The sequence below is a fragment of the Nitrosomonas sp. genome, from assembly GCF_019752095.1.
GTDB lineage: Bacteria > Pseudomonadota > Gammaproteobacteria > Burkholderiales > Nitrosomonadaceae > Nitrosomonas.
Genome location: NZ_JAIEMO010000040.1, coordinates 1 through 41680, shown reverse-complemented (window position 1 = coordinate 41680; position 41680 = coordinate 1). Strand labels below are relative to the sequence as shown.

At 44.1% G+C, this 41680-nt stretch carries 40 protein-coding genes; 10 read left to right on the top strand and 30 right to left on the bottom strand.

Annotated elements, in window-relative coordinates:
• Positions 1–54: 54 nt before the first annotated feature.
• The 12 genes from der to K2Q13_RS11870 all read right to left on the bottom strand — a co-directional run bounded on the left by der (position 55) and on the right by K2Q13_RS11870 (position 11755).
• Positions 55–1449: a ribosome biogenesis GTPase Der gene (der, locus tag K2Q13_RS11925; RefSeq protein WP_292921365.1), complete on the bottom strand. Its 1395-nt coding sequence runs from the start codon at positions 1447–1449 to the stop codon at positions 55–57.
• A gap of 86 nt (positions 1450–1535) precedes the next feature.
• Positions 1536–2792, bottom strand: coding sequence for an outer membrane protein assembly factor BamB (gene bamB, locus K2Q13_RS11920; protein ID WP_292921363.1), 1257 nt, complete (start codon positions 2790–2792; stop codon positions 1536–1538).
• A complete protein-coding gene (locus K2Q13_RS11915) occupies positions 2770–3408 on the bottom strand; it encodes a tetratricopeptide repeat protein (RefSeq protein ID WP_292921362.1) in 639 nt (212 codons plus the stop codon). Before K2Q13_RS11915 ends, bamB begins: the two co-directional genes overlap by 23 nt.
• 30 nt (positions 3409–3438) lie before the next feature.
• Positions 3439–4713 (bottom strand): histidine--tRNA ligase, encoded by a 1275-nt coding sequence (gene hisS / locus K2Q13_RS11910; protein WP_292921361.1) that lies wholly within the window; start codon positions 4711–4713, stop codon positions 3439–3441.
• Positions 4713–5951, bottom strand: coding sequence for a flavodoxin-dependent (E)-4-hydroxy-3-methylbut-2-enyl-diphosphate synthase (gene ispG, locus K2Q13_RS11905; protein ID WP_292921360.1), 1239 nt, complete (start codon positions 5949–5951; stop codon positions 4713–4715). Before ispG ends, hisS begins: the two co-directional genes overlap by 1 nt.
• 37 nt (positions 5952–5988) lie before the next feature.
• Positions 5989–7194, bottom strand: a complete 1206-nt coding sequence (locus K2Q13_RS11900) for a RodZ domain-containing protein (protein ID WP_292921359.1) — start codon at positions 7192–7194, stop codon at positions 5989–5991.
• Positions 7191–7976: a type IV pilus biogenesis/stability protein PilW gene (gene pilW, locus K2Q13_RS11895; protein WP_292921358.1), complete on the bottom strand. Its 786-nt coding sequence runs from the start codon at positions 7974–7976 to the stop codon at positions 7191–7193. Before pilW ends, K2Q13_RS11900 begins: the two co-directional genes overlap by 4 nt.
• Positions 7973–9073, bottom strand: a complete 1101-nt coding sequence (gene rlmN, locus K2Q13_RS11890; RefSeq protein WP_292921357.1) for a 23S rRNA (adenine(2503)-C(2))-methyltransferase RlmN — start codon at positions 9071–9073, stop codon at positions 7973–7975. The genes pilW and rlmN overlap by 4 nt, the downstream gene beginning before the upstream one ends.
• A gap of 20 nt (positions 9074–9093) precedes the next feature.
• On the bottom strand, positions 9094–9519 hold the full coding sequence (gene ndk / locus K2Q13_RS11885) for a nucleoside-diphosphate kinase (RefSeq protein WP_292921355.1): 426 nt from the start codon (positions 9517–9519) through the stop codon (positions 9094–9096).
• A 136-nt stretch (positions 9520–9655) separates the two neighbouring features.
• Complete coding sequence (locus tag K2Q13_RS11880) at positions 9656–10078, bottom strand: rhodanese-like domain-containing protein (protein ID WP_292921354.1); 423 nt, start codon at positions 10076–10078, stop codon at positions 9656–9658.
• Between the two features lie 52 nt (positions 10079–10130).
• Positions 10131–10949 (bottom strand): DUF3025 domain-containing protein, encoded by an 819-nt coding sequence (locus K2Q13_RS11875; protein WP_292921353.1) that lies wholly within the window; start codon positions 10947–10949, stop codon positions 10131–10133.
• 65 nt (positions 10950–11014) lie between these two features.
• Entirely contained in the window at positions 11015–11755 is a 741-nt protein-coding gene (locus tag K2Q13_RS11870) for an EI24 domain-containing protein (RefSeq protein WP_292921351.1), read from the bottom strand.
• A gap of 257 nt (positions 11756–12012) precedes the next feature.
• On the opposite strand from K2Q13_RS11870, the gene flgM reads away from it, so the two are divergent.
• Positions 12013–12318, top strand: coding sequence for a flagellar biosynthesis anti-sigma factor FlgM (gene flgM, locus K2Q13_RS11865; RefSeq protein WP_292921350.1), 306 nt, complete (start codon positions 12013–12015; stop codon positions 12316–12318).
• A complete protein-coding gene (locus K2Q13_RS11860; RefSeq protein ID WP_292921349.1) occupies positions 12318–12773 on the top strand; it encodes a flagellar protein FlgN in 456 nt (151 codons plus the stop codon). Before flgM ends, K2Q13_RS11860 begins: the two co-directional genes overlap by 1 nt.
• Before the next feature lie 64 nt (positions 12774–12837).
• Here K2Q13_RS11860 and motD read toward each other — a convergent pair whose 3' ends face one another.
• The 7 genes from motD to flhB form a co-directional block, all read right to left on the bottom strand.
• On the bottom strand, positions 12838–13650 hold the full coding sequence (motD, locus tag K2Q13_RS11855; RefSeq protein WP_292921348.1) for a flagellar motor protein MotD: 813 nt from the start codon (positions 13648–13650) through the stop codon (positions 12838–12840).
• Between the two features lie 44 nt (positions 13651–13694).
• Positions 13695–14435, bottom strand: a complete 741-nt coding sequence (locus K2Q13_RS11850) for a flagellar motor protein (RefSeq protein WP_365725901.1) — start codon at positions 14433–14435, stop codon at positions 13695–13697.
• Positions 14436–14498: 63 nt separating this feature from the next.
• The gene (locus tag K2Q13_RS11845; RefSeq protein WP_292921346.1) at positions 14499–15215 is read right to left on the bottom strand and encodes an RNA polymerase sigma factor FliA; all 717 of its coding nucleotides are present in this window, start codon (positions 15213–15215) and stop codon (positions 14499–14501) included.
• 5 nt (positions 15216–15220) lie between these two features.
• Positions 15221–16117 carry an AAA family ATPase gene (locus K2Q13_RS11840; RefSeq protein WP_292921344.1) on the bottom strand — a complete coding sequence of 299 codons (897 nt, stop codon included), beginning with the start codon at positions 16115–16117 and terminating at the stop codon, positions 15221–15223.
• Entirely contained in the window at positions 16110–17411 is a 1302-nt protein-coding gene (gene flhF, locus K2Q13_RS11835; RefSeq protein ID WP_292921343.1) for a flagellar biosynthesis protein FlhF, read from the bottom strand. Before flhF ends, K2Q13_RS11840 begins: the two co-directional genes overlap by 8 nt.
• Positions 17408–19489, bottom strand: coding sequence for a flagellar biosynthesis protein FlhA (gene flhA, locus K2Q13_RS11830; protein ID WP_292921341.1), 2082 nt, complete (start codon positions 19487–19489; stop codon positions 17408–17410). The genes flhF and flhA overlap by 4 nt, the downstream gene beginning before the upstream one ends.
• Before the next feature lie 53 nt (positions 19490–19542).
• Entirely contained in the window at positions 19543–20682 is a 1140-nt protein-coding gene (gene flhB, locus K2Q13_RS11825; protein WP_292921339.1) for a flagellar biosynthesis protein FlhB, read from the bottom strand.
• Positions 20683–20961: 279 nt separating this feature from the next.
• Between flhB and K2Q13_RS11820 the strand changes: the two genes are divergently transcribed.
• The gene (locus tag K2Q13_RS11820) at positions 20962–23289 is read left to right on the top strand and encodes a penicillin acylase family protein (RefSeq protein WP_365725891.1); all 2328 of its coding nucleotides are present in this window, start codon (positions 20962–20964) and stop codon (positions 23287–23289) included.
• 91 nt (positions 23290–23380) lie between these two features.
• On the opposite strand, the gene K2Q13_RS11815 is transcribed toward K2Q13_RS11820, so the two are convergent.
• The 4 genes from K2Q13_RS11815 to K2Q13_RS11800 are packed head-to-tail and all read right to left on the bottom strand — an operon-like array spanning position 23381 to position 26807.
• Complete coding sequence (locus K2Q13_RS11815) at positions 23381–23746, bottom strand: hypothetical protein (RefSeq protein WP_292921337.1); 366 nt, start codon at positions 23744–23746, stop codon at positions 23381–23383.
• A complete protein-coding gene (gene pepP, locus K2Q13_RS11810) occupies positions 23743–25050 on the bottom strand; it encodes a Xaa-Pro aminopeptidase (protein ID WP_292921336.1) in 1308 nt (435 codons plus the stop codon). The genes K2Q13_RS11815 and pepP overlap by 4 nt, the downstream gene beginning before the upstream one ends.
• 31 nt (positions 25051–25081) lie before the next feature.
• Positions 25082–25783: an N-acetylmuramate alpha-1-phosphate uridylyltransferase MurU gene (gene murU / locus K2Q13_RS11805; RefSeq protein WP_292921366.1), complete on the bottom strand. Its 702-nt coding sequence runs from the start codon at positions 25781–25783 to the stop codon at positions 25082–25084.
• A gap of 19 nt (positions 25784–25802) precedes the next feature.
• Entirely contained in the window at positions 25803–26807 is a 1005-nt protein-coding gene (locus tag K2Q13_RS11800; RefSeq protein ID WP_292921335.1) for a phosphotransferase, read from the bottom strand.
• A 222-nt stretch (positions 26808–27029) separates the two neighbouring features.
• On the opposite strand from K2Q13_RS11800, the gene K2Q13_RS11795 reads away from it, so the two are divergent.
• On the top strand, positions 27030–27296 hold the full coding sequence (locus tag K2Q13_RS11795) for an accessory factor UbiK family protein (RefSeq protein WP_292921334.1): 267 nt from the start codon (positions 27030–27032) through the stop codon (positions 27294–27296).
• Positions 27297–27366: 70 nt separating this feature from the next.
• Positions 27367–28872: a YifB family Mg chelatase-like AAA ATPase gene (locus K2Q13_RS11790; protein ID WP_292921333.1), complete on the top strand. Its 1506-nt coding sequence runs from the start codon at positions 27367–27369 to the stop codon at positions 28870–28872.
• Between the two features lie 1108 nt (positions 28873–29980).
• On the opposite strand, the gene K2Q13_RS11785 is transcribed toward K2Q13_RS11790, so the two are convergent.
• The 3 genes from K2Q13_RS11785 to K2Q13_RS11775 form a co-directional block, all read right to left on the bottom strand.
• Positions 29981–30853, bottom strand: a complete 873-nt coding sequence (locus K2Q13_RS11785) for an alpha/beta hydrolase (protein ID WP_292921332.1) — start codon at positions 30851–30853, stop codon at positions 29981–29983.
• Positions 30854–31228, bottom strand: coding sequence for a DUF393 domain-containing protein (locus tag K2Q13_RS11780; RefSeq protein WP_292921331.1), 375 nt, complete (start codon positions 31226–31228; stop codon positions 30854–30856).
• 316 nt (positions 31229–31544) lie between these two features.
• Positions 31545–32084, bottom strand: coding sequence for a CHRD domain-containing protein (locus tag K2Q13_RS11775; protein WP_292921330.1), 540 nt, complete (start codon positions 32082–32084; stop codon positions 31545–31547).
• Between the two features lie 243 nt (positions 32085–32327).
• Between K2Q13_RS11775 and K2Q13_RS11770 the strand changes: the two genes are divergently transcribed.
• From K2Q13_RS11770 to K2Q13_RS11750, 5 genes are all read left to right on the top strand, one after another.
• Positions 32328–33017 carry a DUF2064 domain-containing protein gene (locus K2Q13_RS11770; RefSeq protein ID WP_292921329.1) on the top strand — a complete coding sequence of 230 codons (690 nt, stop codon included), beginning with the start codon at positions 32328–32330 and terminating at the stop codon, positions 33015–33017.
• Complete coding sequence (locus K2Q13_RS11765; protein WP_292921327.1) at positions 33010–33699, top strand: TIGR04283 family arsenosugar biosynthesis glycosyltransferase; 690 nt, start codon at positions 33010–33012, stop codon at positions 33697–33699. Before K2Q13_RS11770 ends, K2Q13_RS11765 begins: the two co-directional genes overlap by 8 nt.
• Positions 33700–33739: 40 nt before the next feature.
• Positions 33740–34786 carry a methyltransferase domain-containing protein gene (locus tag K2Q13_RS11760; RefSeq protein WP_292921325.1) on the top strand — a complete coding sequence of 349 codons (1047 nt, stop codon included), beginning with the start codon at positions 33740–33742 and terminating at the stop codon, positions 34784–34786.
• Positions 34787–34788: 2 nt separating this feature from the next.
• Positions 34789–35739, top strand: a complete 951-nt coding sequence (locus K2Q13_RS11755) for a radical SAM protein (RefSeq protein ID WP_292921324.1) — start codon at positions 34789–34791, stop codon at positions 35737–35739.
• A 163-nt stretch (positions 35740–35902) separates the two neighbouring features.
• The gene (locus tag K2Q13_RS11750; RefSeq protein ID WP_292921323.1) at positions 35903–37837 is read left to right on the top strand and encodes an EAL domain-containing protein; all 1935 of its coding nucleotides are present in this window, start codon (positions 35903–35905) and stop codon (positions 37835–37837) included.
• Positions 37838–38113: 276 nt separating this feature from the next.
• Here K2Q13_RS11750 and K2Q13_RS11745 read toward each other — a convergent pair whose 3' ends face one another.
• The 4 genes from K2Q13_RS11745 to K2Q13_RS11730 form a co-directional block, all read right to left on the bottom strand.
• Positions 38114–38707: a hypothetical protein gene (locus K2Q13_RS11745; RefSeq protein WP_292921322.1), complete on the bottom strand. Its 594-nt coding sequence runs from the start codon at positions 38705–38707 to the stop codon at positions 38114–38116.
• Between the two features lie 21 nt (positions 38708–38728).
• Positions 38729–40750: a CopD family protein gene (locus tag K2Q13_RS11740; protein WP_292921321.1), complete on the bottom strand. Its 2022-nt coding sequence runs from the start codon at positions 40748–40750 to the stop codon at positions 38729–38731.
• A 332-nt stretch (positions 40751–41082) separates the two neighbouring features.
• A complete protein-coding gene (locus K2Q13_RS11735; RefSeq protein WP_292921320.1) occupies positions 41083–41181 on the bottom strand; it encodes a hypothetical protein in 99 nt (32 codons plus the stop codon).
• A 293-nt stretch (positions 41182–41474) separates the two neighbouring features.
• Positions 41475–41657, bottom strand: coding sequence for a hypothetical protein (locus K2Q13_RS11730; RefSeq protein WP_292921319.1), 183 nt, complete (start codon positions 41655–41657; stop codon positions 41475–41477).
• Between the last annotated feature and the right edge of the window lie 23 nt (positions 41658–41680).

Genomic DNA, 41680 nt, shown 5'->3' with positions numbered 1-41680 from the left:
ACTTATTAATCACTTTCATTTTACAATAAACTATCAAGCACTCATCTTACTTACTCATCTATATTTTTTCCGGTTTCTCCGCCTCCGGCTATGTGCGCGTCTCGCCTCTACTTCTGTTGGCGGAGCAGGCTTTTTATCAGCGTAGGGATTATGACCAATCTTAAAATCAACCCGCAATGGAGTACTCCATAGCTTAAAAGTTTCGCGAAATGTATTCTCCAGATATCGCCGATAGCTTTCTGGCACATGATTCAGCATACTGCCATGCACAATAATCAACGGTGGATTAGATCCACCCTGATGCGCATACCGCATTTTGGGACGTGACATGCCTCCACGTGGCGGTGGGTGCTTTTCAACTGCAGCAATCAAAGCGCGCGTCAACTTTGGCGTCGACAAATCGGCCATAGCCGCCGTGTAAGCTATATCTATCGATGGCAACAAATTTCTTATTCCGGTGCCATGTAATGCAGAGATGTAATGCAATTGCGCAAAGCTCAGAAAAGCTAGTTTGCGATTTAAGTCGCTTTTAATAGTAGTGCGTTGGTATTCATCCAACCCATCCCATTTATTGACTGCGATAACCAATGCACGTCCCGTTTCCAGTATGAATCCAGCAATATGAGCATCTTGATCGGAAATCTCGCCTCTAGCATCTAATATCAGTACAGCAACATTGGCGTCTTCAATCGCTTGCAGTGTCTTAATCGCGGAGAATTTCTCTATAGTTTCATGCACCTGACCACGGCGTCGCAATCCAGCTGTATCAATCAGCGTATATTGTTTGTCTTTATGCGTAAAATCAATGTAAATACTATCTCGCGTCGTGCCAGGTTGATCAAAGGCGATCACCCGCTCTTCTCCTAACAATGTATTGATAAGTGTAGATTTTCCAACATTGGGACGACCAACGATGGCAATTTTTGGATGTTTGCTTGGGGATTCTTCTTCAATTTCTGGGAAATCCGCCAATGCTAAATCTGCCAACTCATGGATGTTATCGCCATGCATTGCCGATACCGCGCAGGGATCACCCAGACCTAACTCAAAAAATTCCGCCGTGACAACGGCTGTGGCCATACCTTCCGTTTTATTTACGACTAGAAGAATTTTCTGTCCAGATTTGCGCAGCTGCTCGGCAATAATTTTGTCATGTGCAGTTAGGCCCTGCCGACCATCGACAATAAACAATACTTTATCTGCCTCATCAACCGCCTGCATCGTCTGCTTTGCCATTGCATACAAAATGCCGTCTTTAATGACAGGCTCAAAACCGCCGGTATCCATGACCAAATAAGGCTTATCCCCTACTTTTCCGGCACCATAATGCCGGTCTCGCGTCAAACCCGGGATATCCGCAACAATAGCATCACGAGTACGAGTCAGCCGGTTAAACAAAGTAGATTTACCGACATTAGGGCGACCAACCAAAACAAGTGTGGGCTTCATGAATATTTGCAGCTTTCGTTCAGGCTAAGTGACATTAATAAAGATATCGCTGAATCATTAAGATTCTAGACGAATTTTGAAAACAACTAAAATTGCGTACTATAAGCGTACACGCCACCCTTCGCTGTTTGGACTGCAAACCCATCCGGCAATGGAGAGGCAGGGTTTTGAATTATACTACCATCGGTAGCTGAACGGGCGATTAAAACTCCATCATAGTTCCGCAGCAAATTAACATTTCCTTGGTCATCTCCAACAACTATATACTGTCCTTTGATAGCAGGTTTCGTTAATTTCTTACTACCAAGTCTGCTTTGCTTCCATACACTGGCTCCACTAAGCAAATCATATGCAGTAACAATGCCCTTATCTTCAGTTACATAAACATAATCGCTATCCATTACCAAGCCCGCGCTACTAGAAGATTCACGCGTCCATATTTGAGTGCCATCATTGATAGCAAAACACGCAACGCGCCCTTGATATGCAACCGCGCAAACCAGCCTGTCATTAACCACAGGTGCGCTGGTAATATCCGTCATGCGTTCGAGTTCTGTGACACCCCGTGGATGCGAAACGGCAGCTTCCCACCCAACATTGCCATTAAACAAGCTCATCGCCACCATTTTTCCACCAGGGAAACCCGCAAATACAGCACCATGCGCAAGTGTTATTCCTGCAGTACTTCGTACCGTTAATGGGGGAGTTGCACCTTGATAAATCCATTTCCGCTTTCCATCAATGGCATCCAGTCCAAATATCCGGCCATCAACAGTTCGCACAACCACAATATTGTTTTGTGCTTGTGGCGGACTTAAAATTTCACTGGTGACTGATGCTTGCCATAACATATGACCAGATTCGTTATAAGCAAGTATTTCACCTTTAAAAGTTCCAACCAGAATAAGCCCTTCCCCGATACCTACCCCGGCAGAAAACCTATGCTTAGTTTTGACTTGCCACAGCTGCTTACCAGTCGCTACTTCATATTTTGTAAGTTTCCCCGCCTCGTCGGCTGAATATACCGCATCATTTTCATAGACGACATAGAATGAAGCAATTTCATTTTCACTGACTTTATTTTTCCATTTTAATGGAATCCGATCAACTGATTTTAAAGCATCAAGCTCTTCCTTTTCATAAACGATGACTTCGTCTGTGACAAACATATCCGATAGTTGCGTGCTCATTGCTTCAACAATACGCATATTAAATGGATTCATCGAACTACCACAGCCTGACAACAACAAAACAAACACTATCCAAAAAGCAAATAATCGTCTGAGTTTGGTAAGACTCAATCCAACAATTGTTAAATGTTTATTCAGAATTGCCCAGCCCATCCAATTTCATTTGTACGATATTGTAGTAATTATTACTCTTATCAAGTTTATCTATAGCTGCTTGATAACTTAAACGCGCTTCAGAAATTTTCTGGGCAGCTACCTGGATATCCCCTTTACGATCCAAATACAATCCAGCGAAAGCTTCATCGTGCCCAGCATCCAGAAGCCTTAATGCTTCATCATACTTTCCTTCATCCAGAAAAATCCCTGAAATTCTCAATCGCGCCAAGTCACGCATCTCGACTTCCTTTGCATGGTCAAGAATCCATTGTAAGTTTTGTATCGCACGCTTATTATTACCTGCTTGAACATCTGCCTGTGCAGCAATCATTGCAGCGCGTGGTGCATAACCACTGGATGAATAACCTTGCGTGAGCAACTGGGCCGCATCATTAATTTTTTCCGCATCATTGCCTGAATGCACCTGCTTTAACAATGCGTATAAATCTGCCGCCTGCTGTGCTTGCTGCTGCTGATAATAATTCCAAGCCTTCATAGCCCCAGCGGTTGCTAACATCACTGTCAGAACAATAGTGATTGCAGTACCATACTTGCCCCACCAAGCTTTAAGACCATCAATTCTCTCCTGATCTTCATGATTATGAGTTGCCATGATATTTCCCTGGTTGATTCTGAGTTATTGTTAATACAAATTTTTCTTATTTATTATTTCAGTAATACTGTTTAGTTTTACACTTGCTTGTTCGATCAGTTCACGTAATGGTTTGATGGTCACTTCTTGCACCTTAAATTCATCATCCCCGATAATCAGCGCATAAACAGCACCAGATGAATCAGCCTTTTTCATCTGAGATTTAAAGCTGCCGTCACCACAATGCAAAATAACATTGAATCCCTCATCGCGAAGAAACTCTGCACATTTCCAGGCATAATCCATAACTTGGTCACTACCCTGATGAACAATATAAATATCAGGCACAGGCTGGTTAATTTTTTTCCCACACGCTTGTATCAGTAACAACAGCCGCTCTACTCCCATAGCAAAACCGCAGGCTGGAGTGGATTTCCCACCTACCTGTTCTACTAATCCATCATAACGCCCGCCCGCGCAAACAGTCCCTTGCGCACCTAATTTATCGGTCACCCATTCAAATACAGTGCGATTGTAATAATCTAATCCCCTCACCAAGCGCAAGTTAATTTCATAGTTAATACCTCGCTCACGTAATATTCTTTGCAAAGATTCAAAATGATTGCATGATTCAAGATCCAGATCATCAATCAATTTTGGTGCATTCTCAATAACTCTCTGCATTCTCGGGTTCTTGCTGTCAAGTATACGCAATGGATTGGTATGCAAACGTCTCAATGAGTCTTCATCCAAATCGTCTCGATGCTGCTCAAAGTACTTGAGTAATCGCGCACGATGTAATGCACGTGATTCAGTGTTTCCCAATGTGCTTATTTCCAGGCGCAAATCCGAGATTCCCAATAATTTCCATAAACGGGCACACATCACGATCAGCTCTGCATCAATATCAGGCCCTGCATAACCCAACGCTTCCACACCAACTTGATGAAATTGACGATAACGCCCTTTTTGCGGACGCTCATGCCGAAACATCGGGCCTGCATAATACAGTCTCTGTGGTCCAGCATACAAAATATTATGCTCAATAGCAGCACGCACGCACGATGCAGTTCCCTCCGGCCGCAGCGTCAAACTATCATTGTTGAGATTATCTATGAAAGTATACATCTCTTTTTCAACAATATCAGTCACTTCTCCAATCGAACGAATAAATAAATCAGTTTGCTCGACGATCGGGGTGCGGATATTCCGATATCCATACGCCGCAAGCCACTGCTGCACCGTTTGTTCAAAATATTCCCAGAGATAAGATTCGTTCGGAAGGATATCATTCATCCCGCGAATTGCTTTAACACCATTAGCCATCAGACGACTTTTCTCGGGTACTTCTCACTCACATATTGATCAACGATTGCACGGAATTCGTTGGCAATATTATCGCCTTTTAAGGTTACGGTTTTTTGCCCATCCACAAATACTGGCGCCACTGGAATTTCACCAGAACCCGGCAGACTAATACCGATATTAGCGTGCTTGCTTTCTCCTGGACCATTTACCACACAACCCATCACAGCCAGCGTCATATTTTCGACACCATCGTATTGCTTACGCCATACAATCATCTCATCACGCACATAAGCCTGGATACTTTCTGCTAATTCCTGAAAATAGGTGCTGGTTGTACGTCCACAACCTGGACAAGCAGCAACTAGCGGAACAAATGCGCGCAACCCCATGGTTTGCAAAATTTCCTGAGCGACAATCACCTCACGTGAACGGCTTCCCCCTGGCTCCGGGGTTAATGAAATCCGAATCGTGTCGCCAATGCCCTCCTGCAATAGAACCGCCAATGCTGCTGTAGACGCCACAATGCCTTTAGAGCCCATACCTGCCTCGGTCAACCCTAAATGTAATGCATAATCGCAACGCGCAGCCAAATCGCGATATACGCTAATCAAATCTTGCACACCACTTACTTTACATGACAATACAATCTTATTACGACTAAGCCCAATTTCTTCTGCCTTTGCCGCACTTTCCAATGCCGATGTAATTAATGCCTCCCGCATCACATATTTAGCATCCTGCGGATTGCTTGAAGCTGCATTTTCATCCATAATCCGCGCCAGCATTTCTGGATCAAGACTCCCCCAGTTTACTCCGATACGTACAGGCTTATCGTATTTACAAGCTGTTTCAATCAGTATAGTAAATTGCTCATCACGTTTCTTGCCATGACCAACATTTCCCGGGTTGATGCGAAATTTTGCCAAAGCTTTTGCACATTCTGGATAACTAGTCAGTAATTTATGACCATTGAAATGAAAATCACCAACCAAGGGCACATGGCACCCTATGCCATCCAGGCGCGCGCGAATTGCCGCCACCGCTTTTGCAGCTTCCATTGAATTGACAGTAATCCGAACCAACTCAGATCCAGCGCGTGCTAGCTGTGCAACTTGCTCTGTAGTAGCGACTTCATCAACCGTATCAGTATTTGTCATTGACTGCACTACGACCGGCGCACCACCACCCAACATTATAGAACCAACCTGGACACCCACACTGGATCGGCGATTTATCGAGAAACTATTTTCAGACATAATTAATTAAATTGAGATATAGAGATTGCAAGTACGCTTACTCAAGCGTAAAGCGCGCGGTTCCATCTTGCTTCTTATAGGAAGAAATATTAATTTCTTTGTTATTATAGGTGAGATTAACGCCCGATGCATTGCCTATAACTATCGATAATGGTCTCTTACCTACAACAATTTGCTCGCTACCACCTTTCATAAGTTGCTCAAACAAAGAAGCGCCCTTGGCGTCTACTACCTTCACCCATGAGTCTGATGTAAATTTAAAATACAAATTACCTGAATCATTAGGTTTTGCGTTCTGCAAGTCAGCAGATTGAGTAATAAGATTCTTTTCAGCTGGGATTAATTCAGTTTTCGCATCTTGTTCTACCGCCACACCTCTCGGATTATTGGTTTCTGATGTCATTGCTGGTAAGTTATCTGCAGCTGTCGACATTGGCAATTGGATCTCCATGGACGTGGTGCCTGATTCAGATCGCGCCGTACTAGTTGTCGAACTGGTATCAGAATCTTTGTTCCATCCACTATTCTCGAAAATAAAATATGTACCTAAAATAATAGCGACTAAAACAATAGCAATCACCAATGGGTTATTATTACCAGAACTTTCTCGACTTGAGGAAAACGATAATTGCTTATCTTTAAATGGAGTGCGCTCATAGGTTGATATTATTCGAGTTGACTCTGGAAGCAATTGCAATAATTGCATGGGATCCAGTTGCACAAGGTTGGCATAATTACGAATAAACCCACGCAAGAATGTTTTTCCAGGCAGTTTCTCAAAATCCTCGTTCTCGATTGCCTCAATCTGATGTATCGAGAGACGCAATTGCCGAGATACATCCTCAATACTCATATTTCTCATAACTCTTGCTCTGCGCAGCAAATGTCCAACACTTTGCACAATACCCATAGAATCAATATCATTTAATTCATTTTGGGTTTTTACATGCTCAAGGCTATACACAACACTATTCTGGTAACCACTTCCCTCGACATATTCACGATGATGTACATTTAAATTAGAGGCAATTGAATCAAGTTTGTTGCGCTGTTCTCCAATGACTGATTCGGCATCCTCCGTTTCTACCCTTTGCATATTTTCATGTGTAGTCTCATGAGATTTTAAATTGTCGTGTTCAGATGACTGATTCTCGGTTGTTATATTTAAATCAGGCGTGGTGGAGTCAATATTCTCAGCATATTGATTTACATTTTTATTCTTTTCGTCATTAGTATTTGTCATCTGATCTTTCCTCCTCGAATCGTCATGGCTTCTTTGGATTCAGGAAAATGCTTTTGCAGTTGAAAAATATAACTATCAACAGCCAATGGATTATCCAAGGCCCGCTCAATTTTTATTGCCAACAATAAACCTTCAGCTGTAGGTGCATAATTCTGCAGAAACTGAGAAAGTTTAGATTTTGCCTCCGTTAAATTTCCACGCTCAAAATCAATACCAATCAATCCGATGACTGCGGGTGAGTAATTGGGTTGAATCGATAGTGCATTTTGAAAAAACAATTGCGCTTCGGTGTATTTCTGACGTTTAGTTTCACAAATCCCCGCATTAGTGTATGACATTTCTGGCGTTGCATGGAGCGGATCTCTAGCAGCCACCATAAAGTGATTGATGGCGTCGTCCATACGGTTTGTAAAGCGTTGACATAAAAACCACCCATAATTATTATTAATTTCCGGGTTTTTTGGCGCCATTCGAATAGCTCGTTCAAAATTTTCCAGAGCTTTCCCGTTTTCATTCAAGCTCATATTTATAAGCCCTAGCACACTATATGCAGGCGCATAATTCGATTGTGCCTTTAATGCCTCATTAACCTCTTCAATTGCAACATCCAATTGTCCACGATAAAAATATTCAGCTGCCAACTCGGTATGAATTTTTGCACTTTGGAATGCGCGATCTGCCCTATCTTGAATTGGCATTCCGGTTTCTGCATTGTGCTGCACACAGCTACTTAGAATCATGATAAATAACAACAAAAAATATAATGTCAAATTTAATTTCACTGGGTCGCTTCTACTTTTAATCGAGCCGAACGATGCGTTTTATCTTTTACTTGACCAGCAAGCTGACCACAAGCAGCAGCTATATCATCACCTCGTGTTTTTCTGACAGTTGTTACAAGCTCCGCATGCATTAACACGTCACGAAACATTTTTACTGCCTCAGTCGATGAACGCTTATATCCAGAATCAGAAAAAGAATTGAACGGAATTAAATTAAACTTGCAAGGAACATCCTGTACTAATTTCACAAGTTCACGTGCATGCGACACACCATCATTAACACCATCAAGCATGACATACTCAAAAGTTATAAAGTCTCTGGGCGCAGCCGGCAAATAACGTTTACAAGCAGCCAATAGCTCTCTAATCGGATATTTTTTGTTGATTGGAACCAATTGATCACGCAACGCATCATTCGGAGCATGTAAAGAAACAGCCAGAGCAACCGGACAACGCTCACGCAATCGATCAATAGCGGGCACTAGCCCGGAAGTACTCACCGTTACGCGACGCCGAGAAAGTCCATAAGCATGATCATCCAACATTAAATCTAAAGCTGTTACGACATTCTCAAAATTCGCTAGCGGCTCACCCATACCCATCATGACAACATTAGTAACCGCCTTTCTTGTCTGCGGCTTTGTAGCATCACCGCATGTTCCAAGCATCTTATTTGCGATCCATAACTGCCCGACAATCTCCGCAACAGTTAAATTACGATTAAATCCTTGTTTCCCCGTAGAGCAAAAAGTGCAGGCCAATGCACATCCAACTTGGCTTGAAACACACAAAGTGCCACGGTTAGCTTCTGGAATAAAAACACTCTCTATGCCATTTCCTGCGCCAACTGATAGCAACCATTTATGCGTTCCATCGGCTGCTGCATAATCGGACATAATTGATGGCAACTCAATAATTGCTCGCGTCGCAAGCTTCTCTCGCAAATCTTTTGCCAGATCACTCATTAAATCAAAATCGACTATACCAAATTGGTGAATCCAGCGTAATAATTGCCTTGCACGAAAAGGCTTTTCACCAATCTCAGTGCAAAAATCAACTAAGCTTTTGCGATCATAATTTAGCAAATTAATCGACACGATTTAAATGTCCATTGCCTTTATTGAGAATAAATATTTAGTGTGGGGAAAAAACAGGCGATTTCAGCTGTTGCAGTTTCTGATGCGTCTGAGCCATGCACCGCATTGGCATCAATACTATCAGCAAAATCAGCACGAATAGTTCCTTTTTCTGCTTTTTTGGGGTCGGTTGCACCCATTAAATCGCGATTCTTCTTAATAGCATCCTCTCCTTCCAGCACTTGTACCATCACAGGTCCGGATATCATAAAATTAACCAAGTCGTTAAAAAACGGCCGCTCACGATGTACTGCGTAAAACTGCTCCGCATCAGATTGTGATAAATGTATCATACGCGCGGCAATAATTTTTAAACCGCTTGATTCAAAGCGGGAATAAATCTGGCCAATCACATTTTTTGCAACAGCATCCGGTTTAATAATTGATAAAGTTTTTTCAATTGCCATTTTTAATAAATACTCCATTAGTAAATTTAACATTGCATTTTAACAAAATATGTATCCAGTCCGCAAAAACACATAGCTTCTGTCTTAAATAAACAAACTATTTTGATAAGAATTTTTCATCTGTCGATAACAAAAACTATGGCCCTATCGCAAAAACTGGATAGCCCTTTGAACTCCAATCTTTAATGCCTTCACGGTAATAAAAAACACTAGCCCATCCCCACCCAATTGCTTTCTCTATCGCAATTGAACTACCCAGGCACGAAGTGCCATTACAATAAATGACAACAGATTGATCCTTTTTTACAATTGCACTCAATTTTTGCTCATCAAAATCACTTTTTACAGAAAGATGATACGCGCCAGGAATATGCCCCATCCTATAATCATTCAAGCCTCTGACATCAAGGAATAAATATCCCTTATCGAAAAATAACTTAGCAGTTTCTGTGCTAATGGTACGAGCACCTTCAACACTTTCCGGCGACAAATCATCAGCTTTAGATATATCGACAACGAGAAATGTTGCGATTAACAGCGCTGAAAAGACTTTATTCATTTTAATTTCTTAGTATAGGCTATTCAAAATAAAACTGTAATTCTCTTCGAATTTACCTAGATTTGCGACACTCACGAAAATATTTCTTATTTTCATAATACGATTCATGGCAATTATCTGCATCCCACTCTGGATAACCTAATAATGGGATTGGTGTTAAATCAGCACTGGATGATAATGCACAAAGCAAAAATTGCTCTAGCATTAAATCAGCAGAGTTGAGCTGGCTCAATAAATCTTGCAGAAAAAAATTTTTCTTCACCTCAAAAATAATTGCTTTACCAGTCATGCCTATATAAGGGTTTAATGCTTTCTCGTACATTCCATGGCCAAAAACAAAAAATCGCATTGATGATAATACGACAGTACGCTGCCGCCAAAACAATTCCTTCCACTCAAAGTCTTTTATCAATTGAGTCAATAACTCATCACTGCTAATGATAATGACTCCGGACTCATCGAAAAGTGTTGCCGCATCTCTTAACGCACACCTATTCACAGCTTCAACCGACAGATCAGATAATTGCGCTTGATAATGCAATTGATTGAGCGCAGATTTAGCACGTGGAAAGATCTTCCACACTAAGGCATTAAAAAAATCATGCCAATTATTGGCTCTAGTCTGAACTTGACCGGTCAAGTAAATTTTCAATTCATAATTTTGCTCATGGCGATGTTTTCCAACCACCTGAGGTACAAAGCAAATAGACTTACCTGATCGAGTATATATTCGTTGATTTGGTACAGAGCATAATTTATTAAGTTCATTATGTTCAGGCCAGTGCTGCAAATTTGAAATATCTTTTCTCAAATATAAAAACGGCTCGAACATAGGTGAAAGATTCATAAAACTTGAATCCCATTTGCGCATATTCACCACCGATTAAGAAGCTTGAATAAAGAAAGAAGTTTGCTTGAGTAGCTAAAGGCAAATTTTTATTGACTAATATTTTCTTTTGCCATTTCTTTCATACGCAAATATTTTAGATGCTCTAATCCAAAATGAATAAAAGCAAGTGCAGTAAAAATTGGAGCCAATAAATTAATAAAAGGTATAAACTGCACCAAACCCGTTAACAATCCCAACCCCCATAATGAATATCTGTTTTCTGAACAAATTCTATTAATTTCGTGCTTGGTAGCATGCTCCGCTAATGCATCATAGCGAAATAATTGTTGATTCATAAAGGCTGCGGCCACAAACGGAATAATAACTCCTACACCAAACGCCCACAATGGCAATGAAACAATCCAGATAAGTATAAAAATAACGCTGGCTATTATTGCATTAACTATACTGCCGCTTATAGAGCCTCCATACTCACGCTTCAAATCAGGATAGAAACGGCGTGCCACTAAATTGATTAGTGCTGGCAACACAAATACAGCTGTAATAACCAGTGTCGTAACAATTACCAGAGGAATAAACATCAAAAGATTAAATAAACCCAGAACTAGTGATGCAATCCAATCTGGTTCTAAATTGCGCAACCACTCACCAATACCGATTTCACCCAGAATTTGATAAATTATTTCAGAAAAATTATCCTGAAAAATGAATCCGACTACCAACCAAAACAGCACTGAAGCTATCAATGGCCACACAATAGTCCAGGCAATTCTTAAACGAAACAAATCACGAAACGCGCTTACAATGGCTTTAAATACTGTAGACATTTAATTACTAAAAAGGCAATATATATACTGATGATATTAACATGACAACGTGAATCCAACTGCATTGACACCAACAATGAGAAGCATATTTTCTATAAAATTTCTAAACCCCCTACCAACTATCGCCGTAATAACCTAACCGGGTTATCGCAAATTATTTACTTTAATACTCCAGAGCTTTAGCAAGCTCTTTAATTCTAAAGTTCTTAATAAAGATGTCGATAAGACATTCAATGAATCTGTTATGAGGTATAAAAATGAAAATAGATAAATCTTTACAGCCAGTATCAACTGTATCTGTTAATGATGGAAAAAGACGTGCAGATATCACGCCGAATCCGAATACAAGTCAAGAAAATAGTGTGCATTTGAGCCCAAATGCTGCGAAACTGCAAACAATTGATAGTAGTTCTACAAGTGGCTCGATTGTAAATACAGCACGTGTTCAAGAAATAAAACAAGCGATCAGCGAAGGAAACTTTCAAATTAATCCGGAAGCTGTTGCTGATCGGCTACTTGAAACAGCAAAAGAGTTGATTCAATCCAAAAAAGGCGCTGCGTAATGTTTTTGCAGCAAGATATTGCACACTTTATGAACGAATTGAAAGCTGAAAGTAATTCTCTACACGCTTTTATAGAAATCCTCAAAAAAGAAGAAAGCGCTCTTATTGCAGGAAAATTAGATGATATAGATTATCTTACTTCTGACAAAACAAAATTGATTCGAGAATTAATACAACGCGATGATCATCGTAATGTTTTTTTCCATAAAATTGGACTATCTTTAGATAGGAAGATTATAGACTCTTGGTTAAATGAATTAGCTGAACAGAATTCTGAAATAAAAGCTCTATGGAGAGAATTATTAAATCTTGCCAGAACAGCGCAGCAATTTACACATTCTAATGGATTGATTATTGCAAACCGACTGCAACACAATCAACAGTTTCTCGCTGCATTGCATAGTGCAGCAGGTAATACCGCACTCTATGGACCTAAAGGTCAAACATATATTTAAATAAATGCTCCACGCGCCCTGTGCCTATACCCGTGGCAAGCCACGGGGAATTGCAAGTTTAATTCTAATTTTCAGCGATTGGAATTTCGGTTGTGTTGTCGGGATCCGTCGATAAAATCATAACCGTGACGCGACGGTTTCTCTTTCTCCCTTCAAATGTCTCATTACTTTCTATTGGTCTATTTTCACCATAGCCTATCGCAGTAAGTCGATAAGATTCAACACCCTTATCGATAAATAACCTGATCACACTACTTGCACGTGCTGACGACAATTCCCAGTTTGATGGAAAACTCTCTGTATTTATTGGCAAATTATCTGTATGACCTTCAACATTAATTTCATGCTCGTGTCCCTTGATCACATTGGCAACCGCTTGAAGTGACAGAATCGAACTTTCGGCAAGCTTAGCTTGCCCTGGTGCAAAAAGAACGCTGGCATTAATTTCAACTGTAATCCCTAAAGAATTTTGAGTTACTCTTACTTGACCATCCTTAACTAATGGCTCCAGAGCATGGAGGATATTCTTAGCCATGCCTTTCATCTTCTCTTGCTTTTTTACTTTCTGAGTGTTGAAATTATCTGTCAGCCTGATCAGGTCACCTTGATTTGAGCGCTCATGTTGAAGAGGTGAAAATTCAATTATCGGTTGAGATTCGGGTAATTGTAGAGACTCAGAAGTAGTTGAGTTATTACTTTTAAACGCGCTAACCAATGAAGAGCTCAACACGCGATACTTACCTTCATTTACCGATGAAACAGCATACATTACTACGAAAAAAGCAAATAGTAATGTTATAAAATCCGAGTACGAAACAAGCCAACGCTCCTGATTTTCATACGACTCATCATCTATTTTCTTTCTTCTCTTTATCATTTAGCAACTTAATAGTTAAATCCGCCAATTAATACTTAATAAGACTAAATATAATATCCCTTCAATCGACTTTCTATCAGCCGAGGATTTTCACCGTTCGCGATTGCGACAAAGCCATCCACCATCATTTCCTGCATGACAACATGCTCATTAATAATATTTTTTAGTTTATTTGAAATTGGCAGGAAAATGAGATTAGCCAAACCAACACCGTAAATGGTTGCCACAAAAGCCACTGCAATGCCGTTACCTAACAGACTAGGATCCGATAAATTCTCCATCACATGAATCAAACCCAACACAGCACCCAAAATACCAATGGTGGGAGCATAACCACCAGCTGCTTCCCAAATTCGTGCAGATTGCCGTTGATGTGTCTCCAAAGCTAAGATATCAATTTCCAGGACTTCACGTAATTTTTCCGGAGTACTGCCATCAGCAAGCAATTGCAAACCTTTTTTTGAGAATGGATCTATCGTCGCGGGTATATACGATTCGAGTGCCAACAACCCTTCTTTGCGTGAAATATTAGACCAATTAACAACTTGCTTAATTAAGTTCGGTGGGGAATTTTCAGGTGGATAAAATACCCACCTAGCCATTTTGACGCCATTGACAAAAACTTTGACCGGGCTTTGTAACAATACAGCACCTACAGTCCCTCCCATAACAATCAAAAAAGCCGCCGTCTGCAATAAGGAACCGACATGCCCTCCCTCAAGAAATTGTCCACCGATAATTGCAACAAAAGCCAACACAATACCGGTAACACTATTCACATCCATCTTTGATTTCTTATTCATTCCAAAATCCAATTAGATCACTGGATAATCAGCATTTCTTGCACCTCAAAGATTTCTCAAACGGGCACGAAGCCTTGCAACAGCCTGAGTATGCAGCTGGCAAACTCTGGATTCACTGACCCCAAGAACTTCACCGATCTCTCTTAAATTCATCTCCTGTTCGTAGTGCATTCCCATCATCTGTTTTTCCCGAGGTGGTAAATTATCAATCGCAGCAATCAGCTGCTTGCGAAAATTCTCATCCAGCAGCGCATTTAAGGGATCTCCCTCAGAATCAATAAATAAACGATCCAAGAAAGGCTCTTCATCATCTTGCTGGAAATCTTCGTAATAAATTAATTGGGCGCCTCGAGCACTCTGCAGAGTTTCATGATATTCATCCAATGACATATCTAATTCTTTAGCTAAATCCAGTTCATTGGGCGCACAGCCATTGCGCTGCTCTAATAAATTCACAGCTGCTTCAATACGACGCATTTTCTTTCGTATACTACGCGGCAACCAATCCGCCTCGCGCAATTCATCCAAGATTGAACCTCGTATGCGCTGTGCCGCATAACTCTCAAATTGTCGTCCGTATGAGCCCTCGTATCGATTGATGGCATCCAGCAAACCCATCATACCAACTTGAATCAGATCATCAACCTGAACACTAGCGGGCAATCGGGTCATCATGTGGTATGCAATACGTTTCACCAGTGGTGTAAATTCAGTTATAAACTGATCTTTATCAATTGCTTTAGTTCCAGTCGCAGTATACATATCATTTACACCATAAAATTGGCCATACTTAGATGGCTTGTCTGAATCAATCGTTGTATAAAATTATCAATTCCACCGTGATACTTATCTGGACAAGAAGAGCGTAAAATATTTTGCGCCACCTGCCCAAAGCACATTGCAGCCTGTGAAGACGGGTATACTTCCAGCACAGGCTTACACAATTGTGTTGAACTGCGTAATTTCTCATCGTTCGGAATATAACCTGCATATTCAAGCGTTACCGATAGATATTGACAAGCCACTTTGTAGAAATTTTGATAAATTGCTAACGATTCAGCTTCCGACCCCACTTTATTCACCACTATGAGAAAATGCCTCCTCGTATACTCCTGGCTCATGATCTTAATTAGAACATACGCACCTGTGAGAGATGCGGCTGAGCCAGAAATCACCATCATCACCTGTTCCGAAGCCAAACTGAGCGGCAACACGTGGGTTGTCCCTGCCATTGCGGTATCTATCAGAACAATATCTACAGATTTAGTTAACTCTGAAAAACTTCTAACAAGCCAATCTTGCTCGAGCGGACTCAACTTGTTCAGCGCATGAATACCTCGCATGGCGGATAATATGGCAATATTTCGAGGGCCCTGCAAAAGCACCTGGTCTAGTCTTTTATCCTTATAAATTACATGCAGCAGGTCAAAACGTGCCTGCAATCCAAGACTGGTACAAATGTTGTTATGGCAAGGATTTTCGTCAATTAGCAATACACGCTGACCTTTCTGAGCCAAGGCAACTGCCAGATTCACGACAAGACTGGTTTTTCCAACCCGAGACTTCCCTCCCGCAATAGTAAAGACACGCGCTGAATCAGATGCCTTGAATGATGTTAGTCTGCGCAGACCCATTGCCTGATCGTGTAACATTAATCTAGTCATGGAGAAACCCTGCCGATGATTTTTCTCCAAATTGCGTCATTTCACTACTCTTCTTAGTTGCCATTACCAAAGCAAATTCGGCATCCTGTAGAGTAAATGCCGAATCACCAGGAGTGGGTTTAAAAACACGATGCAATAAATAACGCGGATTTGCCGCGTGAATATCTTCCGGAACTTTCTGTCCATTTGCGACATAATGCAGCACCAATTTTCTGCGAATAACAGTATCCAGCGCCACACCCAAGTTTGCAGCCTCATCGACTTTAGTGATAATACAGCCGTAAATACCACTTTTCTGATAAGCGGAAACCACTTCATCCAGTGTTTTTCCATTGGATGCTGCACTTAATATCAACAACCGCTTAACATCGGCTCCACAATTACTTAACATCGTAATCTGCTCGGCAAGCATTTGATCGCGCTGACTCATCCCTACAGTATCAATCAACACCATATGCTTATTTCTAAGCTCTGATAGTGTCAGCTGCAAATCTTCAGTATCTTTAATCGTGCGCACAGGAATACCGAGTAATCGGCCATAGATCCTCAACTGCTCATGGCCACCGATACGGTAGCTGTCAGTGGTGAGTAGTGCCACTCTATCCGCGCCATGCCGAATTACACAACGCGCCGCCAATTTTGCTGTGGTAGTAGTTTTACCAACACCTGTGGGGCCGATCAACGCATAAATACCGCCCTTTTCTATTATTTCGTCGTTGACAACAGTATGCAGATTAGAGACTAATGCAGACATTGCCTGCTTCAAGCTTGACTCGTAATCAAGCTCAGCGGTCAGTTTCTCCACTAACCGGCGCGATAATAGCGGGCTAAAACCTGAATCCAGCAAAGTACGAAGCAGTTTTAGTTTTTCCGGACTACGTTGCGTAAAATTCCCCCATGCAACAGTATTCAACTGATCTTCCAATGCGCTCTTCATGGCCTGAATTTCAGCAATAATGTCGCGGGCAAATGAAGCAGTTGTCGCATCATTTGTGGTTTTTCTAACGCCTTCCTGGTCATTCGTTATCGCAAGCAGTTCTGCATATGACTCAACAGACCCTAATTCTTTAGTCAGTTTTTTATTTTGCTCATAGTAAGCGGCACTCACTGATTGTGATGCAGGTAATGGTTGCGAAGGTACTAAATTAGACATTTCAGAGTCAGCCAGCGCCATGATTTCCACGCCATCTCTGGTTTTTCTGTTCGAGAGTATGACGGCATTGTCACCAAGTTCTTCTTTAACCTGACGCATCGCTTCTCTGGATGTGGATGCAATATAACGCTTTACTTTCATTTGTTACCTCCAATAACGGAAGTGATCTTAATTCTTCTTGAATCGGGAATCTCAGAATGGGCTAATACTCTTAATTGAGGCAGTGCGCGACGTAAAAATCTAGCCAACAAAAAACGAATGGTGCCCGGAACAAGTAATACAATTGGTAATCCGAGCTTCTCTTGCTGATGGGCAGCACTGTGAGCTTCTTTTAACAAGGTATCGGCAAGTCCGGGTTCAATTCCAGCGCTTTGCCCACCGCCAGTTTGCATCACTTGGCTAAGAATATTTTCCAATTCGTGATGTAAGCTCATCACTTGCACTTCTGAACCTGCAGGATAATATTGATCAAGAATAGCGCGCCCCAAGGCTGTTCTGATGATTGCTGTCAGCTCGATAGCATCCTGTGTTTGCACTGCATGCTCAGTCAACACATCGATAATGGTGCGCATGTCGCGAATATGCACACTCTCTTGCAGCAAGTTATGCAAAACTTTCTGTACTGTCGACAGCGGCAATAATTTTGGAACCAGATCCTCAATAAGTTTGGGAAATTGTGTATTAAGATGATCAAGCAGTTTCTGCAATTCCTGCCTACCCAATAATTCAGCAGCGTGCGAATGGATCAAGTGGTTGATATGCGTCGTTACTACCGTGCTAGCATCAACCACGGTATAGCCATGCAGTTGCGCCTGTTCGCGCAAGGTTGCTTCAATCCATACTGCTGGCAATCCGAATGCCGGATCACTGGTTGCTGTGCCGGGCAACTGCATCGTAACTTGCCCTGGATTTATCGCTAGATACATACCCAAGTAAGATTCTCCCTGACCGATGACAGAACCTTTCAACGTAATACGATAAGCGTTAGGTCGTAACTCCAGGTTATCCCTAATATGAATTACAGGTGGTAGAAAACCGATTTCCTGAGCGAATTTCCTTCGTATGCCATTAATTCTTTTTAGTAGATCTCCTTGCTGTGCTTTATCGACCAAAGGAATCAACCGATAACCAACTTCTAGTCCCAATGTATCAATTGGGGTTACATCATTCCAACTGGCATCTGTCTTTTCGATCGTCGGTATTTCCGGAGCAACAGACTCAACAAGCTGCGTGACCGGGCTTTTTTTCTTCCAATAGGCTATCGCACCTAAGGCAGAAGCGATAAAAAGAAATACAAAATTTGGCATACCCGGAATGAGCCCCATCACAGCTAAAATTGCGGCAGTAATTACCAATACTTGCGGTTGATTAAATAGCTGACTTAAAACTTGTTCGCCCAGATCTTGATCAGTCGTTACTCGACTCACCACCATGCCTGCAGCAGTAGAAATAATCAACGATGGAATTTGCCCAACTAAACCATCGCCAATAGTTAACAAAGTATAATTCTTCGCTGCCGATCCTAATTCCATGTCGTGCTGCACTACACCCACAATCAATCCACCGATAATAGTAATTAGCATGATCAATATGCCGGCAATCGCATCACCGCGCACAAATTTACTGGCACCATCCATGGAACCATAGAAATCGGCCTCTTGTGAAATGACCTGTCTACGGTTACGTGCATCTTCCTCACCGATCAATCCAGCATTCAAATCAGCGTCTATGGCCATCTGCTTTCCAGGCATGGCATCGAGTGTGAAACGTGCGCTGACTTCAGCGATACGCCCTGCACCCTTAGTGATCACGACAAAATTGATCACCACCAGAATAATGAATACCACTAGCCCAACCGCATAATTTCCACCCACTAGAAAGTGTCCGAATGCTTCGATCACTTTACCTGCGGCATCTGATCCGGTATGCCCTTCAAGTAGGACAACCCGGGTTGAAGCGATATTTAACGACAGTCGCAACAAAGTTGTAATCAGCAAAATAGTCGGGAATACTGCAAAATCGAGTGGATTCCTGGTATATAGGCTCACCATGAGCACGATAATGGCTATCGCAATATTGAAGGTAAACAACAGATCCAATACAAAAGGCGGCAATGGCAACACCATCATGGCCAGGATCATAATAATCAAGACCGGCCCAGCCAAGGTCCTGAAATTATTAATATCTGCTAAAGATGACAATGTAACCGCATTATTCATGGTTTCGAAATAAATAATTTAAAGAAAAATTAACTTAAAATTCACTCATACTGCTAAACCGCAAGATTTACCTGATCCAGCTCAGCCGGAACAGGAACGTCAACCGGTGGTCTGGGCTCAGCACCGCCATATTCGTTATATCGCCGTAACTGAAAAACATAGGCCAATATTTCGGCCACTGCGGTATACAACTTTTCCGGTATTTCGCTCTCCAGTTCGGCGTGATGATATAAAGCCCGCGCAAGTGGCGGTGCTTCAAGAATAGGTATGCGGTGTTCCGTGGCAATCTCCCGAATACGTGCAGCCAGCAAATGCACACCTTTGGCAATGACTTTGGGTGCTCGCATGTTGCTTTGATAGCGTAACGCCACAGCATAGTGTGTCGGATTAGTAACAATAACGTCCGCCTTAGGAATTTCAGACATCATGCGGCGGCGTGCAGCCTCACGTTGCAGATTACGGATACGAGCTTTAACATAAGGATCGCCTTCGCTTTCCTTGTGCTCTTTACGAATCTCTTCTTGAGTCATGCGTAATTGCTTCGCATGTTCCCAGATTTGAAATGGCACATCGATCGCAACAATCATGATCATTGCGCCGATGATCATTAGAAAACTCATTGCCAGGAAATCACCGGTGCGGCTAATTCCCAAATTAACGGATACTGTGAGCAACGCCATCACAGATTCTTTGTTATACCAAATAACCACTGCTGCGACACCCCCAACGATGATGGTTTTAAGAATGGCCTTAACAAGCTCAATCAGACTACGCATTGAGAAAATGCGGGCCAAACCTTTAAATGGGTCAACGCGCTTAAAATCTGGAATAACTGCCTTAGCACTGATAATCCAGCCACTCAAAAACATTGGGGCAAAGAATGCCACGACCAGAAGCAAAAACAACAAGGGTGCCATCGATATCAAACCTTCAATAGCAAGCTCATAAAAACGATCAATCATTAAATCAGGCTGAAACGCCAACTCCCGCTCCATTTGCATGCCAGATTGCATGATTTTCACCAACTTCTCCATCAGACCTGCGCCCATCATCAATATCCCGACAGCTGCAGCCATCAATAAAGTAAATGTGGTAAGTTCTTGAGAACGCGCAACCTGGCCTTCTTCCCGCGCCTTCTCCAGGCGCCTGGGTGTGGCCTCTTCAGTACGTTCTAGATCACTTTCTTCAGACATGACGAGCTCCAAATTTCTATCAATGAATTATCATTGGAATTATCTGAATCCCATATTGGGAATAAAGAAGGAATCATCCCCTTTATTACTGGAACATTAAAAGCAGTCATATATCGTTCCTATTACCCGTGGACCAGATCATTTTTCAGTTAATGGCTATGGCAAATCTGAAACGTATTACTATATGATTTACCCGTTTATTTTTGCGATCACTCGATGCAGTTTACTTTACGTTTTGTCAGATACATTTTTGCAACAGGGCTGCTTATCACTGTTTTATTGGTCCTTATCATCTTCTTACTACTGCGCGCTAGTTTGCCGCAATATGACGGCGAAGCGCCGCTTGCTGGATTATCTGCACCCGTATTCATCGACCGAGATGCACTTGGCAGCGTGACCTTCAAAGGCGAAAATCGATTGGATTTAGCACTAGCGATGGGCTATGTCCATGCACAGGAACGCTTCTTTGAAATGGATTTGATGCGCCGGCAGGCTGCAGGCGAATTATCCGAATTATTCGGCACCGCATCACTCGCGCATGATCGCAAAACACGCGCATTTCGCATGCGCGCACGCGCTACCGCCGTTTTACATCAGTTGCCCAAAACTCAAAAGCAATTGCTCGATGCTTATCGCGACGGTGTCAATCAGGGCATTGCAGCACTGACGGTGCGCCCTTTCCCATACCTATTGACCCAAACCCAGCCTGCGGTGTGGCGCAATGAAGACAGCATTTTAGTCATTGCTGCAATGTTTTTTACTTTGAATGAATCCAATATTTATCGTGAACTGGCGCTGTCCAATCTACGTGCAACGCTATCAGAACCGGTTTATCGATTTTTGAACACTCCAGCTGGCAATTGGGATGCGCCGCTGATTGATGAACCCATCATCTTGCCGGAGCTCCCTTCAGCGGTGCACATCAATCTGCAAGCATTAGACAAAAAACTATTCAATGGCAACCCGTTAGCCATAGAACAATTGCCCGGCAGTAACAGTTTTGCGGTTGCCGGAGGACTAACCGACGGCCCTGCTATCGTCGCTAATGACATGCATCTAACTTTACGAGCACCTAACCTCTGGTTTAGAACTCGCCTTATTTATCCCGATGCCGCAACTGCAGATCAGTTTCACGACATCACCGGCATCAGCCTACCCGGCGTACCTTCGATTGTGATCGGCTCAAATCGGCATATCGCCTGGAGCTTCACCAATAGCCACGGAGATTTTTCCGACTGGGCAAGGATAAAAACTGATGCAGACAACCAAACTCGCTACCTCAGTTCAACCGGCTGGCAACCGATGAAGATTCACCATGAAACCATTCGCATCCGCGATTCAATAGATGAAACCCTGCAAATTTCAGAAACTGAATGGGGCCCTATTTTGGCGCAAGACCACGATAAAACTCCATTGGCATTAGCCTGGACAGCATTGCAACCTGAAGCTATAAATCTTAAATTGATCGAACTGGAACAGGTCAGAACCGCGCAGCACGCCGCAAAAATTGCGCCGTTACTTGGCATCCCGGTACAAAACTTTATCGTCGGTGATCGTCACGGCAATATCAGTTGGACCCTCGCAGGCCGCATCCCCATCCGATCCGGTATGTATGATCCGCACGTACCTGCCGACTGGACTACAGCAAGTACGGGATGGAGTGGATGGCTGGAACCCGAGCGCTATCCGCTCATCAATAATCCTGCAACACAGCGACTATGGTCTGCAAATTCACGCCCTGTTTCAGGTAGTCTGCTGAATCTATTGGGTAATGGCGGCTTTGATTTAGGCGCAAGAGCCACGCAAATTCGCGACAGTTTATTGGCGCGTAACCAATTTACCGTAGCAGATATGCAAGCCATTCAATTAGATAATCGCGCGCTCTTGTTGACACGTTGGCATCAGCTACTGAGCATTACTCTGGAATCGGCAGAAAGTAAGCTACCGTGGGTTTTAACAATGAAGAACGCATTAGCTGACTGGAATGGACATGCTTCCACGGATTCAATTGCCTACCGGATTGTACGCACGTATCGCTATGAAGTGACAAAGACTGTATTAAACGGTTTTGCCGCCTCAGTGCGGCAAAACGATGCAGCTTTTGAATTACCTAGACTAAGCCAAGCGGAAGTAATTGTGTGGCAACTGCTCGAACAGAAACCCCAACACCTACTGCCATCGCCGTATAAAAATTGGGAAGAATTACTATACCTTTGCGCACAACAAAGCGCCGAACAGATGGAACAAGATGGTGGTATTGCTGAACGAAGCTGGGGTGAAGTCAATGCAGCGCTTATTCGGCACCCCCTCAGTCAAAAACTTCCATCATGGGTAGCACAATGGCTTGATATGCCAAGTGATCCGCTACCGGGTGATCACAATATGCCGCGCGTGCAATCCCCCAACTTTGGCGCCTCGCAACGCTCCGTGGTTGCCCCAGGGCAGGAAGAACATGGCTATTTTGATATGCCTGGAGGACAAAGCGGCCATCCGCTTTCGCCATACTACGGTCGTGGACACGCCGACTGGGTAAATGGAAATCGCACACCTTTTCTTCCGGGGGCAGCGGAAAGACAAATGAAGCTTATTTCAGTCCAGTCCAAATAAATAGATTCCAGCAAAGCTAGTTATCTTGGTTAATTATCTTCATCGATAAGCACTGCACAGCCATAGTACAAACTATCTGCTATGCAACAGACTACTTCTTCTGTCCGCTCCGATGTACTTCTGTTTCTTCAATAATTTGTGCGTCTTCGATGATTACGGCTTGATCCATTCCGGATTGACGGTTCACATCATTGGATTGCTGCATGGTCTTTTCATGTTTCCGGCGTAACCACCAGAAACGTATGCCAACGACCACAACAGCCACGGCAACTAATGCCAGGAAAGCGGCAAAAAAGAAAATACCCGCGAACACCATAACCACAACAACGGGAATCAGCATCGCATAAGTGAGCCAGCGATTTAAAGGCGAAACCGGTGCACGCTGAAATTCTCCCGACTCATCCTGACGGTATTCAGCAATCCTGCTAATAATAATTTTTCTCTCTTCATCATTCATTGCATTAACTCCTCTATTGCAGCAATTGTTTTGGGTGCCGCTAAAGTTAAAAGTTCATGGTCCGTTTGCGTAACCACCACGTCATCCTCAATGCGAATGCCAATATTCCAGAAATGCTCCGGCACATTATCCGCTGGACGGATATAGCAACCCGGCTCAACTGTCAGCACCATACCAGGCTGCAATAAACGCCATTCACCTTTCTGCTTATATACTCCGACATCATGCACATCCATACCCAGCCAATGTCCGGTCTTATGCATATAAAAACGTTTGTAGTCACCTGACTCCAGCACAGCCTCCATGCTACCCTGACATAATCCCAAATCGATAAAACCTTGCGCTAATACACGCAGTGCGGCTTGGTGCGGATCATTCCAGCTGCTCCCCGGTTTCACCTGTAATATAGCTGCTGTCTGGGCAGCCAACACGAGTTGATACACATCTCTTTGTGCGGCAGTAAATTTTCCATTGACCGGAAATGTCCGCGTAATATCAGAAGCATAACCATCCAGCTCACAACCCGCGTCAATCAATAATAAATCACCTGATTTCAGCTCGGCATTATTTTGTACATAATGTAACACGCATGCGTTAGCGCCTCCGGCAACAATAGAAGTATAAGCCGGTGCCTGAGCGCCATGCCGACAGAAGGTATAAAGCAGTTCAGCTTCAATCTCGTTTTCGCGCATTCCCGGAATTGTCGTTTGCATCGCGCGCTGATGTGCCTGCGCCGAAATATCTGCTGCCCGCTGCATAATTTGCAATTCGTCGGTACCCTTAATCAGGCGCATTTCATCCAATAATGCACGGTAATCATGAATCTCGCTCGGTGCCGCAACGCCTGTACGCGCCAGTTCACGCACCCGATTTAACCAACCGACAACACGCTGATCCCAGTTCTGATCCAATCCCAAGGCGGTATAAACAGCGGGTTGATTTGCGAGTAACTGGGGCAGCAATTCTTCCAATTTAGCTAGTGGATAGGTCTCATCAAAGCCAAAAACCTCCTTGGCTGCCTCCGGCCCATAGCGAAAACCATCCCAGATCTCACGCTCAGCGTCTTTCTCGCGGCAAAATAAAATATGCTTGGCCGGTGCATGATCAGTTGCGGCAACAATCAACAGCACCGCCTCTGGTTCACGAAAACCAGTCAAGTAATAAAAATAGCTATCAAACCGGTATGGATAATGCGCATCACCATTCCGTAGCTGCTCCAGAGCCGTTGGAATAATCGCCACACCCGTCTGCATTTGAGCTGCCAGAAGTTTTCGACGTGCGATAAAAGGTTGAATATAGGTCATAGTTGCAGTTTCAAGTTATTACAATCACTTATTACTTGATCCCTGATTGCGCTTTAAGTTGCTTATCCAGTGCTTCCAGTCGCTCCGGTGTTCCCACATCGATCCAATATCCGGAAAAGTATTCACCACTCACTTTGCCGTGCTCTATCGCCTGTCGCAATAACGGAGCCAATTTCACCGCCATGCCCGGTTTTATTGCGCAAAACAGCTGTGGTCGATAAATACCGATGCCGCTAAACGTTAATCGATTGTTACCTGTCAGCAAGATCTGATTTTGCCGTAACGTAAAGTCTCCTGCGGCGTGGTGCAGTGGATTATCTACCAGTACCAGATGCGCCAACTGCACGCTCTCCGACTGCATCGCACTCATTACCGGTAACAGCGATACATAGTCCATTTCACAAAAAATATCTGCGTTGACCACCAGAAATGGTTGATTGCTGGACTGACCCGTCAATAGTGGCAAAGCATTGGCGATCCCGCCCGCAGTTTCTAGAACCACTCGCTCAGGCGAGTACTGAATATTAACACCATAGCACTCACCTGTACCCAAAGCATTTTCAATCATTGCACCCAGGTACGCATGGTTAATGACAATATCGGTAAAACCAGCAAGCGCCAGATTTCTTAGCTGATATTCAATTAACGACGCACCACCCGCCTTTAACAATGGCTTGGGTACAGCATCGGTAAGCGAGCGCATGCGCTCACCACGCCCCGCCGCAAGAATCATCGCCTTATAGGGAACACCTTTAGAAAGTGTAACCAATCTTCTGGCCCGATTTAACAGGATGCAATTCATCCAATAAATTCAGCAGCGGACGGAGTTCCCGGTAACGCTCGCAAGCTGTACGCAAATATTGCATCACCAGCGGCATATCGTTTAGATAAGCCGCTTTGCCGTCGCGATAATTGAGACGGGCAAAAATCCCTAACACTTTTAGGTGTCGTTGCACACCCATCCACTCAAAGTCGCGATAAAACTCTGCAAAATCTGCAGCCACCGGCAACCCGGCTTGGCGTGCTTTTTCCCAATAGCGAATGGTCCAATCCAGAATGCGGTCTTCGTCCCAGTGAATATAGGCATCTTTGAATAAAGACACCAGATCATAGGTAATCGGCCCATGTACCGCATCCTGAAAATCAAGAATACCCGGATTCGGTGTAGACACCATCAAATTGCGTGAATGATAATCCCGATGCACCAATACTTTGGCCTGTGCCAGATTATTTTGCAATATATGTTCAAAAGCATTGCGTAAAACCGTTTGCTGTTCTTTGGATAGATTCACTTGCAAATGTTTCGCAATATACCAATCAGGAAACAAATCAAGTTCTCGCTGCAATAACGCTTGATCATAACTTGGCAAGCCTTCGACCTGTTGCGACATCTGCATTTGCACCAACGCATCCGTCGCGTCGCAATAAAGTTGATTGGCTGACTCAGGCGCCTGATTGAGTGCATGCAAAAAAGTGGTATGACCCAAGTCGGATAACAACAAAAAACCAAGCTCCAGATTTTGCGCCAGAATTCTGGGCACATGCACCCCGGCTGCAGCCAGAATCTCCGCTACGTGCAAGAACGGCGCACAATCTTCATATTGTGGCGGCGCGTCCATCACAACCAATGTTTGATCATCGAAAGAAATCCGAAAATAGCGCCGGAAGCTTGCATCTGCAGAAGCAGGCTCCAGCGTAAATAATCTTCCGGGAAATTGTCCCTTTACCCAATTCTCAACTTGTTGTGCACGTTCCATTCATATATCCGGATAATTAGTCGTTCTCATCAAGATCAAAAATAGCCTATATTTTAATCATTGAGAAAGCTTCACAAACTTTCCCTAGCGGGTAAAACTGGAACCGTTCTCAATAACAGTGGATAATTCGATCTTGTAAGATATCTCATAGCATGAGATTTTATCACGTCACACACGTGGCCAGCTGATCAACTGGTAGATCAATCAACAAGGAGAACAACCATGATTAATAAAAATGTAATTGACGAAATCAATGCCAAAGTCAGCGAAATTATGCAAAACAGCCCAGCCAAAGATATTGAAAAAAATGTCCGGGTTTTATTATCGGGCGCATTTTCCCGGCTTGAATTAGTCACCCGTGATGAATTTGATATCCAGCAGGAAGTATTACAGCGCACCCGTGAAAAACTGATGATTCTTGAAGCCAAGGTGACCGAACTGGAAGCTCAGTTGGGTACAAACGAAATACAACCAGAGTCCGATAAGTAAATTTATAGCCCTTGGTAATGCTTTGAGTAAATCTTAACCCGCATCCATAACTTAATTCTGCGCTTAATAGATGTCACTCGCCGTACTGTATAGCCGCGCGCTTTCCGGTATTCAAGCACCGTTGGTGACAGTGGAAACACACATCGCCAACGGCTTGCCCAGTTTTACCATCGTCGGTCTTCCCGATACCGAAGTTAAAGAAAGTAAAGACCGTGTCAGAGCGGCGCTGCAAAATGCACAATTCAAAATCCCTGCGCAACGTATCACCATCAATCTGGCCCCTGCCGATTTACCCAAAGAGAGCGGACGGTTCGACTTACCCATAGCATTAGGAATACTCGCGGCGACCGGGCAAATCCCCAAAGATAAACTGGACCAATATGAATGGGCCGGCGAACTGGCATTAACCGGAGAATTGCGCCCGATTCACGGCGCTCTGGCGATGACCTACAACGCATCGCAATCCGGCCGCAGTTTTGTGCTGCCGGAACAAAATGCGGCTGAAGCCGCATTAGTCAAAAAAGCCACGATCTACGCGGCCAAATCGTTACTACAAATCTGCGCGCATTTAACCGGACGAGAAACCTTACCCATTTTTTCAGGCGTAACCGAGACCAGGAACGAAGACTCCACTTACCTTGATCTTGATGAAGTCAGAGGACAAACGCATGCCAAACGTGCGCTGGAAATTGCCGCCGCAGGTGGCCACAGTCTGCTAATGATTGGCCCTCCGGGCACCGGAAAATCCATGTTGGCGGCACGCTTCCCCGGCATTCTACCGCCCATGACCGAGGCGGAAGCCCTTGAATCTGCAGCCATTCAATCACTCAGTTATGGTAACTTCAATATTGAGAATTGGAAGAAACGGCCATTCCGCTCGCCGCACCATACGGCATCCGGTGTTGCTCTGGTCGGCGGTGGCAGCCACCCTCGCCCCGGTGAAATTTCACTGGCCATGCACGGCGTGTTGTTTCTGGACGAGCTGGCCGAATTCGACCGCAAAGTTCTGGAAGTATTGCGCGAACCTCTGGAATCCGGAAAAATCACCATTTCCCGCGCCGCACGTCAAGCAGAATTCCCGGCGCAATTTCAACTAATTGCTGCAATGAATCCCTGTCCCTGTGGCTATTTGGGTCACCCCAACGGGAAATGCCATTGCACCCCAGACCAGATTTCCCGCTATCGCGGCAGAATCTCCGGCCCGCTACTGGATCGTATCGATATGCAGATCGAAGTTCCAGCAGTGCCGCAAGAGGAGCTGATGCGCCAGCGAATCACCGGTGAAAAAAGCAGCATAATCAGAGACCGCGTAACAGAAACGCATCAACGGCAACTCAACCGGCAGGAAAAGACTAATAACCGCTTGAGCGTCAAAGACATCGACAAATTCTGCGCGCTGGATACCGCCAGTGAGAATTTACTGAAGCAAGCGATTAGCCGCTTGAATTTATCAGCGCGCGCATATCATCGCATTTTAAAAGTAGCACGGACAATTGCAGATTTATCGAGTGTTAAAAAAATTAACAATCAGCATATTGCTGAGGCGATTCAGTATCGTAGGCTGGATAAGCAATAAATTTCATATTGCATCATCTTTTAACACCCAATTAAAAAAACCTAATCTTGGGCTATTAATCTTAGATTCTGGATTCTGGACCTGACACTGGCATTTACGATCTGTTGAGTTGACAGCATGTCAGAAAAATTATTAGCAGATAATTGATTGATTTATGTAACAATACATCTTCCGTCTGATATCAAAAGATGGATAACACTGAAGATCAGGATAGATCGCTTTAATTAAAAAGCTGCTGATCAATCTCTCAATCTTATATGGAGTAATAAAATGACAAAAAAACTGATAGTTATATTAACCATACTAATGCTTGTATCACTGAGTGGTTGTTGGGGTCAGTTTTAATTGGGTTTTTAATTGGTAATTTTTGCAATCTGCTTCTTGATTGTTGACAGTATGCAGAAGAATTGTTAGCAATCAACTACTTGATTTATGAACTAAACAACTGCCGGCTAAAGCCGGTGGTTGTTTAATGAAGAAACATGGGGACAGGTCTAGAATTGAGAATATTTTCGATGGATTGCATGATTTTTTGTTTTGTAATCTAAATTCGTGATTCAGTACTTGAATATTCTGCAGGAATTTTCAAGTAATTTGGTTGATTTTTGTACGCATCTCATAGGCACGATTTTGTTTCAGCATTCTGAATATAATGCTGGAAAGTTGTCGGCCAAACGCCAGAATTGCTTGATTATGTGATTTCACCTCAACCCTTTTCTTCTCATAGTAACGCAGGCAAAGGTAACTGTACTACGCTATACGAATGGCAAACTAGCAGTCTTGCATGGACCACGAAATATTGCCCTTTTTGACGAAACAGGATAGAAAATAAAACACAATAAAAAATTGGTGCGTAAATCCGCCGCCTCAGTTTCGCAATAAACCCTAATACGGGTCACGGTGTTTTAGACAACTTATTTGCTATAAAGCCGAACATTCCTATTTGCTGCTAACACCCATGTAAATAGCTGTGAAAAATACCATTGAGAAACACTAAATTACACTTATTATACGAATCTAGCCATAGATAAATATTGTACATCCAAAAATAGGTCTTTGTATTTTTACTCCGCTGCTTACACAAATCTCGATTTGAAAAATAGTATGCCTAGCGGAGAGTATGATTTTTTAAAACCCAGGTGTCTATCAGCGCGCGAAGATGATCAGGATGTGTGGCCGGGAGCCAATGATCGGAGTCAATGGTAACAAACTCCACTTGTGGCAATGCTGCAAGCGCAGTTTGCGTGCGCTTTGCATCGGTGATGCTTCGCCCGCGTGATTGAATCACCAGGCAAGGACAATGCACAGCAGCAACCGGCAGGGGTTGCATAAGTTCAATGAGATTACTGAGGTACTGGACTGTCGGCATCGTCTTGATGTCAAGCCAAGGTGAACCGTAATCTGCCAGTATTTCTTTTAGTTGCGTGTGATTGGCTTCATGAAGACGACGGTCCAGTAGCTGCAGGTCCAGGGTTTCGAGTTGGCGTCGATAAAAACCGAGGCGATTGATTAATTTAATCAATCCCAGAGCAAGATGCAGTACCGGTAGGAGACGACGCAACCAGACAAGAATGCCCATTATCGCCTCACGCGCCATAGGTTCTATGAGCACCAATCCAGCACACCTATCGGGAAAGCGCGATGCGAAGCCAAGCGCAATGTTGGCGCCCAAACAATGGCCCACGACGAAAGCTTGCGCCTGCTGCTCGTGATTCAGCATGCTGGCAATATCTTGACTCCAGTCTTTGATACGTGCCGCTCCTCGCCAAATGGATTCTCCGTGTCCGCGCAGATCTGGACGAAGCAGAAGCCGATCGTTAGCTAAGTGGCTATGTTTAACGAAATGCCACCAACGCGTAGAGTTACTTGCAGCACCATGCAGCAGCACGATGGGCATATTCCGTTCACTTTGTACCGGTGTCCATCGTCGGTAGGCGAGTTCAACGCCATCTTCACCCTGGAAATATCGTTTTTCATCCATCTACAAACGCCCGCTTTTTTCCAAACGCCGCTTGACCATCCGGTGGTAGAGTGACGACAGCAATGGGCGAATCACGGGTAGACCAATGAACCAAGCCAGCGGTTTTAGCAGGAATACCCGGGACATCAACAAAATATAAGCATCCAGTTCGGAAACTATCTTTTGATGTTCATCACGAACATGCAACTGTGTCAGGGCCAAGTGGGGATCAATACCGATGTCACGCAAATGTTCGTCTTGCTCAGTGATATCGAACCAGCATACATCTTCCCCATTTTTTCCTGCCAGCTTTTCATAGTTTTCTCGATCCTTGATACAACTGGGACATGCGCCATCATAATAGACGGTGATCTTTTCTCTTCCCTCACGCATCATAATCCCTCTTGATTAGATACAAAAACGGCAAGGATCTCGAGATCAGGCCTTACATCTCACGCCCATTCTTATTGTAATGATCCAAGCGATATTACTGGCAAAAATAAACAATGAGGGTACCAAATGTTTAAGGTCTGCAACGGGTTCTTCATTGTGTGATTATTATGTCTTACGTAATTGCGTTGTGCTGGGCAAAAAAACCCAGCACAACGGTATTTGACCTGACTTCAGATACTGATTTGTTACCTTATTTCCATAATCCATTTGTCATCAGATCATAATAATAAACTGCCTTTCCTTTTTACTGACTTGAGCCTTAGTCATCATTGCTACTCTCTTCTTCTAGTAATTGCCCCCGAATCACACCTGCTGGGAAAGCCGTACTATGCACATTCGCGTAGATTTTTCCGCCTCGCATTGCAAAAGCCAGAGAAGCGATGTTATTAAGCGGCACGCCGCATGCTTCAATAGCCTCAGGTGTTTCAGGCGATACGATATCGCTGTTATCCAAGGCAACTTCAACTGAACCTTCGCCCACATCCACTGGCGGATCTACAGGACCGAAAAGAAAAGCCACGATCGGCCCGTTCACCCCCGCAGATGCACAGTGAAAATGTGCCTGCGTTATTCCAGAACCATTACGAACAGTAAGACGAAACTGCGCTTTGGTTAACGCCGAATCAAATTCAACTTCGATTGCGCCGGTGGTATCAGCAGCAACCCCGCCTGCGGGAGTGGTAACCTCTTGCGCGCCACTTAAGCCCGCCTTGAATTTTAATTCATTTGCAGCATATGCAGAACTCAATCCAAAAAACAAAATTATCAATAAAAACAGATTAATATACAGTTTCTTCATGATTTATTCTCCTTATAGAATAACCACCTTTCGATAGTGATATTTCTAATTTAAAACTCAAGGTGGTATTCAGGTCCAAAATTAAGAATCCTTGTGCTTGCGAAGAACAACGCCAAACACTCTTCGGCGCAGCTATAGTATGGTGAATTCAAGCACCAATCGCAATAGTTAAATTAAGTAGTAAACTTGCGATTCCCCTTGGTCTTGCCACTGGGCTGTTTATTAATTTAAAGTTATGACTCCATGAGCAAAGTTGTTCTTGTTTTACTGTGTAAGCGACCGGCTCTCGGCATAGGTAAGCAAAGATTGGCTGCGAGCCTAGGCATGGAATTGGCGCAGCAGGTTGCTGATGCATTGTTGGCATGTGCACTGGAAGACACATGTCATTGGCCTGGCTCGGTGATCATTGCGCCCGCCGATCAAGAAGATATGGAATGGGCGCAAGCCTTGTCAGTACCAACGTATTTTCCGGGAACCATTATGCCGCAGGTGGCAGGCAATTTGGGACAGCGGCTCAATGCATTAGATCGGGCATTGCGTGCGCAAGGCATGGAACAATTGGTATTTATCGGCAGTGACGCACCGGGGTTGACTTCAGTTGATTACGAGGCGACCTGTGCTGCATTGCAATATCATGATGTTGTGTTAATTCCAGCCCTCGATGGTGGTGTCGTGCTTATGGCCAATCGATGTGCATGGCCGGACTTGGCTGCCTTGCCGTGGAGCAGCAGTCGTTTAGGCCTCTCTTTGATGGATATTTGCCGCAATGCCGGACAATCCGTGATGACGATAAAACAAGGGCGTGATGTCGATGAGTTGAAAGATTTGATAGCGTTGACTCGTTTGCTGCGACAGGATGAACGACCCGCACGCCGTGCATTGTTGGAGCTTGTTGATAAGATCACTTCATCTACAAAAATACCTTATGGTTAAGTGTAGTGTCATTATCCCTTGCTATTATGATGATGAAAATTTAGCGCGTCTAATGGAGCAGTTGCAGCAATTACCAAATAAGCCGTGTGAAATCATTATCGTTGATGCTGCCAATAGCGCTCGTTGCTTAGATATTTGTAAACAGTTCAGGATACAGCGGTTGGTGAGTGAGCCTTGCCGTGGGCAGCAATTGCGCCTTGGCGCAATGCAGGCCAAAGGCGACGTGTTGTGGTTTCTGCATGCGGATGCGCAACTCTCCACCGATCCGGTGGCAGCGATATCAAGTGCGTTAGCACGAGGTGCAATTGGTGGTTATTTTCGTTTCCGCTTTGCCAAGCCGCGTGCTTGGCAAGCTTTTATTTTGGAACCGGCGATAGCGCTACGATGCCGTTTCGGTGTTCCCTATGGTGATCAAGGAATTTTTATCAAGCGCTTAGTTTATCAACAAATAGGCGGACATGCGCCGTGGCCGCTGTTTGAGGAAGTGCCTTTAGTGCAATCCACTCGCCGTTGTGGTAAGTTTTTAGCATTGTCCGAGCCTGTTTTTGTCGATACGCGTCGTTGGCGGCGTGATGGTTGGTGGCGGCGTACCTGGCATAATCGCAAATTGGCCTGGAATTTTATGCGTGGCGTTACGCCTCAGGAGCTCGCTGAAAAATACCATTCTAAAATTGGCTCGTGAATGACATAATGATGCAAATCATCCAATGTGAAGGAATATCATGCAAGAGATTGTGCAAAAATATTATGGTGAAACCCTTACGGGAACTCAGGATTTATTGACTGATGCGTGTTGCACAGACACAGGATTGCCACATTTTATCAAACCGCTGCTGAATCGAGTGCATGCGGAAGTGCGAGCACGTTATTACGGCTGCGGTCTGGTTTTGCCTGAATTACTGGAGGGATTAGCCATTCTGGATCTAGGGTGCGGTGCAGGGAGAGATGTGTATGTGCTATCGCAATTAGTCGGAGAGAAAGGACAAATTATCGGCGTGGATATGACTGAGGAGCAACTGGCAGTTGCCCGTCAGCATGAAAAATACCACCAGAAAGCCTTCGGCTACAAACGCAGCAATGTGCGCTTTCTGCACGGCTATATCGAACGGTTGCACGAGCTTGAATTGGCGGATGCCAGCGTGGATTTAATCGTATCCAATTGCGTCATTAATCTGGCGTCAGATAAGGCGGCGGTATTGCGTGAAGCTTTCCGTACATTGAAACCTGGTGGGGAATTGTATTTCTCCGATGTCTACAGCGACCGGCGTATTCCAGCGGAATTGACGCATGATCCGGTGCTGTATGGCGAATGCTTAAGTGGTGCGCTGTATTGGAATGATTTTTTGCAACTGGCGCGCAAGAATGGTTTTTCCGATCCACGTTTGGTCGAAGATCGGTCAATTGCCATTAATAACTCTGAGTTATCCGACAAAACCGGGAATATTCGTTTTTATTCGGCAACTTATCGGCTGTTTAAACTGCACGATCTGGAGCCGGCTTGTGAGGATCATGGACAATCGGTGGTATATCGAGGCACGGTTCCTCATCATCCCCATGCATTTCGGTTGGATAAGCATCATTTTATTGAAGCTGGCAGGCAGTTTCCAGTGTGTGGGAATACTTGGCGTATGCTGCATGACACGCGATTCAGAGAGCACTTCGATTTTTATGGTAACTTTGATCAGCATTTCGGTATTTTTCCTGGTTGTGGTATGGGCATTCCGTTTGCAGATGCAACCACTGACGGACAGACCAGCGGATGCTGTTAAACATGAATGCCACTGTTTTACCAACATCTGGAAAGCCCCATACCCATCGCTCCAAATCATGGTATGTCACACACGACAACAAGCCGCATGGTTTTATCCGATCGCATGCTTTGGAGGAATTATGGTTTCACACCGGCACCGCGTGTAATTTAGCTTGCCCCTTCTGCCTGGAAGGATCAAAACCTGGTGATGATCGTCTGCAACTGATGCGTTTCGATGATGCTAAACCATATATTGACGAAGCAATGGTTCTGGGCGTTAAGCAATTTTCTTTTACCGGTGGAGAGCCTTTTGTTAATAAAGACATAGTGCATATTCTCGATTATGCATTGCAGCATCGCCCCTGCATGGTGCTGACTAACGCTACGGAACCACTGATCAAGCGTTTGTCGCAATTGGAGTCAGTGCGTGAACTTCCCCATGCTGTGCATTTCCGGGTTAGCCTAGATCATTTCCTGGCGGATGAGCATGATCGAGCCCGTGGTGAGGGGATGTTTTCGATGGCGCTGGATGGTTTATGTGCTTTGAATGAGTTGGGATTCGGTGTATCCGTGGCAAGTCAGAAAATTTCTGGTTTGTCGGCAAGTAAAGTGGCTAAGTGCTTTGCAGAGGTTTTTCGCGGCGCGGGTTTACCAGAAAATTTACCGCGAATTGAATTTCCTGAATTTTATCCACCTAATAGTACCGTTCCTGCGCCCCAGATTACACAGAGTTGCATGGTGGATTATCAAACCGAATCGACCCGGCGTGAATTCATGTGCGCTTTTAGCCGTATGGTGGTGAAGAATGCCGGTGAATGCAAGGTTTACGCGTGCACACTGGTCGATGACGATGCCGATTATGTGTTAGGGCGAACTCTGACTGAGAGTCTGCAAGAACCGGTGAGTATGAAACACCATCGTTGTTACAGTTGTTTTCAGTTTGGCGCTTCGTGCAGTGAAATGAAGCGATAATGATGAAATGTCATTGATTATTCGGGTTGTTTTTTAGTTTTGACCTGCAGTGTTTTTAATGTCGCAATGAGAATAGCATCAAGTGCCTAGATTAAGATTGACTTTAGTCAGAAACGAATCTGCCGACTATAATGAAGCTATTACAATCTAGAGGTGAAGGGCTATGGCATACTCTGCCAAAGAAACCGATACAGTAAGTCGTAATTCAGTGACAAAGAATGAACAACTACTAACGATGATCGAGCGCGTCACTTGTGCTCTCAGAACTTTGAGCGCTGGCAATCATACTTTATTGCATGCCTCAGACGAGCAAGAATTGCTGCATGATATGTGCCAAGTTATCGTGGAAAAAGGTGGTTATCGCATGGTTGGCGTCGCATATGCAGAACACGACAAAGATAAAAGCCTTCACTGGATGGCAAGTATTGGAGTAGATAAAGAATTTGTGGAGGCGCTACAATACACTTGGGCCGATACAGAAATGGGACGCTCCGCCACAGCTATTGCGATTCGCACAGGCCAGCCCTGTGTGGGCAGGAGTATCCTCACTGATCCTGTCTATGCTGCCCCCGCTTATGCTCCCCTTCGCGAAAATGCAATCAAGGCCGGTTATGCTGCAGTTACCGCTTTTCCTTTGCGCGTTAATGAGCAGGTGCTTGGTGCCTTGGTTATGGGTGCAATCGAACCTGATGCGTTTGATGAAGAAGAAGTCAAATTACTCAGCGAATTGGCCGATGACTTGGCTTATGGCATCACCAACCTGCGCATGCGCATTGAGCATCAGACAGCCCAAGCTACCATTGCACGGCTGGCTTATTATGATTCCTTGACTGAATTGCCCAACCGCACCTTCATGCTTGAGCGCTTGCAAGATGCCATTCAAACTGCAAAAAGTAACCATCATCCTCTCGCTCTCTTGCATATGAGTATTGTCCGGTTACGTGGCATCAATCAAATCTTAGGTTATGGTTCGGGAGATCAATTGTTGCAACAACTGGCTCAGCGGCTGAAGCGCAGCCTGGAAACTGGTAATTTCCTGGCGCGAGTCGGAGAAGGCGAGTTTGCTTTGCTCTTGCCCAGCGGAGGATCTGATGATGCTATTCAAGCTGCACAGCGGCTGGCTAATGTCTTGCACGACTCCGTGGAAGTGGCGGGTTTAATGGTCGATCCGCGCGTCAGCATAGGCATTGCCCTTTATCCAGTTCACGCCATCAAAGCGGATATCTTGTTGCGACGTGCTAATGCGGCTACAAATGATGTCTGTCCTTCCCGGGGCGGCTACGCCATATATACAGGAGGACAGGAACAAGAATGTACCCGACGTCTTTCCTTAATGGGGGATTTTCGACAAGCGATTGAACGGAAAGAGTTATTGCTATATTGTCAGCCCAAAGTCGACATTGTTTCGCGACGGGTGTGTGGAGCAGAGGCTTTGGTGCGCTGGCAGCATCCTGTGCACGGTATGCTTGCAACCACGGAGTTCATCAAGCTCGCTGAAAATGCCGGTTTAATTACTCCTCTGACGCATTGGATGCTCGATGCAGTTTTTAGTCAAAGTTATGCCTGGCATGAAGTAGGGTTAGAGCAGGCCTTATCGGTGAATTTGTCCGCGCATGATTTGTATGACCCTATGCTCATCGACCGTATCAAAGGTCTGTTTTCCACTTGGAATATTAGTCCGGAGCTGATTCAATTTGAATTGACCGAGAGCACCTTAATGGAAGAGCCGTCAATCGCACTAGAAACATTAACCAAGCTAAAGAAACTTGGGACCCGATTATTCATTGACGACTTTGGCACGGGATATTCGAGCTTGAGTTATTTGCAAAAACTGCCAGTAGATTCAATCAAGATTGATCAGTCGTTTGTCATGCCAATGGAAGCAAACAATGATTCAGCTGTGATTGTGCATTCGACCATTGAACTTGGGCATAATCTGGATTTGGAAGTAGTGGCGGAAGGAGTCGATAGCCAGGCTGTGTGGGATCTCCTGGTAACATTGGAATGCGATGTGGCGCAAGGCTATCTGATCAGCATGCCGATGCCAGCAGAGGAATTCAGCAATTGGGAAAGCGAATGGGTGCGTATGCCGGTATAAGGGTGCTGTGTATATTTGTCCGTAATGTATTGTCAAGTTAAGTAAATTTGGACACAAATATTCAATTACAGACTTTAAGTCTGACGATACTTTTTCCAAGACGCAAAAACCCCTTATTTCAGCTCGCTATAGTAGCTTAAGTTAAATCAATAATAGAACTAATGCACATTGTATGATTTCAAATGAAAATCGATGGCACTTGTATAGCGTCGCTGATTTTTTTATTTCTCTATTATCGTTCAGGTCCAGCTCACTTAGCATTATCCTTGTTTCATATCAATTCCTTGCAAATCTTATCCCAATGGTTGCATTGGTATCAGATGCAGTCAATATGGCAGAAAAATGATCGTCGATTTGAATCCACTGTGCACGACCAAACCTGATATCGGTCGAAGTGAGAGGATCGCACGCTCTTGCATTTTCCAATTCTTCTGCAATATCCGTACAAACTAAATGATAAAGCTGTTGTGCCATGCCGATATCGGAATCAGGAATCGGTGCATCACGCGATGTGGGGCTTTTGTTCCGCCCACCGCTCATGCCGCGATAATAGGTGATTTGACGAAAAGTTGGATTATCATCGATTTCCACACGAGAAATAGTACTCCGCCCTTTATCCGCATATTCCTGTTTTGTATACAAAGACTCCTTGATCTGTATGTAATCCCGCGCTTGTAGAATATCCGCAATCATTTCTAGTGGTGTATTGATTGAAATACCCTCGATTTCAACCGTTTTCAATGTTTGCCTTTCCGAATTGCCAGCCCATCCATGCGATGCAGTAATGCATAGTAGCCCGACAATCCAAAACAACATGAACTTCCGAGTAAGACTACCCTGGCATAATTTTTTCCATTTCATATTGTTCATCTCAATCTCCTTGTAAAAACTTTAATGCGCATGTTCACCGGGTGGCGGCATGATTTCATCTTCTTGATTAAGTTGCCTCAACTGCAGTGTCAAAGCATCGAAATTTTGCCAACCAAATCCTTCGAATTGGCCCACCCATCGTGCGCGCAAGTAACCAAAACGATCGGTAATAAATTCCATATGTCCAGGAAACATTCCTTTACCCGACAAATCAGGAACCGTTCTAACTCGGCGGTAGAGCCAATAACTATCTTTGATCTCCGACCAACCCTCGATTACCACAGGAAAATTAGCAATTTCAGCAACTTGCTCCAACTCCGCTTGACTCAGCGCACGAATTGGAACCGCCAGAATCTCAGTATTTAGCGCCTTGATTCTGTCATATGCAGCAGCCAATTGAAAAAAGCGTTCTTTAGATTGAGGCCAGGAAAATAACACCAGCAATACATTCTTTTGCAAACGGAAATCTTTTAAATTGCCACTGGAACCATCATTCGCTGCATAATTAAATACCGGCGATGCGATGACAGGCATCTCAGGTAAAATCATACTCCCCAACAAGCGCGCATCAAAACCACGCGACAGTGCATGAAGAAAATTGATCAAATCCCAGCGATCATCTTCGGATAAAGTTGCTGCATAACCAGGCATTTGCGTTCCAGGGATACCGTGCGTTAACAGATGAAAAACGTTACCTACGGTATATTTTGCCGTATGTTGTTGCGTCAACAGATCGGTAGGGTCACGCACGTCGGGATCGACCACAGGCTGAGTACCCTTGCCTTGCGGTCCATGACAGTTGCTGCAGTTTTCTGCAAACAACCTGGAACCATTAACAATGGAGATCGCATCAAAAGGGATTGTCGGTTTCAGATAAGTCTCAGGATAAGCTTCAATCGCCAAAGGCGGCAAAGCAATCGCCATCGAACTAATTCCCAGCAAACTAGGCACCAAAATCTTTGTCATGCGGTTCCAGTGATTCTTTTTACCCAACCAGATAGTACTCAATGCGATGAGAAACAACACAATTCCGGACCACACCATTTCTTGCACATACGGCTCATCCCAGGTTGCATTGATCGAGAAACGGAACGGATAAGGCCAATTCTCAATCATCGTATGCTTGGCAGGCAGCGTATTGGCCAGAATGGTTGCAAGTAGTACCAGCAATACTGCTAAAAAGAACTCAATACCGACCCACTGCCTTAGATGTTTAGTACTGCGATTGTTCTGTTCAACACCATCCTCAGACAACCTGGGAAGCCACCGGTAACGTGCTTGATATGCAATCACCAAAATGACCGCCAGAATACTTAACTTGGCGATTAATAACCAGCCGTAAGGACTGGCAACCAGGGTATGATAAAAAGTCTCAACCAAGCGATCGGTCACAATCAAACCGGTCACCGCCAACAGCAACATGACAGGCGCTGCAACAACTGAGAATTTTTTCAGATAACTTGTCGTTACCAAGCCCAGTGCTTTACCGGATTCACTGTGGCTACTGTATAAAATAAGCAGAACAGCTGGTAACGCACCAAACCAGGCGCCTGCCAGCAATATATGCACCGCATACGGAGCAACCGCTGCAAACGACATCTCATCCGCGCTGGAATGACTCATCAGCGTACCCGCTATCAACGGAAACGAAGCAACAACAGCCCATAAAAGATAATGCCATTTTTCTCGCTTGGCACGCCGAAGAACAAGAATAGCCATCAATAGCACACTTGCCAGCGCCGCGCGAGCCACCCAAACATAACCAATCTGCGTTTTCTGCACGATTTCCAGCCAAGCAAGTGGACTCCAAACATTAGCAACAATTCCCGTTGCTTCACCCGTCGTGATAGCCAGAATGCCAATCAATCCAAGTAAGACGGCACCCGCCATCCATGGAAAACACCTTTCCAACCGGGCGACCCAAGCAGCTTCAAATAATGTTTTCTGCTGACCAATAATAAACAGAAAAACACAACTTCCAAATAAAATTAAATTGGCGGTCAATTGTGACCACCGAGCAAATGCAGCAATGAATTCAATCATGTTCTTACGATAAGGCCATTTCTATTATTGTGACAATACCTGCGAAATAGATTGCATAGACAGCAACTCGATCAGCAGGCAATTCAGGATTTTCTGGGTTCAGATAATATATGAAAACATTCTACCTTGAGTTGAGAGATATTCAAGTTTACTGATGTGCGTACCACCAAACACTTAAAGTTGCCCTTATGATTGCGTATTGCTGATTTATCAAACAATGAATAAATAACTCCCAACGCATTAATAAATGCGCCCCGCCATGTTGCACTAAGGCTATATGAAAAATAGGTATGAATTATTTTTCAAACAAGGAAAACGATTAGAATATATTTTCATCCATCAATTAGGAATTCAACAAGGTAACTAGCAAAAGTGTTTTGTTTCCTGCGGTATGCCACAAAACCTAACAGTCCTAACCCAGCCAGTAGCATAGCGTAGGTGGAAGGGCTCCGGTATCAGCGATACGTCCTGTGAGTATTGGATTTTCGAGTCCGTCAACATCTACTACAACATCTCTGCGAGTGAACTCTACACTCCATGTCTCCCCGAATAAGTTTAGTTCCGAATTAGACCAGTAACCGCCGTTCCGTAAATTAATGAACGGTGCTGGGGTGCTGGGGTGCTGGGGTGCTGGGGTGCTGGGGTGCTGGGGTGCTGGGGTGCTGGGGTACTGGGGTACTGGGGTGGCGGACTGATCCCATCCTCAAAAAATTAATGACGCATGTCAGCCTGATGCTTCACCGACATATGCATTTGCGTCTGCCAACCATGTAATATTCCTGTGTGTGTCGTAATATGCGACACCACCCGGTCTCGATTCTAATGCTGCGTCGACCGTTAATACCAGCCCGAGTGAAAATATTCCCGCACATAACAACGTGGTTAATGATCTGTTGATATGATTCATAAACATGCCCCTTATTTAAGTTA

Bases quoted from the DNA above. Each gene is read 5' to 3' on its own strand.
- der (WP_292921365.1), bottom strand. From the start codon at position 1,449: ATGAAGCCCACACTTGTTTTGGTTGGTCGCCCTAATGTCGGTAAATCT.
- bamB (WP_292921363.1), bottom strand. From the start codon at position 2,792: ATGGGCTGGGCAATTCTGAATAAACATTTAACAATTGTTGGATTGAGT.
- K2Q13_RS11915 (WP_292921362.1), bottom strand. From the start codon at position 3,408: ATGGCAACTCATAATCATGAAGATCAGGAGAGAATTGATGGTCTTAAA.
- hisS (WP_292921361.1), bottom strand. From the start codon at position 4,713: ATGGCTAATGGTGTTAAAGCAATTCGCGGGATGAATGATATCCTTCCG.
- ispG (WP_292921360.1), bottom strand. From the start codon at position 5,951: ATGTCTGAAAATAGTTTCTCGATAAATCGCCGATCCAGTGTGGGTGTC.
- K2Q13_RS11900 (WP_292921359.1), bottom strand. From the start codon at position 7,194: ATGACAAATACTAATGACGAAAAGAATAAAAATGTAAATCAATATGCT.
- ndk (WP_292921355.1), bottom strand. From the start codon at position 9,519: ATGGCAATTGAAAAAACTTTATCAATTATTAAACCGGATGCTGTTGCA.
- K2Q13_RS11880 (WP_292921354.1), bottom strand. From the start codon at position 10,078: ATGAATAAAGTCTTTTCAGCGCTGTTAATCGCAACATTTCTCGTTGTC.
- K2Q13_RS11875 (WP_292921353.1), bottom strand. From the start codon at position 10,949: ATGCGCAAATGGGATTCAAGTTTTATGAATCTTTCACCTATGTTCGAG.
- K2Q13_RS11870 (WP_292921351.1), bottom strand. From the start codon at position 11,755: ATGTCTACAGTATTTAAAGCCATTGTAAGCGCGTTTCGTGATTTGTTT.
- flgM (WP_292921350.1), top strand. From the start codon at position 12,013: ATGAAAATAGATAAATCTTTACAGCCAGTATCAACTGTATCTGTTAAT.
- K2Q13_RS11860 (WP_292921349.1), top strand. From the start codon at position 12,318: ATGTTTTTGCAGCAAGATATTGCACACTTTATGAACGAATTGAAAGCT.
- motD (WP_292921348.1), bottom strand. From the start codon at position 13,650: ATGATAAAGAGAAGAAAGAAAATAGATGATGAGTCGTATGAAAATCAG.
- K2Q13_RS11850 (WP_365725901.1), bottom strand. From the start codon at position 14,435: ATGGATGTGAATAGTGTTACCGGTATTGTGTTGGCTTTTGTTGCAATT.
- K2Q13_RS11845 (WP_292921346.1), bottom strand. From the start codon at position 15,215: ATGTATACTGCGACTGGAACTAAAGCAATTGATAAAGATCAGTTTATA.
- K2Q13_RS11840 (WP_292921344.1), bottom strand. From the start codon at position 16,117: ATGACTAGATTAATGTTACACGATCAGGCAATGGGTCTGCGCAGACTA.
- flhF (WP_292921343.1), bottom strand. From the start codon at position 17,411: ATGAAAGTAAAGCGTTATATTGCATCCACATCCAGAGAAGCGATGCGT.
- flhA (WP_292921341.1), bottom strand. From the start codon at position 19,489: ATGAATAATGCGGTTACATTGTCATCTTTAGCAGATATTAATAATTTC.
- flhB (WP_292921339.1), bottom strand. From the start codon at position 20,682: ATGTCTGAAGAAAGTGATCTAGAACGTACTGAAGAGGCCACACCCAGG.
- K2Q13_RS11815 (WP_292921337.1), bottom strand. From the start codon at position 23,746: ATGAATGATGAAGAGAGAAAAATTATTATTAGCAGGATTGCTGAATAC.
- pepP (WP_292921336.1), bottom strand. From the start codon at position 25,050: ATGACCTATATTCAACCTTTTATCGCACGTCGAAAACTTCTGGCAGCT.
- murU (WP_292921366.1), bottom strand. From the start codon at position 25,783: ATGATTCTTGCGGCGGGGCGTGGTGAGCGCATGCGCTCGCTTACCGAT.
- K2Q13_RS11800 (WP_292921335.1), bottom strand. From the start codon at position 26,807: ATGGAACGTGCACAACAAGTTGAGAATTGGGTAAAGGGACAATTTCCC.
- K2Q13_RS11795 (WP_292921334.1), top strand. From the start codon at position 27,030: ATGATTAATAAAAATGTAATTGACGAAATCAATGCCAAAGTCAGCGAA.
- K2Q13_RS11790 (WP_292921333.1), top strand. From the start codon at position 27,367: ATGTCACTCGCCGTACTGTATAGCCGCGCGCTTTCCGGTATTCAAGCA.
- K2Q13_RS11785 (WP_292921332.1), bottom strand. From the start codon at position 30,853: ATGGATGAAAAACGATATTTCCAGGGTGAAGATGGCGTTGAACTCGCC.
- K2Q13_RS11780 (WP_292921331.1), bottom strand. From the start codon at position 31,228: ATGATGCGTGAGGGAAGAGAAAAGATCACCGTCTATTATGATGGCGCA.
- K2Q13_RS11775 (WP_292921330.1), bottom strand. From the start codon at position 32,084: ATGAAGAAACTGTATATTAATCTGTTTTTATTGATAATTTTGTTTTTT.
- K2Q13_RS11770 (WP_292921329.1), top strand. From the start codon at position 32,328: ATGAGCAAAGTTGTTCTTGTTTTACTGTGTAAGCGACCGGCTCTCGGC.
- K2Q13_RS11765 (WP_292921327.1), top strand. From the start codon at position 33,010: ATGGTTAAGTGTAGTGTCATTATCCCTTGCTATTATGATGATGAAAAT.
- K2Q13_RS11760 (WP_292921325.1), top strand. From the start codon at position 33,740: ATGCAAGAGATTGTGCAAAAATATTATGGTGAAACCCTTACGGGAACT.
- K2Q13_RS11755 (WP_292921324.1), top strand. From the start codon at position 34,789: ATGAATGCCACTGTTTTACCAACATCTGGAAAGCCCCATACCCATCGC.
- K2Q13_RS11750 (WP_292921323.1), top strand. From the start codon at position 35,903: ATGGCATACTCTGCCAAAGAAACCGATACAGTAAGTCGTAATTCAGTG.
- K2Q13_RS11745 (WP_292921322.1), bottom strand. From the start codon at position 38,707: ATGAACAATATGAAATGGAAAAAATTATGCCAGGGTAGTCTTACTCGG.
- K2Q13_RS11740 (WP_292921321.1), bottom strand. From the start codon at position 40,750: ATGATTGAATTCATTGCTGCATTTGCTCGGTGGTCACAATTGACCGCC.
- K2Q13_RS11735 (WP_292921320.1), bottom strand. From the start codon at position 41,181: ATGCTACTGGCTGGGTTAGGACTGTTAGGTTTTGTGGCATACCGCAGG.
- K2Q13_RS11730 (WP_292921319.1), bottom strand. From the start codon at position 41,657: ATGAATCATATCAACAGATCATTAACCACGTTGTTATGTGCGGGAATA.